Annotated in this window: 60 protein-coding genes (1 of these 60 running past the window's edge); 31 read left to right on the forward strand and 29 right to left on the reverse strand. The window is 72.6% G+C overall.

Translation table 11 applies throughout. The features are described 5' to 3' along the window. From pstB to SM450_RS14575, 7 genes are all read right to left on the reverse strand, one after another. Positions 1-534, reverse strand: the 5' portion of a protein-coding gene (gene pstB, locus SM450_RS14545) for a phosphate ABC transporter ATP-binding protein PstB (protein ID WP_474620464.1). The gene continues 243 nt to the left of window position 1, outside the view; only the first 534 of its 777 coding nucleotides appear in the window; its start codon is at positions 532-534; its stop codon lies beyond the left edge, outside the window. A gap of 20 nt (positions 535-554) precedes the next feature. Further along, on the reverse strand, positions 555-1,643 hold the full coding sequence (gene pstA, locus SM450_RS14550) for a phosphate ABC transporter permease PstA (protein WP_474620264.1): 1,089 nt from the start codon (positions 1,641-1,643) through the stop codon (positions 555-557). Then, positions 1,640-2,749, reverse strand: a complete 1,110-nt coding sequence (gene pstC / locus SM450_RS14555; RefSeq protein WP_474620265.1) for a phosphate ABC transporter permease subunit PstC — start codon at positions 2,747-2,749, stop codon at positions 1,640-1,642. Before pstC ends, pstA begins: the two co-directional genes overlap by 4 nt. Positions 2,750-2,790: 41 nt before the next feature. Further along, complete coding sequence (gene pstS, locus SM450_RS14560) at positions 2,791-3,882, reverse strand: phosphate ABC transporter substrate-binding protein PstS (RefSeq protein ID WP_474620266.1); 1,092 nt, start codon at positions 3,880-3,882, stop codon at positions 2,791-2,793. A gap of 234 nt (positions 3,883-4,116) precedes the next feature. After that, positions 4,117-5,073, reverse strand: a complete 957-nt coding sequence (gene mshD, locus SM450_RS14565; protein ID WP_474620267.1) for a mycothiol synthase — start codon at positions 5,071-5,073, stop codon at positions 4,117-4,119. Between the two features lie 67 nt (positions 5,074-5,140). Continuing rightward, positions 5,141-5,992 carry a polysaccharide deacetylase family protein gene (locus SM450_RS14570; RefSeq protein ID WP_474620268.1) on the reverse strand — a complete coding sequence of 284 codons (852 nt, stop codon included), beginning with the start codon at positions 5,990-5,992 and terminating at the stop codon, positions 5,141-5,143. A 152-nt stretch (positions 5,993-6,144) separates the two neighbouring features. After that, entirely contained in the window at positions 6,145-6,864 is a 720-nt protein-coding gene (locus SM450_RS14575) for a winged helix-turn-helix transcriptional regulator (RefSeq protein WP_474620269.1), read from the reverse strand. A 245-nt stretch (positions 6,865-7,109) separates the two neighbouring features. Here SM450_RS14575 and SM450_RS14580 point away from each other — a divergent pair, with 245 nt between their 5' ends. The 5 genes from SM450_RS14580 to SM450_RS14600 all read left to right on the forward strand — a co-directional run bounded on the left by SM450_RS14580 (position 7,110) and on the right by SM450_RS14600 (position 10,582). Beyond that, on the forward strand, positions 7,110-8,159 hold the full coding sequence (locus SM450_RS14580) for a hypothetical protein (protein ID WP_474620270.1): 1,050 nt from the start codon (positions 7,110-7,112) through the stop codon (positions 8,157-8,159). 67 nt (positions 8,160-8,226) lie between these two features. After that, positions 8,227-9,024 carry an LmeA family phospholipid-binding protein gene (locus tag SM450_RS14585; RefSeq protein ID WP_474620271.1) on the forward strand — a complete coding sequence of 266 codons (798 nt, stop codon included), beginning with the start codon at positions 8,227-8,229 and terminating at the stop codon, positions 9,022-9,024. Between the two features lie 102 nt (positions 9,025-9,126). Then, the gene (locus SM450_RS14590; RefSeq protein WP_311202345.1) at positions 9,127-9,204 is read left to right on the forward strand and encodes an Ms5788A family Cys-rich leader peptide; all 78 of its coding nucleotides are present in this window, start codon (positions 9,127-9,129) and stop codon (positions 9,202-9,204) included. Between the two features lie 191 nt (positions 9,205-9,395). Further along, positions 9,396-10,244 carry a sulfurtransferase gene (locus SM450_RS14595; protein WP_474620272.1) on the forward strand — a complete coding sequence of 283 codons (849 nt, stop codon included), beginning with the start codon at positions 9,396-9,398 and terminating at the stop codon, positions 10,242-10,244. Between the two features lie 2 nt (positions 10,245-10,246). Continuing rightward, complete coding sequence (locus SM450_RS14600; protein WP_474620273.1) at positions 10,247-10,582, forward strand: DUF1416 domain-containing protein; 336 nt, start codon at positions 10,247-10,249, stop codon at positions 10,580-10,582. Here SM450_RS14600 and SM450_RS14605 read toward each other — a convergent pair. Further along, complete coding sequence (locus SM450_RS14605; RefSeq protein ID WP_474620274.1) at positions 10,572-10,922, reverse strand: hypothetical protein; 351 nt, start codon at positions 10,920-10,922, stop codon at positions 10,572-10,574. The genes SM450_RS14600 and SM450_RS14605 overlap by 11 nt on opposite strands. Positions 10,923-11,108: 186 nt before the next feature. Between SM450_RS14605 and SM450_RS14610 the strand changes: the two genes are divergently transcribed. Next, positions 11,109-11,960, forward strand: a complete 852-nt coding sequence (locus SM450_RS14610; protein ID WP_474620275.1) for a hypothetical protein — start codon at positions 11,109-11,111, stop codon at positions 11,958-11,960. A 108-nt stretch (positions 11,961-12,068) separates the two neighbouring features. Here SM450_RS14610 and SM450_RS14615 read toward each other — a convergent pair whose 3' ends face one another. The 3 genes from SM450_RS14615 to SM450_RS14625 form a co-directional block, all read right to left on the reverse strand. Further along, the gene (locus SM450_RS14615) at positions 12,069-14,123 is read right to left on the reverse strand and encodes an amylo-alpha-1,6-glucosidase (RefSeq protein ID WP_474620276.1); all 2,055 of its coding nucleotides are present in this window, start codon (positions 14,121-14,123) and stop codon (positions 12,069-12,071) included. Next, positions 14,120-14,503, reverse strand: coding sequence for an SCP2 sterol-binding domain-containing protein (locus SM450_RS14620; protein ID WP_474620277.1), 384 nt, complete (start codon positions 14,501-14,503; stop codon positions 14,120-14,122). The genes SM450_RS14615 and SM450_RS14620 overlap by 4 nt, the downstream gene beginning before the upstream one ends. A 76-nt stretch (positions 14,504-14,579) precedes the next feature. Further along, the gene (locus SM450_RS14625) at positions 14,580-14,954 is read right to left on the reverse strand and encodes a DsrE family protein (protein WP_474620278.1); all 375 of its coding nucleotides are present in this window, start codon (positions 14,952-14,954) and stop codon (positions 14,580-14,582) included. 12 nt (positions 14,955-14,966) lie between these two features. Here SM450_RS14625 and mtfM point away from each other — a divergent pair, with 12 nt between their 5' ends. Then, positions 14,967-15,071 (forward strand): small membrane protein MtfM, encoded by a 105-nt coding sequence (gene mtfM / locus SM450_RS14630; RefSeq protein WP_013475110.1) that lies wholly within the window; start codon positions 14,967-14,969, stop codon positions 15,069-15,071. Beyond that, the gene (locus tag SM450_RS14635) at positions 15,065-15,655 is read left to right on the forward strand and encodes a heme-binding beta-barrel domain-containing protein (protein WP_474620279.1); all 591 of its coding nucleotides are present in this window, start codon (positions 15,065-15,067) and stop codon (positions 15,653-15,655) included. Before mtfM ends, SM450_RS14635 begins: the two co-directional genes overlap by 7 nt. Before the next feature lie 67 nt (positions 15,656-15,722). On the opposite strand, the gene SM450_RS14640 is transcribed toward SM450_RS14635, so the two are convergent. Beyond that, positions 15,723-16,580, reverse strand: coding sequence for an aminotransferase class IV (locus SM450_RS14640; protein WP_474620280.1), 858 nt, complete (start codon positions 16,578-16,580; stop codon positions 15,723-15,725). Between the two features lie 68 nt (positions 16,581-16,648). Between SM450_RS14640 and SM450_RS14645 the strand changes: the two genes are divergently transcribed. From SM450_RS14645 to SM450_RS14660, 4 genes are all read left to right on the forward strand, one after another. Further along, positions 16,649-17,080: a Fur family transcriptional regulator gene (locus SM450_RS14645; RefSeq protein ID WP_474620281.1), complete on the forward strand. Its 432-nt coding sequence runs from the start codon at positions 16,649-16,651 to the stop codon at positions 17,078-17,080. Then, complete coding sequence (gene ygfZ, locus SM450_RS14650; protein ID WP_474620282.1) at positions 17,077-18,186, forward strand: CAF17-like 4Fe-4S cluster assembly/insertion protein YgfZ; 1,110 nt, start codon at positions 17,077-17,079, stop codon at positions 18,184-18,186. Before SM450_RS14645 ends, ygfZ begins: the two co-directional genes overlap by 4 nt. A gap of 92 nt (positions 18,187-18,278) precedes the next feature. Then, on the forward strand, positions 18,279-19,106 hold the full coding sequence (locus tag SM450_RS14655) for a beta-keto acid cleavage family enzyme (RefSeq protein WP_474620283.1): 828 nt from the start codon (positions 18,279-18,281) through the stop codon (positions 19,104-19,106). 94 nt (positions 19,107-19,200) lie between these two features. Then, on the forward strand, positions 19,201-20,160 hold the full coding sequence (locus tag SM450_RS14660) for an asparaginase (protein ID WP_474620284.1): 960 nt from the start codon (positions 19,201-19,203) through the stop codon (positions 20,158-20,160). Between the two features lie 7 nt (positions 20,161-20,167). On the opposite strand, the gene SM450_RS14665 is transcribed toward SM450_RS14660, so the two are convergent. Next, positions 20,168-20,965 carry an alpha/beta fold hydrolase gene (locus SM450_RS14665; RefSeq protein ID WP_474620285.1) on the reverse strand — a complete coding sequence of 266 codons (798 nt, stop codon included), beginning with the start codon at positions 20,963-20,965 and terminating at the stop codon, positions 20,168-20,170. Between the two features lie 113 nt (positions 20,966-21,078). On the opposite strand from SM450_RS14665, the gene SM450_RS14670 reads away from it, so the two are divergent. The 6 genes from SM450_RS14670 (at position 21,079) to SM450_RS14695 (ending at position 25,273) form a co-directional block, all read left to right on the forward strand. Then, positions 21,079-21,678, forward strand: coding sequence for a helix-turn-helix domain-containing protein (locus tag SM450_RS14670; protein WP_474620286.1), 600 nt, complete (start codon positions 21,079-21,081; stop codon positions 21,676-21,678). Next, on the forward strand, positions 21,675-22,280 hold the full coding sequence (locus tag SM450_RS14675) for a hypothetical protein (protein WP_474620287.1): 606 nt from the start codon (positions 21,675-21,677) through the stop codon (positions 22,278-22,280). Before SM450_RS14670 ends, SM450_RS14675 begins: the two co-directional genes overlap by 4 nt. Positions 22,281-22,352: 72 nt before the next feature. After that, positions 22,353-22,667, forward strand: coding sequence for a DUF2516 family protein (locus SM450_RS14680; RefSeq protein WP_474620288.1), 315 nt, complete (start codon positions 22,353-22,355; stop codon positions 22,665-22,667). Next, positions 22,664-23,551: an alpha/beta fold hydrolase gene (locus SM450_RS14685; protein ID WP_474620289.1), complete on the forward strand. Its 888-nt coding sequence runs from the start codon at positions 22,664-22,666 to the stop codon at positions 23,549-23,551. The genes SM450_RS14680 and SM450_RS14685 overlap by 4 nt, the downstream gene beginning before the upstream one ends. 11 nt (positions 23,552-23,562) lie before the next feature. Next, entirely contained in the window at positions 23,563-24,300 is a 738-nt protein-coding gene (locus tag SM450_RS14690; protein WP_474620290.1) for an alanyl-tRNA editing protein, read from the forward strand. A 58-nt stretch (positions 24,301-24,358) separates the two neighbouring features. Beyond that, positions 24,359-25,273, forward strand: coding sequence for an SDR family oxidoreductase (locus SM450_RS14695; protein ID WP_474620291.1), 915 nt, complete (start codon positions 24,359-24,361; stop codon positions 25,271-25,273). Here the strand turns inward: SM450_RS14695 and SM450_RS14700 are convergent. After that, entirely contained in the window at positions 25,264-26,259 is a 996-nt protein-coding gene (locus tag SM450_RS14700) for a helix-turn-helix transcriptional regulator (RefSeq protein ID WP_474620292.1), read from the reverse strand. The genes SM450_RS14695 and SM450_RS14700 overlap by 10 nt on opposite strands. 108 nt (positions 26,260-26,367) lie before the next feature. Between SM450_RS14700 and SM450_RS14705 the strand changes: the two genes are divergently transcribed. Both SM450_RS14705 and SM450_RS14710 read left to right on the forward strand, forming a co-directional pair. Further along, positions 26,368-27,159: an EI24 domain-containing protein gene (locus SM450_RS14705; protein ID WP_474620293.1), complete on the forward strand. Its 792-nt coding sequence runs from the start codon at positions 26,368-26,370 to the stop codon at positions 27,157-27,159. A 1-nt stretch (position 27,160) separates the two neighbouring features. Continuing rightward, positions 27,161-27,682, forward strand: coding sequence for an O-acetyl-ADP-ribose deacetylase (locus SM450_RS14710; RefSeq protein ID WP_474620294.1), 522 nt, complete (start codon positions 27,161-27,163; stop codon positions 27,680-27,682). Here SM450_RS14710 and SM450_RS14715 read toward each other — a convergent pair. The 7 genes from SM450_RS14715 to SM450_RS14745 form a co-directional block, all read right to left on the reverse strand. Continuing rightward, positions 27,675-28,580 carry a GNAT family N-acetyltransferase gene (locus SM450_RS14715; protein WP_474620295.1) on the reverse strand — a complete coding sequence of 302 codons (906 nt, stop codon included), beginning with the start codon at positions 28,578-28,580 and terminating at the stop codon, positions 27,675-27,677. The genes SM450_RS14710 and SM450_RS14715 overlap by 8 nt on opposite strands. A gap of 93 nt (positions 28,581-28,673) precedes the next feature. After that, the gene (locus SM450_RS14720) at positions 28,674-29,681 is read right to left on the reverse strand and encodes a LacI family DNA-binding transcriptional regulator (RefSeq protein ID WP_474620296.1); all 1,008 of its coding nucleotides are present in this window, start codon (positions 29,679-29,681) and stop codon (positions 28,674-28,676) included. Between the two features lie 19 nt (positions 29,682-29,700). After that, positions 29,701-31,068, reverse strand: coding sequence for a GH1 family beta-glucosidase (locus SM450_RS14725; RefSeq protein WP_474620297.1), 1,368 nt, complete (start codon positions 31,066-31,068; stop codon positions 29,701-29,703). Then, positions 31,065-31,898, reverse strand: a complete 834-nt coding sequence (locus tag SM450_RS14730; RefSeq protein ID WP_474620298.1) for a carbohydrate ABC transporter permease — start codon at positions 31,896-31,898, stop codon at positions 31,065-31,067. The genes SM450_RS14725 and SM450_RS14730 overlap by 4 nt, the downstream gene beginning before the upstream one ends. Continuing rightward, the gene (locus tag SM450_RS14735) at positions 31,895-32,884 is read right to left on the reverse strand and encodes a carbohydrate ABC transporter permease (protein ID WP_474620299.1); all 990 of its coding nucleotides are present in this window, start codon (positions 32,882-32,884) and stop codon (positions 31,895-31,897) included. Before SM450_RS14735 ends, SM450_RS14730 begins: the two co-directional genes overlap by 4 nt. A 69-nt stretch (positions 32,885-32,953) precedes the next feature. Then, positions 32,954-34,258, reverse strand: a complete 1,305-nt coding sequence (locus SM450_RS14740; protein WP_474620300.1) for an ABC transporter substrate-binding protein — start codon at positions 34,256-34,258, stop codon at positions 32,954-32,956. 177 nt (positions 34,259-34,435) lie between these two features. Next, entirely contained in the window at positions 34,436-35,191 is a 756-nt protein-coding gene (locus SM450_RS14745; RefSeq protein WP_474620301.1) for a maleylpyruvate isomerase family mycothiol-dependent enzyme, read from the reverse strand. A gap of 70 nt (positions 35,192-35,261) precedes the next feature. On the opposite strand from SM450_RS14745, the gene SM450_RS14750 reads away from it, so the two are divergent. Next, positions 35,262-36,353 (forward strand): UDP-N-acetylmuramate dehydrogenase, encoded by a 1,092-nt coding sequence (locus SM450_RS14750; protein WP_474620302.1) that lies wholly within the window; start codon positions 35,262-35,264, stop codon positions 36,351-36,353. Between the two features lie 365 nt (positions 36,354-36,718). Here the strand turns inward: SM450_RS14750 and SM450_RS14755 are convergent, their stop codons facing one another. Beyond that, positions 36,719-37,504 (reverse strand): class I SAM-dependent methyltransferase, encoded by a 786-nt coding sequence (locus SM450_RS14755; RefSeq protein ID WP_474620303.1) that lies wholly within the window; start codon positions 37,502-37,504, stop codon positions 36,719-36,721. A 61-nt stretch (positions 37,505-37,565) separates the two neighbouring features. After that, positions 37,566-38,327 (reverse strand): SDR family NAD(P)-dependent oxidoreductase, encoded by a 762-nt coding sequence (locus SM450_RS14760; protein WP_474620304.1) that lies wholly within the window; start codon positions 38,325-38,327, stop codon positions 37,566-37,568. 171 nt (positions 38,328-38,498) lie between these two features. Here SM450_RS14760 and mshA point away from each other — a divergent pair, with 171 nt between their 5' ends. The 3 genes from mshA (at position 38,499) to SM450_RS14775 (ending at position 41,522) form a co-directional block, all read left to right on the forward strand. Further along, positions 38,499-39,860 (forward strand): D-inositol-3-phosphate glycosyltransferase, encoded by a 1,362-nt coding sequence (mshA, locus tag SM450_RS14765; RefSeq protein ID WP_474620305.1) that lies wholly within the window; start codon positions 38,499-38,501, stop codon positions 39,858-39,860. Positions 39,861-39,909: 49 nt separating this feature from the next. Continuing rightward, positions 39,910-40,443 carry a type III secretion system chaperone family protein gene (locus SM450_RS14770; RefSeq protein ID WP_474620306.1) on the forward strand — a complete coding sequence of 178 codons (534 nt, stop codon included), beginning with the start codon at positions 39,910-39,912 and terminating at the stop codon, positions 40,441-40,443. A gap of 77 nt (positions 40,444-40,520) precedes the next feature. Further along, positions 40,521-41,522, forward strand: a complete 1,002-nt coding sequence (locus tag SM450_RS14775) for a hypothetical protein (RefSeq protein WP_474620307.1) — start codon at positions 40,521-40,523, stop codon at positions 41,520-41,522. A 370-nt stretch (positions 41,523-41,892) separates the two neighbouring features. Here the strand turns inward: SM450_RS14775 and SM450_RS14780 are convergent, their stop codons facing one another. Both SM450_RS14780 and SM450_RS14785 read right to left on the reverse strand, forming a co-directional pair. Continuing rightward, entirely contained in the window at positions 41,893-43,140 is a 1,248-nt protein-coding gene (locus SM450_RS14780; RefSeq protein WP_474620308.1) for an MDR family MFS transporter, read from the reverse strand. Between the two features lie 55 nt (positions 43,141-43,195). Next, positions 43,196-44,521 (reverse strand): MDR family MFS transporter, encoded by a 1,326-nt coding sequence (locus tag SM450_RS14785; protein WP_474620309.1) that lies wholly within the window; start codon positions 44,519-44,521, stop codon positions 43,196-43,198. A 150-nt stretch (positions 44,522-44,671) separates the two neighbouring features. Here SM450_RS14785 and SM450_RS14790 point away from each other — a divergent pair, with 150 nt between their 5' ends. Then, the gene (locus SM450_RS14790; RefSeq protein WP_474620310.1) at positions 44,672-45,439 is read left to right on the forward strand and encodes a phosphoglyceromutase; all 768 of its coding nucleotides are present in this window, start codon (positions 44,672-44,674) and stop codon (positions 45,437-45,439) included. A 104-nt stretch (positions 45,440-45,543) separates the two neighbouring features. On the opposite strand, the gene phoU is transcribed toward SM450_RS14790, so the two are convergent. Next, complete coding sequence (gene phoU, locus SM450_RS14795; RefSeq protein ID WP_474620311.1) at positions 45,544-46,188, reverse strand: phosphate signaling complex protein PhoU; 645 nt, start codon at positions 46,186-46,188, stop codon at positions 45,544-45,546. Between the two features lie 201 nt (positions 46,189-46,389). Here phoU and SM450_RS14800 point away from each other — a divergent pair, with 201 nt between their 5' ends. From SM450_RS14800 to SM450_RS14810, 3 genes are all read left to right on the forward strand, one after another. Then, positions 46,390-47,682 (forward strand): sensor histidine kinase, encoded by a 1,293-nt coding sequence (locus tag SM450_RS14800; RefSeq protein ID WP_474620312.1) that lies wholly within the window; start codon positions 46,390-46,392, stop codon positions 47,680-47,682. A 20-nt stretch (positions 47,683-47,702) separates the two neighbouring features. Next, positions 47,703-48,386: a response regulator gene (locus tag SM450_RS14805; RefSeq protein WP_474620313.1), complete on the forward strand. Its 684-nt coding sequence runs from the start codon at positions 47,703-47,705 to the stop codon at positions 48,384-48,386. A gap of 932 nt (positions 48,387-49,318) precedes the next feature. Beyond that, positions 49,319-49,867: a hypothetical protein gene (locus SM450_RS14810; RefSeq protein ID WP_474620314.1), complete on the forward strand. Its 549-nt coding sequence runs from the start codon at positions 49,319-49,321 to the stop codon at positions 49,865-49,867. Positions 49,868-49,912: 45 nt separating this feature from the next. On the opposite strand, the gene SM450_RS14815 is transcribed toward SM450_RS14810, so the two are convergent. Further along, positions 49,913-50,566: an NADPH-dependent F420 reductase gene (locus SM450_RS14815; protein WP_474620315.1), complete on the reverse strand. Its 654-nt coding sequence runs from the start codon at positions 50,564-50,566 to the stop codon at positions 49,913-49,915. Between the two features lie 126 nt (positions 50,567-50,692). On the opposite strand from SM450_RS14815, the gene SM450_RS14820 reads away from it, so the two are divergent. Beyond that, entirely contained in the window at positions 50,693-51,271 is a 579-nt protein-coding gene (locus SM450_RS14820) for a TetR/AcrR family transcriptional regulator (protein WP_474620316.1), read from the forward strand. A gap of 45 nt (positions 51,272-51,316) precedes the next feature. Here the strand turns inward: SM450_RS14820 and SM450_RS14825 are convergent, their stop codons facing one another. Then, the gene (locus SM450_RS14825; protein ID WP_474620317.1) at positions 51,317-52,123 is read right to left on the reverse strand and encodes a DUF3109 family protein; all 807 of its coding nucleotides are present in this window, start codon (positions 52,121-52,123) and stop codon (positions 51,317-51,319) included. Between the two features lie 73 nt (positions 52,124-52,196). Between SM450_RS14825 and SM450_RS14830 the strand changes: the two genes are divergently transcribed. Then, positions 52,197-53,141: a Ppx/GppA phosphatase family protein gene (locus tag SM450_RS14830; protein ID WP_474620318.1), complete on the forward strand. Its 945-nt coding sequence runs from the start codon at positions 52,197-52,199 to the stop codon at positions 53,139-53,141. Positions 53,142-53,216: 75 nt separating this feature from the next. Continuing rightward, on the forward strand, positions 53,217-54,023 hold the full coding sequence (locus SM450_RS14835; protein WP_474620319.1) for a sugar phosphate isomerase/epimerase family protein: 807 nt from the start codon (positions 53,217-53,219) through the stop codon (positions 54,021-54,023). A gap of 34 nt (positions 54,024-54,057) precedes the next feature. On the opposite strand, the gene SM450_RS14840 is transcribed toward SM450_RS14835, so the two are convergent. Next, a complete protein-coding gene (locus SM450_RS14840; RefSeq protein WP_474620320.1) occupies positions 54,058-54,624 on the reverse strand; it encodes a CGNR zinc finger domain-containing protein in 567 nt (188 codons plus the stop codon). Between the last annotated feature and the right edge of the window lie 106 nt (positions 54,625-54,730).

A 54,730-nucleotide genomic window follows, 5' to 3' on the forward strand; every position in this document is an offset into this window, starting at 1 on the left:
CGCCGAGCACGGCTCGTCCATCAGCACCACCTGCGGCTCGACCGCGATGGTGCGGGCGATGCAGAGCCGCTGCTGCTGACCGCCGGAGAGCCCGGCGCCGGGCTTGGCGAGCCGGTCCTTCACCTCGTCCCAGAGGTTCGCCGAGCGCAGCGCCCTCTCGGCCGCCTCCTCCAGGATCGACTTGCGCCGGACGCCGTTGAGCCGCAGCCCGGCCACCACGTTGTCGAAGATGCTCATGGTGGGGAACGGGTTCGGCCGCTGGAAGACCATGCCGATCATCCGGCGGACCGCGGTGACGTCCACGTCCCGGTCGTAGATGTCCTGCCCGTCGATGGTGAGGTTGCCCTCGACCCGGGCGCCGGGCAGCACCTCGTGCATCCGGTTGATCGACCGCAGGAAGGTCGACTTGCCGCAGCCGGACGGGCCGATCAGGGCGGTCACGGTCTTCGGCTCGACGGTCAGGTTGATGTTCTCAATCGCCTTGAAACCGCCGTAGTAGGCGGTGACGTTGGCGGCTTCGACGCGCTTGGCCATGGTGGCGGTACCTCCGGTGTTCATCGGCCGAGCTGGTTCCGACGGGCCAGCAACTTCGCCGCGACGGTCAGGATGAGGACGAGGGCGACGAGGGTCAGCGCCGCGGTCCACGCCCGTGCCGGCGAGTACTTCGACGCCTCGCCGGCCTGCTGGTAGACGAAGAGGGCAAGCGACGACTGGTTGTTCTCGAACGGGTTGAAGTTGATCGCCGCGCCGCCGCCGGCGACGAGCAGCACCGGCGCGGTCTCGCCGGCGGCCCGCGCGACGGCGAGCATGATGCCGGTGACGATGCCGGGAAGCGCGGTCGGCAGCACGACCCGCAGGATGGTCTTCCACTTCGGTACGCCGAGCGCGTACGCGCCCTCGCGCAGCGGCGCCGGCACGAGCCGGAGCATCTCCTCGGTGGAGCGGACCACGGTGGGCAGCATGAGCACGCTCAACGCCAGCGCGGCGGCGAAGCCGGAGAAACCGGGCCGGCCGTCGTTGAACACCGGCGAGACGATCAGGACCCAGAAGGCGAGCACGAACAGGCCGGTGACGATCGACGGGATGCCCGTCATCACGTCCACGAAGAAGCGGACGGTGAACGCGAACCGGCCCCGGCCGTACTCGACGATGTAGATCGCGCAGAGCACGCCGAGCGGGACGGTGATCAGGGTGGCGATGCCGACCTGCTCCAACGTGCCGATGATCGCGTGGTAGGCGCCGCCGTTGGCGTCCCGCGCCCCGATGTTGTTCATCGAGGTGCCGAAGAAGTCGCCGTCCAGCCGCTCGGAGCCCTTGCTGACGAGCGTCCAGACCACCGAGGCCAGCGGCAGCACGGCCAGCACGAAGGCGGAGTGGATCAGCGCGCTCCAGATCCGGTTGCGGGCCGAGCGGCGGCCCTCCACCGCGTGTGCCGCGGCGAAGAGACCGGCCAGGTAGAGGAGCACGCCGAGCACCACGACCAGGACCGGGCCGCCGATGTCCGCGCCGTACACGAGGCCCGCGGCGAGCAGCAGCGCCGCGACGGCGATGGCTGGCGCGGCGTACGCCGGGAGTCGCCGGGCCCGCAGCGTGGCCGGCTGGGCCGGGGGGCGGGGACGGTGGGAGGTGAGAGTGGAGGTCATGCCGCGGACTCCGTGAACTCGCGCCGCCGGTAGATGATCGCCCGCGCGGTGATGTTGACGATCAGGGTGATCGCGAAGAGCACAAGGCCGGAGGCGATGAGCGCGCCGCGGCCGGTGTCGTTCGCCTCGGCGAACCGGTTGGCGATGTTGGCGGCGATCGAGTTGCCGCCGGCTTCGAGGATGTTGAACGAGATGGCGTACGTCGAACCGAGCGTCAGCGCGAGCGCGATGGTCTCGCCGAGCGCCCGGCCGAGGCCGAGCATGACCGCGGCGATGACGCCCGGCCGTCCGTAGGGCAGGACCGCGGTGCGGATCATCTCCCAGCGGGTGGCGCCGAGCGCGAGCGCGGCCTCTTCGTTTGCGGTCGGGGTCTGCCGGAACACCTCGCGGGAGAGGGAGGTGACGATCGGCAGCACCATGATCGCCAACACCACCGAGCCCAGGAGGATCGAGCTGCCGTACGGCCCCTCGCCGAAGATCGGGATCCAGCCGAAGTAGGTGTTGAGCCAGGCGGAGAGGTCGGCGACCGGTCCGGCGAAGTAGTCGCGGCCCCAGAGGCCGAAGACCACACTGGGTACGGCGGCCAGCAGGTCGATCAGGAAGCCCAGGCTGTTGCCGAGCCGGCGCGGGGCGTAGTGCGACAGGTAGAGGGCGATGCCCAACGCGACGGGCACTGCCATGAGCAGCGCCAGCAGTGAGCTGAGGACGGTGCCGAAGGCGAGCGCGCCGATGCCGAACTTCGGCGGGTTCTCGTTCGGGAACCAGCCCTCGAAGGTCCAGAACGATTCGGTGTTGGCCCGCAGCGCCGGCACGGCCTTGGCGATCAGGAAGATCGCGATGGCCGCGATGATGACGAGCACGGTGGTGCCGGCGGCCAGGGTCAGGGCACGGAACGCGCGTTCCGCGCCGAACGCGCGGGCCCGGGGCAGGCCGCCGCCTCCGCCGAGGCCGTCGTCTCCGCCTCCGCCGAGGTCGCCGCCGGAGCGGCCAGGGTTACCGGTGGGCTCGGCCACACGCGCCGAGGCACCGGCGGGTCGCTCGTGGCTCATGGCCACGGGGGTCCCGCCGGTGCCGGCGTGCGCCGAGCGGTGAGGGGTGTCACCCATCTGCTCGCTCGCTTTGCGTTGAGAAGGTGTCGTTCAGGGCGTCAGGAGAGGCTCTTGACCGCGGCCTCGACCTTGGTGCGAACCTCGTCGGGGAGCGGGGCGTAGCCCAGTTCGACCAGCTCCTGCTGGCCCTCGGCGCTGGCGGCGTGGCCGAGCAGGCCCTTGACCAGCGGCAGCTTGTCGGCCGCGAGGCCCTTGCTGCAGACGATCTCGTAGGTAGCCAGGACGATCGGGTACGCCCCGGCTTCCTTGGTGTTGTAGTCGATCGACATCTTGAGGTCGTTGCCCTGGCCCTCGAACGTGGCCCCGGCGATGGTCTTGCCGGCCGACTCGGCGGTCAGCTCGGTGAACTCACCGTTGCCGTTCTTGACCTTGGCCATCTTCAGGCCGGAGTTCTCGGCGTACGACCACTCGACGTAGCTGATGGTGCCGTCGGTGCTCTTGACCTTGCTGGCCACGCCGTCGGACTTGGCCGCGCCGACGCCGCCCGGGGCCTTCCACACCTTCGAGTTGCTCAGGGTCCAGTCCGCCTCGGCGGTCTTGGAGAGGTATTTGGTGAAGTTGTCGGTGGTGCCCGACTCGTCGGAGCGGTGCACCGCCTGGATCGCGGCCGACGGCAGCGTGGCGTCCGGGTTGTCGGCCTTGATCGCCGCGTCGTCCCACTTGGTCACCGTGCCGGCGAAGATCTTCGCCAGCGTGGCCGGGCTGAACTGGAGGTTGTCCGCGCCGCTGACGTTGTAGACGACCGCGACCGGGCCGATCACCATCGGCAGGTTGAGGGCCTGGCCACCGGAGCACTTGGCGTCGGCCTTCGGCTGCTCCTCCTCCTTGAGGGCGGAGTCGGAACCGGCGAAGTCGGCGGTGCCGGCGATGAACGCCTGGATGCCGGCGCCGGAGCCGCTCGGCTCGTAGTTGACCGTGGTGCCCGAGCACTTCTGCTGGTACGCCTTGATCCACTCGGCCATGGCGTTCTTCTGCGCGGAGGAGCCCTGGGCGTTCAGCGTGCCGGTGGCGCAGTCCGCCGCGGCGGTGGCGCCGGCGGCCGGCTCGTTGTTGTCCGAGCCGCAGGCGCTGAGACCGAGAACAGCGGTAAGAGCGAGACAGGCGATGGCGCCGTGCCGCTGGAGCTTCACTGGAGGGGTTTCCCTTCACGTCTTTGGTCAGGTCGCCCGGGGTGCCGGGGGCCGGCACTGACCGGCTGACGTGAAAGCTAGAAGTGCCAGATGGACGGTTCGCCGGTCGGAAGTGAACGCGGGATGAACACGTCCGGCCGGTGAGATGGCCGTACGCTGAGGCGGTTCTGTCCATTTCGTGAACTCGCCACCGGGCATCGCTTTTAGGGCGATTTTCCCGGCGACGGCGGGCGCTCAGCCGAGCTGGTAGTTGACGTGCGCGGACCACCTGGCGAAGCCGAGCTTCTCGTAGAGGGCGACCGCCCGGGTGTTGCTCTCATCGACGTAGAGCATCACCCGGTCCAGCCCGCGCCGGTCGCGCAGGTGAGCCAGGCCGGCGGCGGTCAGCGCCCGGCCGAGCCCGCCGCGGTGCGCGGACGGGTCGACGCCGAGCACGTAGACCTCGCCGATCCGGGCCGACCCGGGCCGCTCGTGCACCTTGGTCCAGTGGAAGCCGAGCAGCCGGCCGGTGGCCGAGTCCACCGCGAGCAGGAAGCCGGCCGGGTCGAACCACGGCTCGGCCATCCGGACGCGCAGGTCCTCGACGGTCCACCGGCCCTGCTCGGGGTGCTCGGCGAACGCGGCGTTGTTGACCGCCAGCCAGGACTCGTCGTCGTCGCCGGGTCGGAACGCCCGCAGCTCGACGCCCTCGGGCAGGCCCGGCTCGGGCAGCGCGGCGGTCAGCGGCCGGCGTAGCTGCCAGAGCACCCGCGCCCGGGCGAAGCCCAGGTCGACGGCGAGCGCGGCGGCCGACGGGTGGTCGCCGTGCGCCCAGGCGCGCAGCGGGCCGGAGGCGGCGGCAAGCACGCCCCGGGCCAGCGCCCGGCCGGTGCCCCGCCGCCGGTAGGCCGGGTGCACCACCAGCTCCACGCCGACGCCCTCGGCGGGTGCGGTGGTGTCGAGGTGCGCGTACCCGGTCAGGGTGCCGTCGGCGGCCCGGGCGGTGAGGTGCACCGCCGGCGCCGCGGGGTCGCGCAGCCGCAGCAGCATGTGTTCGTCGAGCGGATCGGCGCCGTCGGCGTCGCCGGCCGCGCGCGCCAGCGCCAGCACGTCGGTGACCTCGGCCGGCGTCAACCGCTCGGTGGGTGCGACCCGGTCGCCCTGGACCGCCGCGTCTTCTCCGGGACCACTCGTCGGCTCGGTGCTGTTCATCCGAGTCACGGTAGCGGCCGGCGGGCCGCCCTTCCCGCCGGAGCGGGACGGCGGGCGGTGGCACCCGTCACTGGATGCCCGTGGGCAGCGGCTCCAGCACGAAGCGGCCGAGCAGCTCGGGCAGCAGCTTCTGCAACGCGGCGACCGTGCCGGAGCGGTCCCCGCCCGCGTCGTGCATGAGCACGATCGCGCCCGGCCCGGTCTGGGTGCGGACCGCCGTCTCGATGGCGGTCGCGCCCGGCGCCTTCCAGTCGGACGGGTCGACGCTCCAGTGCAGCGGCGTGAGGCCCAGGTCCGTGCAGGCCGACACCACCGGGGCGGTCCAGGCGCCGCCGGGCTGGCGGTAGTACGCGATCCGGGCGTTCGGCGCGGCGGCCAGGATCGCGTCGTTCGTGCGTTGCAGGTCGGCCCGGATCGCTGCCCCGGTGCGCTTGCCGAGGTTGACGTCGTGCTTCCAGGAGTGGTTGCACAGGGTGTGCCCCTCGGCCTCGATCGACCGGACCAGGTCCGGGTAGTTCTCGGCGTTCTCGCCGACGACGCAGAACGTGGCCTTCACGCCGTACTGGGCGAGCAGGGCGAGCACCTGTGGCGTCCACCGGGGGTCGGGGCCGTCGTCGAAGGTCAGGGCGACCCGGGACGAGCCGGTGGTGACGTGGGCGCCGAACGGGCCGTCACCGGCGTCGGCGGGCATGGTGGGCGCGGCGTCCGGCACCGCGTCCGGGCTCGGCCGGGCGGTGTTCGGCGCGTCGGTGTCCGGCGGCTGGTCGGCGTAGCGCGTGGTGTCGCCGAAGGCGGTCGCGCCGGCGGTCGTCGGGTGTGGCTCGGGCACCAGGCTGCGGCCCAGCGCGTACGCCGAGGCCAGCAGCCCGATGAGCACCGCGGTCACGACCGCGAGCACCCGGGGCGTCGAGCCGGTCATCAGTGGTACCGGCCGTTCGCCGTTCCCCGGGTCGTCGCGCGCACCATCATCCCCCTCGATCCTGACAAATTAGGCAGTCAGGATAAGGCGGATTTATGTGGCAAATAGGGCGTATATGGAAAAGTGCCCCCGGTCGGGTGGGGTAGGGCCGGTCAGACCGGCAGCGGGGCGGGCTCCGACTCCGGCAGCGAACGCGACGACGGCACGACGAACTTGTAGCCGACCTGACGGACCGTGCCGATCATCGACTCGTATTCCGAGCCGAGCTTGGCGCGCAGCCGCCGGACGTGCACGTCGACCGTGCGGGTGCCACCGAAGTAGTCGTAGCCCCAGACCTCACGCAGCAACTGGTCCCGGGTGAACACCCGCCCCGGGTGCTGGGCGAGGAACTTCAACAGCTCGAACTCCTTGTAGGTGAGGTCGAGCGGCCGGCCCTTCAGCTTGGCGGCGTAGGTGTCCGGGTCGATGTTCAGCTCGCCGGCCCGGATCGAGCCGCCGGCGCCGGACACCGCGTTGCTCAACCGGCCGACGGCGAGCCGCAGCCGGGCCTCCACCTCGGCCGGGCCGGCCCCGGCGAGGATCACGTCGTCCACACCCCAGTCGGCGTTCAGCGCGATCAGGCCGGCCTCGGTCACCACCGCGACAAGCGGCACGCCGATCCCGGTGGCGTGCAGCATCCGGCAGGTGGCACGCGCCTCGCTCAACTCGGAACGGGCGTCCACCAGGACGGCGTCCGGCGTTGGACCGGAGACCAGCGTACGAACGTCGCGGGGTGCGGTGCGCACCGAGTGCGGCAGCAGGTCGAGCGCTGGCAGCACTGCCGACGGCTCACCCGCTCGTGCGGTCACGAGCAGCAGGAGCTCCACGATCACCTCCGTCCCGGCGGCCCTTCGGCCGCGCGCGACCAGCGGCACGCCCGGGTGGGGCGGCGCTGTGAACTTGCGTGGGTCCCGGCGTCGCTGACGGGCGGGGTAACGGGTTGAGCGTAACCGATGGTCCGGCCGTCACCTTCGCGGCTTTTCCTGTTTGCCCTTTCTGCCCCCGATCGCGGCCCAGGTTTTAACGTTGCCGAAACCGTCACCTCCGCCGGACCGCCCGGATCTGGCACGATCGGAGCGTGTTTCCCTCCACCTCACGCGACGCCGCTCGCGAACCGTGGGCCGACGACCCGCCCGCCGGGCCGTCCGGCCCCGACCGTGGCTACCCGCCCGCCCCGCGCACCGGTCCCGCCGAGGCGGAGGGGGAGCGGCCCGAGCGGAAGGGCCCACGCCGGCTCCGCAAGGGCGGCCAGGGCCGGCGTACCGACCCCGAACTGGAGGACACGCCCGAGGAGGAGATCCCGCCCGTTCCCTTCCGGCGCCCGCTGGCACTGACCGTGGCCGGCTTCGCCGCGCTGCTCGGCGTGGGCCTGGTGCTCGGGGCGCAGACCGCCGGCCCCGGGCACCGGTTGCCCTTCGCGGCCATCGTCTTCGGCGTCCAGCTCCTCTACGTGCTCGCCTGGACCATGGCCATGCGACCGCCCGCGCTGCTCGTCGTCGCGCTCGTCAGCGCCGGCACCGCGGCGATCGCCGACGTCGCCGCCGTGCAGTCCGACATCGCCGGCCTGGCCCCCCTCGGGTACGCCGCGGTGGCCGGGTTCGTGCTCGGCCTGCTCGGCCAGCTCGTCCGCCGGGTGGACCGGGTCCGGGTGACCGACTCGCTCGGCGGCACCCTGCTCATCGTGATCGGGGTGGTCGCCTTCGCCTCGCTTATCGTGCTCAGCCGGATCCCCAAGGGCACCCAGGCGATCACGGTCTGCCTCACCGCCGCCGGGGTGGCCCTGCTTGTGGCGCGGCTGACCGACGTGATCGCGCCGTGGCCGCGACTCGCCCCACAGGTGCCCCGCGGCGCCGCCGGCGTGGTGGCCGGCGCCATGCTCGGCACGCTCACCAGCGCCGTGCTCGGCAGCTACCTGGTCGGCTTCACCCCGACCAGCGCCGCGCTGGTCGGCGTGGTCACCGCGGCCACCGCCGTGCTCGCCGACCTGGCCGTGGGATACGCCGAGGCGGGCCGGCTGATGGCCGGTGAGCTGCCCACCATGTGGGTGGCCCGGCACATGCAGGGGCCGCTCGGTGGCTTCGCGCTCGCCGCGCCGGCCGCGTACGCCATGTGCGTGCTCTTCCTCTGAGCGCCCGATTGGAGAAGTCCCGCCCCGGGTAAGTACGGTTGCGCCGCGAGACGCGGTGACGGCGGCGATGACTGGAGGCGGCGTGGCAGAGGCGTACCCGGCAGAGGACCGGCCCCGTCGCCGGGGCCGGAAGGTGCTGATCGGTTTCGTCGTCCTGCTGCTGGTGCTGGCCGGGCTGCTTGTCGTGGCCGACCGGGTGGCCGCCGGGGTGGCCGAGCGGGCGATCGCCGACCAGGTGCGGCAGGAACTCGCCAAGCAGGACGCGCAGTCCGCCGCGCCCAAGGTCGAGGTGGGCGGCTTCCCGTTCCTCAACCAGGTGCTGGCCGGGAAGTACGAGCGCATCTCGATCCAGTTGACCGACGTGAAGGGCAACGTGCAGGGCGGCGCGGTCGACGTGCCGAGGCTGGACGTGGACGCCCGCGACGTGACCGCGTCGCTCGACACCATCCGGTCCGGCCGGGGCGACGTGGTGGCCGAGAGCGTCAACGGGCGGGGCACCGTCACCTACGACAGCCTGGCGAAGCTGCTGAACCGGCCCGGCCTGAAGCTGGCCGAGCGGGACGGCAGACTGGCCGTCACCGCCCCGGTGGACATCCTCGGCATCAAGCTGACCGTCAACGGCACCGCCGACCTGACCGTGGCCGACGGCAAGGTGGCCCTGCGCTTCAACGACCTCACCGCCGAAGGGCTGCCGAACGCGGCGCTGGCGCGGACGCTGCTTGCCAACTACGCCAAGAGCATCTCGATCGACGTGCCGCTGCCGGAGCTGCCGTTCCAGCTCAACCTGCGCAAGGTGGAGCCGACGCCGGAGGGCCTGGTGATCGACGCGGACGCCGCGAACGTGCCGATCAACTCGGCCGGCTGAGAACCGGCCGGTCCGACCAGGCCCGCGGCTGACTGTTCCGCACGTCTCGCATGCTGGTCGGGCCGGTGGCATATGCCGGCCCGGCTGGTAGTGTCGCTGCCCATGGGGACCCTCCTCACCAAACGGCGCGCGGTCGACCTGTGCCGCGTGGCCACCTGCCTGTGTCGCCCCGTCATCTGACGGCGGGGCTGTCTCCGGCCGCCTAGCGGCCATCGGCACCAAGGGTCCCAACCCCCCGAACGCCCGGCAGCGGCGCCGTCGCACGTACCCGTGATCCGTTCCTAGCTCTGGGTCCCGCGCGTGGTGCGACAACCACCGACTTCGATCTCCGCGCGCAGGCTCACCACCCATCCTCACCAGGGAGTGATCTGATGAGTCGCGACACCGCACTCGTCTCGGCCGAGTGGGCCGAGAAGAACCTCGACGCCCCGGGCGTCGTCTTCGTCGAGGTCGACGAGGACACCTCGGCCTACGACACCGGCCACATCGCCGGCGCGATCAAGCTCGACTGGAAGACCGACCTCCAGGACCAGGTCCGCCGCGACTTCGTCAACCAGGAGCAGTTCGCGGCGCTGCTCTCCGAGCGGGGCATCGGCAACGACGACACAGTCATCCTCTACGGCGGCAACAACAACTGGTTCGCCGCGTACGCGTACTGGTACTTCAAGCTCTACGGCCACCGTGACGTCAAGCTGCTCGACGGCGGTCGCAAGAAGTGGGAGCTGGACGCCCGTCCGCTCGTCACCGACGCGGTCCAGCGGCCGGCGACGCAGTACGTCGCGCAGGCGCCGGACACCTCGATCCGGGCGTTCCGCGACGAGGTGGTCGACGCCATCGGTGCCAAGAACCTGGTCGACGTGCGCAGCCCCGACGAGTACGCCGGCCGGCTGCTCGCCCCGGCCCACCTCCCGCAGGAGCAGGCGCAGCGGGCCGGCCACGTGCCGACCGCGATCAGCGTGCCGTGGTCCAAGGCGGCGAACGAGGACGGCACGTTCAAGTCCGACGACGAGCTGCGCAAGATCTACGCCGACGCCGGGCTGGACGACGGCCGGGAGACCATCGCCTACTGCCGGATCGGCGAGCGTTCCTCGCACACCTGGTTCGTGCTCCAGGAGCTGCTCGGGCACCAGAACGTGAAGAACTACGACGGGTCGTGGACCGAGTACGGCTCGCTCGTCGGCGTGCCGGTGGCGCTCGGCGACGAGCCCGGGGAGGCGTGACCATGGCGACCGCTCCCATCGCTCCGACCGCTGCCGGCTGCGCCGCGCCGGACCAGGCCGCGCCGCTCCCGGCCAGCCTCGACCTGGAGAAGGAAACCGTCATCACCGGCCAGGTGCTGGCCGAGTCCGGCGAGGTCGTGCCGGGGGCGTACGTCCGGCTGCTCGACTCGACGGGCGAGTTCACCGCCGAGGTGGTGACGTCCGGGGCCGGCCAGTTCCGGTTCTTCGCCGCGCCGGGCTCGTGGACGCTGCGGGCGCTCTCCCGGCACGGCAACGGCGACACCCCGGTGGCCGCCACGCGTGGCATCAACGAGGTCACCATCACCGTCAAGGCGTAAGGCGGGGCCCCCGCTTAACGCCTGCGGTATAGGCGGGGCCCCCTCTTAACACCTCCGCACCGCGCGCATCGGCTCGGGCCGGCCGCCCCGTCCAGGGGTGGCCGGCCCGAGCCGTCGTGGGCCGCCGGCTCAGGACGTGCAGCCGCCCGGATGGTCCACCCGCCGTACGCAGCGGGTCGGACGTGCCCTCCTCGGACACCGTCGTCTCACCGAGCACCAACTCCGGCAGGAACGCCAGCGAGCGGCCGATCGTGCGGGCCAACCGCCGCGCGCCAGGCAGGTCGTCGGCGGCGACGGTCAGGTGTACGACGTACCGCTCGCGGTCGGTCGCGGCGCTCACCAGTGCACCATTCGAGAACCGCGCCGGGACTGCCGGTCGGGCACACGGAACAACCTCGGCACCGATCTTCCGGATTTCGGGATGCGAGTGAATCTTGGTAGCAAAGTGCCCCTATGGGGGCCGTTTCGTACCAAGATCTAAGAGCCGGAGCGAGGCGGGTCGCGGAGGGGTGACACGATGGATCGCGTGACCGGTGCCGTCCACCCTGGGTACGCCCCGCCGACCCGTCCCGAGCAGCCCGGATCCGGCCGGCGCCGACAGCGCTGGCTGGTGGTTGCCACAGTCGTGTGGGCCGTGCTGCTCGCCGGGCTGACCTGGTGGTCGGTGCATACCGATCCGCCCACCGTGAAGGAGCAGCGCTCGCTGAGCCAGGCCGGTCCGGTGGTGGACCGGGCGATAGGTGAGCTGAGCGCCGCGATCGGGACGGCCGGCGTGCCGGCGCTCCTGCCGGACCGGCTGGACCGGGGTTGCCGGGTGACCCCGCTGGACGCCGGTGTGAGCCTGGAACGCGGCATCGAGGTGGCTACCGCCGACGCGGACACCCGCGACGTGCTGCGCCAGGTGGCCGACCGGCTGCCGTCGCGGTGGCGGGCCGGTGTCTCGACGTTCGACGGCGAGCCGCTGCTGCGCGCCGACGCCGGCGACTTCGTCGTGGTCGAGGGCCGGTCCGACCGGCCCGGTCGGGTGCTGCTCACCGCCGCCACCGGATGTCGTCCGGTCGGCGACGGTTACCGGGCCCCGGCCTTGGACGCCGCCGGTGAGTCCGCCGCGCTGAGAAGCGCGCTGGGTCGCTGGGGCGGTGCGACAGGCGCGGTCCAGGTGCTCGGCGCGCCCTGCCCGGGCGGCGGGACCGCCCGGACCGCCCGGGGCGAGGCTGCCGTGGCGCCGGACCAGCCGCTGGCCGCCGCGTTCGGCGCCGGCGCCGCGCCGGTGGTGGATTCCGCCGACCGGTACGCCCGCCCGGGCGACCCGGCGGTGCTCGCCGAGCGGGTCGACGAGCGGGTACGGGTGGCGGTCACCAGCCCGTGCCCGGCCTGACCCGGGCCGGGCCGAGCCGGGCCGGGCCGGGCCGAGCCGGGCCGAGCCGGGCCGAGCCGGGCCGAGCCGGGCCGAGCCGGGCCGGGCCGGGCCGGGCCGAGCCCCGGGTCAGTGCCCCCGGCTCGGGTCGTGCGGGGTGCGGCTGCGGCCCAGGGCGTCCACCCGCCCCCACCGGCCCGGGATGTCGAGTAGCTCCACCCGGCCCATTCCCGATGGCACGGACGGGTCGATGATCAGATGCTCGCCCTGCGGCTCCAGCCCCAGCATCACCCGGATCAGCAGCAGCGGCGTGCCGGCGGACCATGCCTGCGGGCTGCCCGCGGTCGGATACTTCACCGGAAATTCGGTGCGGCTGCGGTCGTAGCCCGCGAACGCCTCGGGCAGCCGCCCGTTGAAGTAGCGGGACGCGCTCAGCATCGCCTCGCAGATCTGGCCGGCCTCGTCGCGGAAGCCGTACTTCCACAGGCCCCAGGCGATGATCGAGTTGTCGAACGGCCACACCGTGCCGACGTGGTAGCCGATCGGGTTGTAGCGGCCCTGCCCGTCGGCGAGCGTGCGTACCCCCCAGCCGGAGAAGAGGCGCGGCCCGAGCAGGTGGGCGGCGACCGCCGGGGCCCTGGCCTCGTCGACGATGCCGCTCCACAGCAGGTGGCCGATGTTCGAGGTGAGCGCGTCCACGTGCCGCCCCCGTGGGTCCAGGGCCAGCGCGTAGTACTCGCGCTCCGGGATCCAGAAGTCGCGGTTGAACCGTTCCTTGAGCGCCGCGGCCTCGCGTTCCAGCCGTTCCGCGTACGCCGGATCGTGCCAGTGGGTGCGGGCCATCCGGGCGCCGCGCAGCTTGGCGTCGTAGGCGTACCCCTGTAGTTCGCAGGTGGCCCGGGGGAACGGTGGCAGCCGGCCGTCGGCGTAGGAGATGGCGTCCGGGGAGTCCTTCCAGCACTGGTTCGACAGCCCGGTCTCCGGGTTGCGCGTCATGTACCAGACGTAGCCCGTGCCGAGCAGGTCCCCGTACGTGTCGAGCCAGGCCAGCGCCGCCCGGGCCTCCTGCTCCAGTTGGCGCACAAGCGCCCCGTCCCCGGTCCACCGCTCGTACTCGTCGAGCAGGATGACGAAGAGCGCGGTGGTGTCGGCGGCGCCGTAGTAGGGCGAGTGCGGCTGCTCCTCGAAGCCGGCGGTCTCGCCGTAGCGCAACTCGTGCAGGATCTTGCCGGGCTCCTCGTCCCGGAAGTCGTCGACCCGGGTGCCCTGGAGTCCGGCCAGCATGAGGATGGTCGGCCGGATCAGTTCGGGGAGGAACGGCAGTATCTGGAGCGAGGTGAACATGCTGTCCCGGCCGAACAGGGTCATGAACCAGGGCAGGCCGGCGGCGATCAGCCGCACGCCCAGGGTGATCGACTCGTATCGGAGGGCGGCCAGGTCGGTGAGGCTGCGCCGGTACGCCCCGGCCAGCGGCTCGCAGTCGCAGCCGAGCGTCGGCGCGCGTTCGATGAGCGCGTTCTGCTCGGCTTCGATGGCCGCCACCGTGCGCTGCCCGCCGAGCGGCAGGGTGGCGCGCACGTCCTCGCCGCGGGCTCCGTAGATCATGGTGGCGACGTGCAGCCGGGTGGTCCATTCGCCGTGCGCCGCGACGCGGATCCGGAACGTCATGCCGCGCCGGTCGACCTCGACCGGCGCGGTGCTGCTGATCTTCGTCTCCCGGTGGAACCCCTGCCGGCGGTAGGTGAGCCGCAGTCCGTCCTCCTCCACCGTGGGGGTGGTGCTGCCCTTCTTCTGCCGCTTGTGCTTGACCTCGAAAAGGTCGGCGAAGTCGGAGTCGATGTCGAGCCGGAGGCGGAACTCCTGGTCCTGCCCGGAGTGGTTGAGCAGGGTCAGCTCCTCGTCGAAGCTGTTGCCGATCGAGTGGCTGCGGATCACCGAGACGTCCGCGTCCAGGTCGTGCGTCGGCTCGCCGGGGACCATGAAGAACCGGGTCTTGTACGACAGTGAGTCGTCGATCGAGAGCGCGTGCAGTTGTTGGCCGTCGAGGGAGAGGATCCAGGTCGAGATGAACCGGGTGTCGAAGGAGAACAACCCGGTGGGGAAGTCGTACGACGGCTCGATGTTGCCGCGTCGGTCGCTGACCAGGAACGTGTTGCCGTCGAGGATGCTCACCTGTTGCTTCACGTCGACCGCCGCACGTGTTCGCGGGCGGCGTCCCTCGGGTCCCGCACGTCGGGCGGGTCGGGCAGGAAGCGGCGGAGTGCCAGGAACAGCACGACCTGCCCGCTGAACGTGGCCTCGTTGCGCAGCACCGCCGCCATTCCGGCCTCCCGGCCGGTGACAAGTCCCTCGAAGAGTTGGGTGCCGACGGTCAGGACGGCGTCCGGCGGTCGCTCGTCCTGCCGGCTGACCCGCGCCGAGCCGGGGGCCAGCGTCACGTACCAGTGCTCGGTGCGGTTGCCGTCGGTCAGGTCGATCTGGAGGGTGCCGCCGATCGGGCTGCGCAACACGTCGGGGGCGCGCGCCGGCAGCGACGCGAAGAACCGTTCGATCGCCTCACTCACATCCGAATGGTAGGCGCATACCCGACATATCGGGTCAGGATCGACGGACCGGTCAGAATGGACAACCGGCGGAGGGTCAGTAGACCAGGGCCTGGGCGCCCTCGGCCACGGCCTCCTCGACGAAGACCGCCGCCCCGGCGATCCGGATGCCCGGCAGCACGTCGTCCGGGCCGATGTCCCGCCGGGCCGCGCACTGCGTGCAGGCGGTCACCCGGCCGGTGGTCAGGATCACGTGCAGCAGCTCGCCGAGCGGCGCCGAGTGCGGCAGCTCGAACGACTCCGCCCGCCCGGGCAGCGCGAACCAGGTCGACTCGCCGGTCAGCCAGAGCGACACGTCCACCCCGGCGGCGGCGGCGGTGGCGGCGACGGTGAACGCCTGGGCGCAACGCTCCGGGGCGTCCGCTCCGGCGGTGGCCTTGACGACGAGAGTGCGCGTCATGCGGCCCAGCATAGGATGACCCGGATGGTTACCGAGATCGGGTTCGTCAGCCTGCTGGTCGCCGGCCTGGGCGCGCTCGCCGGTGGCCTGGTCTATGTCGCTGTACGAATCGCAAGAGGTAGATGGTGAGTGAGAATCCGCTTCAGCCGCCGTGGCTGAACGCGCCGCCGGTCGACCCGTACCCGTACGAGGAGAGCCACGACCTGCGCGTCGGCCCGAAGCTGCACCCGAGCCTGGACGGTCTGCTGCCGTACATCGGGGTGTGGCGCGGTCGGGGTCGCGGCGGGTTCCCGACGATCGAGGACTTCGACTTCGGCCAGGAGATCCGGATCAGCCACGACGGCCGCCCGTTCCTGCTCTACGAGTCCCGGGCGTGGATCCTGGACGAGCAGAGCCGCCCGGTCCGCCCGGCCGGTCGCGAGGTGGGCTGGTGGCGTCCGGTGCTCGACGGCGACCGGGTCACCGACGAGATCGAGGCGCTGATGAGCGTGCCGACCGGCGTGATGGAGCTGCACATCGGCAAGCGCAAGGGCACCCAGATCGAGTTCTCCACCGACGCGGTCGTCCGCACCGCGACGGCGAAGGAGGTCACGGCCGGCGCCCGGCTGTTCGGCATCGTCGAGGGCGCCCTGCTCTACGCCCAGGAGATGGCCGCCATGGGCCACCCCCTCAGCCCGCACCTGTCCGCCCGCCTGACCCGGGTGGCCGGCTGACGCCTTGTCTCGGCGATCATGAAGTTGGCGGCGACAATTCGGACGCCCGACGGCGTCAACTTCATGATCAACGGGGTGAGGGCCGGGGGAATTCCAGGAGGGTCTGTAGGCGGGGGGTCAGGGGGGAACGCGGGCGGGGCGTTCCGTTCAAGGTGGTGACCTCTGCCGGGCCGCGTAGCGAGCTGGTCAGCCAGATGGCGTCCGCCCCGTGCAGGTCGGGGACCGTGGGCAGGCGTTCCTCCGCTCGGAGGCCCAGCTCGGCGGCGCGGCTCAGCAGATGGTCTGCGGTCACGCCGGGCAGGATTCCGGTCTGGGCCGCCGGAACCGTCGAGAGCACGCCGTCGCTCAGCCACACCACGTTCGCGGTGGGCGCCTCCAGCACGTACCCGTCGGTGGAAAGCCAGATCACCTCATCCACGCCGGCGTCCGCCGCCCAACGGCGGGCGGCGGTGCTCAGCGCGTACGAGGTGGACTTCACACCGGTGGGCAGCCAGCCCAGTTCCGGGCGGGACCGGGCGGCCACCCCGAGCGGCAACGTGGCCACCGTCACCCCGTCGTGCCGGGCCCGCCGGACGGCCGCCGGGACCTCGCCGAGCGTGGCGTACACCGTGGGCGGCCCACCGCCCTCCGGCCCGCGCGTGCAGACCAGCCGCAGCGCGCCCTCGATCCCGGCCGGCCAGCCGGCGCTCACCGCGTCGAGCAGCTCGACAAGCGCCTCCGCCGGCGGCAGTGGCAGGCCGATCGCCGCCGCGCCGGCCCGCAGCCGGGCCAGGTGGGCGTCGCGCAGCCAGGGGCGGCCGGCCCGCAGGTGCAGGGTCTCGAAGAGGCCGTCGCCGTGCAGCACGCCCCGGTCGTCGCCGCGCACCACCGGCTCGCCGGCCGGGACCAGGCCCCGGCCGAGCACCGCCACCCGCGTCGCCGCCACGGGCGCAGCGTAGCGGCGTACCCCGGCGGCGACCGGAACCGGCGCGGCGGCCGAACTATGATCGGAGGGTGTCCGACTCCTCCCTCGCGGAACTGCTCCGCTCGCGCGGGCTGCGGCTGACGGCGCAGCGGCAGCTCGTCCTCCAGGCTGTCCTGGATCTCGGGCACGCCACCCCGGAGCAGGTGCACACGGCGGTCCGTGAGGTGGCGGCCGGGGTGAACATCACCACCATCTACCGCACGCTGGAGCTGCTGGAACGGCTCGGCCTGGTGACACACACCCACCTGTCGCACGGCTCGCCGACCTACCACGCGGCCGGCGAGCACCAACACGTGCACCTGGTGTGCCGGGAGTGCGGGGCGATCGACGAGATCTCCCCGGAGATGCTCCGGCCGCTCGCCGACCAACTGGCCGGACAGCGCGGATTCCAGGTCGACATCGGGCACGTCGCGCTCTTCGGGGTCTGCGGTCGGTGCGTACAGGACGGGGAACAAAGATGATCGACATCGCGGGCGCGGTCGCCGCCGACGCCATCGACGAGCAGACCCGGGACCAGCCCGAGCCGGCCCACCGGGCGGCCGGGGTCGCCCCGGTGGCCGCGCACTACGGCGACCCGATGCGCGAACAGCGGGTGCTGGCCACCGGCGTGGGCCTTGTCGACCGGTCGCACCGGGGCGTGATCGCGGTGCCGGGCGAGGAACGGATCGCCTGGCTGCACACGCTCACCAGCCAACACCTGGCCGCGCTGGCCCCGGGGCAGGGCACCGAGCTGCTGGTGCTCTCCCCGCACGGGCACGTCGAGCAGCACGCGCTCGTCACCGAGGACGGCGAGATTACCTGGCTGGACACCGAGCCGGGGATGACCGGCGGGCTGCTGTCGTACCTGGAGAAGATGCGCTTCTTCAGCAAGGTCGACCCGCGCGACGCCACCGCCGAGCACGCGCTGCTCTCGCTTGTCGGGCCGGAGGCCGCGGGCGCGCTCGACACCCTGGGCGTCACCGGGCTGGCCGCGCCCGACCTGGTCCGGGTGCCGGGTCCGAAGTTCCGCTCCGGCGAGGTGCCCGCACGGCCCTCCGTGCGGTACGACGTCAAGCCGCTGCCGGCCGGCGGCTGGGTCCGGCGGGTGACGCTCGGCGTCGACCTGCTGGTGCCGCGCCCGGCCATGGCGCGGGTGGTGGCCGAGCTGCGGGACGCCGGCGTGCCGGTGGCCGGGCTGTGGGCGTACGAGGCGGTCCGGGTGGCCGCCCGACGGGCCCGGGCCGGGGTGGACACCGACCACCGCACCATCCCCGCCGAGGTGGACCTGATCGCCCCGGCCGTCCATCTGGACAAGGGTTGCTATCGGGGGCAGGAGACGGTGGCCCGGGTGCACAACCTGGGCAAGCCCCCGCGCCGGCTCGCGTTGCTGCACCTGGACGGCGTGACGAGTGACCAGCCGCCGGCCGCCGGCACGCCGGTGACGCTCGACGGTCGTACCGTCGGCTTCGTGGGCACCGCGGTGCACCACTACGAGCTGGGCCAGATCGCGCTCGCCGTGCTCAAGCGCAACACCCCCGACGACGCCCGCCTGATGGTGGGCGACTCCGCCGCCGCCATCGATGTGTAAGGAGGGGCCCCCGCTTAACGCCTCCGGTATAGGAGGGGGCCCCGCTTAACACCTGCGGATCGTCGCAGCGGCGGCCGTCTAGGATCCGGGGCATGACGACAGGGACGTTGATCACGGTTGCCCCCACCGGCGCGGAGTCGGCCAAGGCGGAGGTGCCGGCGCTGCCGGTGACGCTCGACGAGCTGTTGCTGACCGCCAAGGAGTGCGAGGCGCTCGGCGCGGCCGTGATCCACGTCCACATCCGCGACGACGAGGCGCGGCCGACGCTCGACCAGGGGCGGCTGCGGGAGACCGTCTCGGCGCTGCGGGAGAGCACCGACCTGATCGTGCAGCTCTCCTCCGGCGGCGCGGTGACCGACCCGGAGGCGCACCGGCTCGCCGTGCTCGACGCCGCGCCGGACATGGCGTCCTGCACCATGGGCACGGTCAACTTCGGGGACGACGTGTTCCTCAACCGGTGGGAGTTCATCGTCGACCTGCACACCCGGATGCAGGAGCGTGGCGTCGTCCCCGAGTACGAGATCTTCGAGCTGGGCCACCTCACCGCGTTGCAGCGGCTGCTCGGCAAGTACGGCCTGCCGCACGGCGGGCACGTCCACGTCGACTTCGTGATGGGCGTGCCGGGCGGTATGCCGGGCACCACCGCCACCCTGGTCGCCGCCGAGCAGATGCTCCGCGACCTGCCCGCGGGCACCACGTTCTCGGCCACCGGCATCGGGCGCAGCACCATCCCGGTGATGCTCGCCTCGCTCTCGACCGGCGGTCACCTGCGGGTCGGCATGGAGGACACGGTCACCTACGCGAAGGGCCGCCCGGTGGAGTCCAACATGCAGCTCGTCGCCCGGGCGGTCGGCTTCGCGCAGCTCGCCCAGCGCCCGCCGCTCACCACCGCCGAGGCCCGCACGCTGCTCGGCGTGTAAGTGGCACACGAGCCCACACCCCTTTACGGCCAGGGTCGACGTCGCAGGTCACCCGGCTGCGGACCCGCCGCGCCCCGTCGGTACCGTCCATCTTGTGGGAAAGACGTACGAGGGCGGCGTGCCGCTCGCCGAGGTGGTCCGGTCCGGGTTCGTGGAGGGCGTCCACCGGGGTTCCGTGGTGGTGCTCGACGCCGCCGGCTCGCCGGTCGCCGGAGCGGGTGACGTCACCGCACCGATCTTCCCCCGCTCGTCGAACAAGCCGATGCAGGCGATCGGCATGCTCCGGGCCGGGCTGCGGCTCACCGACCCGGCCGACGTGGCGCTCGTCGCGGCGAGCCACGCGGGCGAGGAGTTCCACGTCGAGCGGGTCGTCGCGTTGCTCCGGGGCGCCGGGCTGGGCGAGGACGCGCTGCGCTGCCCGGCGGACCTGCCGTTTGGCGAGGCCGCCCGGGAGGCGGTGCTGCGGGCCGGCGGCGGTCCGTCCCGGGTGCGGATGAACTGCTCCGGCAAGCACGCCGGCATGCTGCTCACCTGCCTGGCCGCCGGTTGGCCGCTCGACGGCTACTGGCGGCCGGAGCATCCGCTCCAGCAGCGGGTGACCGCGACCGTCGAGGAGCTCACCGGCGAGCCGGTGGCCGCGGTCGGGGTGGACGGTTGCGGCGCGCCTGTGCACGCGGTGTCGCTGACCGGGCTGGCGCGTGCCTTCCGGCGGCTTGTCGACGCCGAGCCGGGCACTGTCGAGCGGACCGTGGCGGACGCGATGCGGACGTACCCGGAGATGGTCGGCGGCACCCAGGCCGACGACACCCGGCTGATGCGCGGCGTACCCGGGTTGCTGGCCAAGATCGGCGCGGAGGGTGTGATGGCGGCGGCGGTCCCGGGGGTCGGCGCGGTCGCCCTGAAGATCGACGACGGGGCGGCCCGCCCCCGGATGCCGGTGCTGACCTCGGCCCTGACCCGGCTCGGGCTGAGCGCGCCCATCCTCACCGAGTACGCCGAGTTCCCACTGCTGGGCGGCGGCCTCCCGGTCGGCGCGGTCCGCCCGGTCTGGTAGCCGGCGGTCAGGGCAGGAAGTCCAGCAGGGCGGCGTTCACCGGCTCGGGGCGCTCCAGGGGGAGCAGGTGGGCCGCGTCGGGGACGTCCGGCAGGCGGGTGCCGTGCGGGGCCTCGGCGGCGATCCGGTCGGCCAGCCGGCGGACGTCGGCGAGGTCGTCGGCGCCGGCGGCGGCAAGCACCGGCATCCGCAGCTCGCCCAGCCGGTCGACGGCCGGCGGGTCCAGCTCGCCCACCTCGATCGCGCTGAGCGCCTGTTCGGCGGCGAGGGCCCGGCGGTCCATCTCCTCGGCGAACCGGATCAGCCCGGGGTCGACATCCGCCGGCCGGCGGGCCGGGCCGACCACCCAGAACCGCACCTCGCCGGCGGCGGTGGCGGTGAAGTCCTCCGGGTCCACGTCACCGACCAGCTCGTCCCAGAGCTGTTCGGTCTCCTCGGACCACTCGTAGCCGGAGACCGGGGCGCCGAACAGCGCGAGCGCCGAGATCCGCTCCGGGTGGGCCAGCGCGGTGTCCACCGCGACCCGGCCGCCGAACGAGCAGCCGACGAGCGCGGCCCGCTCGACGCCGAGCGCGTCGAGCAGCCCGATCACGTCGTCGTGGTGGGCGAACGGGGCGGGCGGCAGCTCGGACTCGCCGTAGCCGCGCAGGTCGGGGACGATCACCAGGTGCCGGGCGGCAAGCACCGGCACCTGCTCGCGCCACATCCGCCGGTCCGTGATGCCGGCGTGCAACAGCACCACGACGCTGCCGCTGCCGGCCTCGTCGTACGCGAGCTGGGCGCCGTTGATCTCGATCTTGGTCACAAGGGGAAACGGTACGGACCGCCCACCGGGCCCGCAACCGACTTCGAGTGACCTCGCTAACTGTGGCTAGCACTTTGCTTGCAGCAGCTAGCAGCCCGCGTTACGGTGGAGTCATGGCCACCAGCAAGGACCTTCCCGATGTCGGCGGGTTCATTCGCGACCTGCGGCGCAACGCGAAGATCTCGCTGCGTCAGCTCGCCGAGCAGGCGGGCGTCAGCAATCCCTACCTGAGCCAGATCGAGCGCGGGCTGCGCAAGCCGAGCGCCGAGGTGCTCCAGCAGCTCGCCAGCGCGCTGCGCGTCTCCACCCCGGTGATGTACCTGCGGGCCGGGCTGCTCGACGAAAAGGAGGGTCAGGGCGTGCTCGCGGCCATCGCGGTCGATCCCGAGCTGACCATGGCCCAGAAGCAGTCGCTCACCCAGATCTACGAGACGTTCCGCCGCGAGAACGCGCGCCTGGCCGAGGCGACCGGCACGCCCGGCCCGACCGAGGCCGCCGAGCCGGCCAACGCGCCGGAGGCCCCGGCCACCGTCGCGCCGGCCGCGACCGGCCCCGTGACGCCCGACGGCACCCCGACCGAGGCGGTCCTCGAATCGGTAGCCGTCACCGAGGCGGGCACCGCGCCCGCGCCGACCACCGCCGCCCGCGAACGCACGACCGCCCGCCGGGCGGCCCGGAAGGCCGCCGGAGCGGCCGAAGAGGAGCAGTCATGACCCAGCCCAGGACCAACCGCATCCCCGCCCCCCTCTACGCCGCCGCCGGCGCCGGTGAGCTGGCCCTGGAGCAGCTCCGCAAGCTGCCCACCGTGGTCAGCGGTCTCGGCACCCGGGTCGTCACCGACCTCGGCGGCAAGGCCGTCGGCACCGGCTACGAGCTGCGCCAGAAGGCCGACCTCGACCAGCTCCGCGAGGCCGCCAACCTGGACAAGCTCCGCGAGGCGGCCAACCTGGACAAGCTCCGCGAGGCCGCCACCCGCAACGCCGCCGCCGTGGTGTCCGGCGCGTACGTCGCGCAGCAGCGCGCCCTGGCCGCGTACGCCGAGCTTGTCGCCCGCGGTGAGCGGGTCGTCGGCGCCGGCGTGCTGGAGGCCGCCGACACGGTAAACGCCGACATCGAGGCGACCGAGGAGACCACCCCGGCGCCGGCCGCCCCGAAGGTCGAGGCGCCCAGCCCGGCCGAGGTCGCCGAGGCGGTGGCCGCCAAGCCGGCCGCCGCGAAGCGCACCCGGGCCACCAAGGCGACCACCACCAGGGCCGCCGCCGCCAAGCCGGTCACCCCGAAGGCCACGAAGCGGACCCGCCCGGCCGCCGAGTGACCCCACCGTCCATCGAGACCCCGGACAGCGTCCTGTCGGACGTTTCCGGGGTCTCGGCCTAAGCTTGCCGACATGGTCTACGCCGCGCCGATCTTCGCGTTCGAAGTCCGCTCCGTGATCGAGCTGATCCTGCTCGTCTTCGCGCTTGTCATCCAGGGCGTGGCTCTCGTGCACGCACTCACCCAGCGCGGCGACGGCTTCGCCGCCATCGGCACCCTGCCCAAGGGCGGCTGGATCGCCATCCTGGCCGTCTGCCTGCTGCTGACCCTGCTGGGCTTCGGCCCGATCAGCCTCTTCGGACTGGTGGGCATCGCGGCCGGTCTGATCTACATGCTCGACGTGCGACCCGGCCTGCGGGACCTGCACGACGGCCGAGGGTCCTGGTGAGAAGTTTCCGCTGGCCCCCGCCCCCGGACGGCGGCCCCCGCACCTGGGGTCCCGGCCCCGGTGGGCCACGCACCGGCCGGCCGGCGCTGCCCGAGCCGGAGACGGAACTGGTCGCCACCCCACACGGGGTGCGCCTGGAACGCCTGGTCACCGGCGTCGGTGACCCGGTCACCGTGTTCGCGCACGGGCTGGGCAACGGCATCGCCACCACCCGGCCCTTCGGCAGCGGCGTCACCGGGCGGCGGATCTTCTTCCAGTTCCGCGGGCACGGCCGGTCCGACTCCCCGCCCGGGCCGTGGACCTACCTCGACCTCGCCCGTGACCTGCGGTCCGTCGCCGATCTGGGCGGCGCCACCCGCGCGTTCGGCGCCAGCCTCGGCGCGGGCGCGCTGTGCCGGGTGCTCGCCGAGAGCCCGGAACGCTTCGAGAAGCTCGTCTTCTTCCTCCCCGCCGTGCTTGACACGCCGCGCGGCGAGGCGGCCCGCACCCGCCTCACCGGCCTGCTCGACGCGGTGGCCGACGGCGACGCGCACGCGCTCGCCGAGGTGGTGTCGCTGGAGCTGCCGCCGTCGGTCCGCAACACCCCGGCCGGCTGGTCCTACCTGCGGCAACGGCTCGACCAACTGCTGCGCGACGGGCTCGCGCCCGGCCTGGCCGGCCTGCCCGAGCAGGCCGCGCTCGACGACGCCGGCGCGCTCGCGGCGGTCACCGCGCCGGCCCTGGTGATCGCGTGCGCGGACGACGACCTGCACCCGGTGCCCGTCGCCGAGCGGCTGGCCGCCGCGCTGCCGGCAGCCACCCTGCACGTGTACGACCGGCCCGGCGTGCTCTGGACCGAACGCGCCGACCTGCGCGGGCGCATCTCGTCGTTCCTCAACGGGTAACGTTCGCCGCTATGGGCGTCACACACCACGGCCGTACGCATCGACTCGATCTCGCCGACCCCACGCTGCGCGAGTGGACGTGCCGGGTCCTCGCGGCCGATCCCGAGCAGGGCATCGTGCTGGACCGGTCCGCGTTCTACCCGGGCGGCGGCGGCCAGCCGCCGGATCACGGGGTGCTGCTCTGGCAGGGCGTGCAGACCCGGATCGTCGGCACCCGCAAGGGCGACGACCTCTGGCTCATCCCGGCCGAGGGTGACCCGGTGCCGCCGGTCGGCGCCGACGTCACAGGCGCGGTGGAGGACGGCCGGCGGACCATGCTGATGCGCACCCACTCCGGGCTGCACGTGCTGTGCGGCGTGGTGTTCCGCGACTTCGGCGCGCTCGTCACAGGCGGCAACATGGAACCCGGCGAGGCCCGGATGGACTTCAACCTTCCCGAGGTGCCGCCGGACTTCAAGGCCCGCATCGAGGAGTTGGTAAACGCCGAGGTGGCCGCCGACCGGTCGGTCGCCGTCCGGGTGTTGCCGCGCGACGACGCGCTCGCCCTGCCGGACATCATCCGCACCCAGTCCAACCTGATCCCGCCGACCGAGCAGGAGGTGCGGATCGTCGACATCGTCGGGCTGGACGTGCAGGCCGACGGCGGCACCCACGTCGCCTCCACCGCGCAGATCGGCAGGGTCCAGGTGGTCAAGGTGGAGAGCAAGGGCCGGGCCAACCGCCGGGTACGCGTGCGCCTGGCGGACTGACCCGGGCCGTCCGGAAAACCGGACGTCGGGTGTCAGGTATCGGTGGCACGGTGAACCCATGAACTCACCACTCACCGGGAGGGTCGCGCTCGTGGCGGGCGCGACCCGGGGCGCCGGCCGGCAGATCGCCGTCCAGCTCGGCGCCGCCGGAGCCACCGTCTACGCCACCGGCCGCACCACCCGGGACCGCCGCTCCGAGATGGGCCGGCCGGAGACCATCGAGGAGACCGCCGATCTGGTCACCGCCGCCGGGGGCACAGGCATCGCCGTCGCGGTCGACCACCTCGACCCCGAGCAGGTACGCGGCCTGGTCGAACGGATCGACGCCGAGCAGGGCCGCCTCGACGTGCTTGTCAACGACATCTGGGGCGCCGACCCGCTGATCACCTGGGAGAAGCCGGTCTGGGAGCAGCCGCTCGACGCCGGCTTCCACACGCTCCGGCTGGCCGTCGACACCCACATCATCACCAGCCACTTCGCGCTGCCGTTGCTGATCCGCAACCCGGGCGGGCTGGTCGTCGAGATCGGCGACGGCACGAAGGCGTACAACGACACCGCCTACCGCGTGTCGGTCTTCTACGACCTGGCGAAGGTGTCGGTGAACCGGCTCGGCTTCACCCAGGCGCACGAGCTGGCCCCGCACGGCTGCACCGCGGTCGCGCTCACCCCGGGCTGGCTGCGCTCGGAGGCGATGCTTGAGCACTTCGGCGTGACCGAGGCGAACTGGCGCGACGGCGCGAGGACCGATCCGCACTTCGTCATGTCCGAGACGCCGGCGTTCGTCGGGCGGGCGGTGGCCGCGCTGGCCGCCGACCCGGACCGGGCCCGCTGGAACGGCCAGTCGCTCGACAGCGGCGGCCTGGCCCAGGTGTACGGCTTCACCGACCTGGACGGCACCCGCCCGCACTGGGCCCGCTACCACGACGAGGTGGTCGCGCCGGGAAAGGCGGCCGACGACACCGGCTACCGCTGACAGGTGTCCTCCGGCGGCCCGGCGTAGAGCGCCGCCGCGCGACGGGCCGCCTCGGCGAACCGGTCCCGCAGCTCCGGCGGCGCCAGCACCTCCACCTCGGGGCCGAGCGCCAGCAGTTGACCGTACGCGACGTCGACCGACTCGACGGGCAGCCGGAGCACCAGCCGGCCCTGCCCGTCGGGCCGGCCGGCCGCGGCGACCGCCTCCTCGTAGACGAACGGCGCGTCCACCAGGTGCCGTAGCAGCCGCAGGCCGGCCGGTCCGAGCCGGACCGTCACCCGCTCCCGGAGCAGGTCGCGCAGGAACGCGCCGGCCTGCTCCCGCCAGTACGCCCCGAGGTCGAAGCGCTCGTCCCGGTCGAACCCGGCCGGGTCGACCTCGACGTCGACCACCCGGTCCACCCGGTAGGTCCGCCACGCCTCACCGACGCGGCCGACCAGATACCAGACCCCGTTCTTCAGCACCAGCCCGTACGGCGCGAGCGCGCGGGTCACCTCCCGGTCGCCGCGCCGGTAGCGCAGCTCGACCATCCGGTCCCCCCAGACCGCCCCGGCCAGCTCGGCCAGCCGGGGCGGCGGCGAGGACTCCCGGAACCAGCCCGGAACGTCCAGGTGGAACCGCTGCCCGGTGCGCGCCGGCGCGTCCCGCAGGCTCGGTGGCAGCGCGGCCAGCACCTTCAGCTCGGCGGCGGCCACCGCGTCGGCCAGCCCCATGTCGCCGGCCGGCCCCGGCAGCCCGGCCAGGAACAGCGCCTCCGCCTCGTCCCGGCTCAACCCGGTCAGCCGGGTCCGGTAGCCGCCCAGCAGCCGGTAACCGCCGACCCGCCCCCGGTCGGCGTAGACCGGCACCCCGGCGGCGGAGAGCGCCAGCACGTCCCGGTAGACGGTGCGTTCGGAGACTTCCAGCTCGCGCGCCAGATCGGCCGCTGTCATCGTCTCCCGGGACTGGAGCAGCAGCACCAACGAGATCAGTCGCGAGGCACGCACCCACCCATTGTGTAAGGAAGGTGCCCCGCTTAACGCATTCGGTATAGGCGGGGGCCCCGCCTAACACCTCCGGCGGCGGCGTGCGCGAGCCCACTAGGCTGTGCCGTCGTGAACGCCTCCCGTACCGTCGCGCCCGTCACCGGCGCGGTCACCCGCTTCCTCGGCGGCGCCGGCCTGCTGCTGCGCGGGCTCGGCATGTACGTCCGCAGCCCGAAGCTGATGCTGCTCGGGATCGTGCCGGCGCTGATCTCCGGCGTGCTCTACCTGGCTCTCTTCGCCACCCTGCTGTACTTCGTGGACGACCTGGCCGCCTGGCTCACCCCGTTCGCCGACGACTGGTCGTCGGCCGCGCGTGGGCTGCTGCGGGTCGCCGCCGGGCTGGCCGTCGTCGGGGTGGCCGCGCTCGTCGGGGTGCTCACGTTCACCGCGGTCACGCTTGCCGTCGGCGACCCGTTCTACGAGGCCATCTCCGAGCGGGTCGAGGACCGCCTCGGCGGCACCCCGGGCAAGGTGGACGTGCCGTTCTGGGCCTCGCTGCGGCGCAGCGTCGCCGACTCGTTGCGGCTGGTGGCCATCTCCGCGCTGATCGGCGTACCCCTCTTCGCGGCCGGTTTCATCCCGGTGGTGGGTCAGACGGTGGTGCCTGTGGTCGGCGCCCTGGTGGGTGGCTGGTTCCTGGCCCTGGAGCTGGTCGGCGCGCCGTTCTACCGGCGCGGCATGCGGCTGCCGGACCGCCGGTCGAGGCTGCGGGCCGACCGGCCGACCGCGCTCGGCTTCGGGGTGGCGGTCTTCCTTTGTTTCCTGATCCCGCTCGGCGCGGTGCTGGTCATGCCGGCCGCCGTCGCCGGGGCCGCCCTGCTGGCCCGCCGGTCGCTCGGCCAGCACGTCGAGGAGCGTTGAGATGGACACAGTGCTGATCGAGGGCGACCTCACCGCCCAGCGGGTCGACGCGATCGTCAACGCGGCGAACTCGTCGCTGCTCGGCGGCGGGGGAGTGGACGGCGCGATCCACCGGCGCGGCGGCCCGGCGATCCTGGCGGAGTGCCGGGCGCTGCGCGCCGCCCGCTACGGGCGGGGGCTGCCGACCGGGCAGGCGGTCGCCACCACCGCCGGCGACCTGCCGGCGCGCTGGGTGGTGCACACGGTCGGGCCGGTGTACGCGCCGCGCGAGGACCGGTCGGCGCTGCTGCGCGACTGCTACGCCAACAGCCTGCGCGTCGCCGACGAGCTGGGCGCGCTGACCGTTGCCTTTCCGCTGATCTCCGCCGGGATCTACGGCTGGCCGGTCGAGGACGCGGTCACGCAGGCGCTGACCGTGCTGCACGTGGCCACCCCGGCGCATCTGGTCGAAGCCCGGCTGGTGCTGTTCGGTGCCGACACGTACGCGACGGCGGTGCGGGTGGCCGCCGGGCGGCTCAGCTGAGCGTGCGCCGGCACGACCACTGGCTGTCGACCGGCCGGTAGCCGAGGGCCGCGTTGATCGCCAGCATCGGCGCGTTCGCCTCGTCGTTCGAGGTGTACGCGGTCCGTACCCCGCGCGCCGCGGCGGCGTGCAGCGCGGCCTGTTTGGTCAGCCGGGCCAACCCCCGGCCCCGGTACGCGGGCAGCGTGCCGGTGAAGTCCGACCACATCCGGTCGCCGTCGCGCTTCACCAGGCTCAACGCGACCAGTTCGCCGTCCACCTCGGCGACCGTGCTGGCCTCCCGGTCCAGCCCGAGGTTCTCCCAGCACTCGTGGTGCCACAGGTCGTAGTCGAGCGCGTCCGTCGGCACGTCACCCGGCTCGTCCCGGGCCGACTCGGAGTCCACCCGGTGGACCCGGCGCGGGTCGAGCCCGGCGGTCGGCAGCAGCCGTACGCCCGGCGGCGGCGTCGGCATCGGCGGGGCGGTGCGTAGGTCGAGCGCGGAGTAGCGCAGCTCCCGGCTGGGCGTGAAGCCGTGCCGCTGCGCGAACGGCAGCGACTCGGTGCGGGCGTGGGCGAGCACCCGCGTCGACCCGAGCGCCCGTACGTGGTCGAGCGCGACGTCGAGCAGCGCGGTGCCGGCGCCCCGGCGGCGGTGGTCCGGGTGGACGTGCAGCATGGCGATCTCACCCACGCCGGGCGTCGAGGTCTGCGTGTTGCGGTACGCGGACACCCAGCCGACGACCTGCCCGTCCGCCTCGGCGACCCAGGCCGCCCAGTCCTCGCCGGGCGGCGGCTGACCGATCATCCGGCGGGTCGACTCGACGCCCCGCACCAGGTAGGGGAAGACCACCGCGCGCAGCGCCACCACGGCGGGCGCGTCGTCTACACGGGCGGGACGGATCAGGGCGTCACTCATCCGCGCGACCCTAGCCACCCCGCGCCCGCGCCGCGATCGGTTTGTTAAGCGGGGCCCCCGCCTATGCAGAAAGCGTTAAGCGGGGCCCCCGCCTTACGCGGAATCGCGGAGGATGAGCTCGGTGGGGAGCAGGAGGGCCTGCTCCACCTGCTCGCCGGCGGCGATGCGCAGGAGCTGGCGGGTCATCGCCCGGCCCAGCTCCACTATCGGCTGCCGGACGGTGGTCAGCGGCGGCTCTGTGTACGCGGCGGTCTCGATGTCGTCGAACCCGATCACCGCGACGTCGTCGGGCACCCGCCGGCCGGCCTCGCGCAGCGCGCGCAGGGCCGCGTGCGCCATCAGGTCGGAGGCGGCGAACACGGCGTCCAGCCCGGGGTCGGCGGCGAGCAGCTCACGCATCGCGGCGGTGCCGGACTCCCGGGTGAAGTCGCCGTACGCGACCAGTTCCGGCAGCCCGGCGGCGGTGACCGCGGCCCGGTAGCCGATCAGCCGTTCGATGCCGGCGACCATGTCCTGGGGCCCGGCGATGGTGGTGATGCGTCGCCGTCCGGCGGCGATGAGGTGCTCCACCGCCGTGGTCACGCCGCCGGTGTGGTCCACGTCGACGTAGGGCACGTCGGCGCCGTCGAGCGGCCGGCCGCTGCACACCACCGGGATGCCGAGCCGGGCCAGCCGGCCGGGCAGCGGGTCCTCCCCGTGCAGCGAGGCGAAGAGCACGCCGTCGACGTGCCGCCCGGTGGTGTACCGCTCGACCCGTTCGTGCCCGGCCGGCGAGCCGGCGAGCATCAGCACGAGCTGTTTGTCCGCGGCCTCCAGCTCCTGCGCCGCGCCCCGGATGATGCCGGGGAAGACCTGGTCGTCGGAGAAGACCCGGGTGGCCGCCTCGGGCAGCACAAGCGCGACCGAGTCGGTGCGCTGGGTGACCAGGCTGCGGGCGGCGAGGTTCGGGACGTACCCGAGTTCCTCGACCGCCCGCCGGACCGCCTGCTGGATCGGCTCGGCGACGGTGGTCGAGCCGTTCACCACCCGGGAGACCGTGGCTCGGGACACGCCGGCCCGTCGGGCCACCGCCTCCAGGGTCGGCCGTTGTGCAGTCGTCATCCCCGTAACCACCACCTCGTCACAGCCCGTTCCGGGCGATCACCTCCTGGTACCAGCGGGCGCTCTGCTTGGGCGTGCGCCGCTGGGTCAGGTAGTCGACGTGGACGATCCCGAACCGCTTCCGGTATCCCTCGGCCCATTCGAAGTTGTCCAGCAACGACCATACGAGATAGCCGCGCAGGTCGACCCCGCGGGCGATGGCCTCGTGTGCGGCGCGCAGGTGCCCGTCGAGGTAGGCGGTCCGGTCGGCGTCGGCCACCCGGCCCTCCTCGTCGCGGGTGGCGTCCGGGAACGCGCCGCCGTTCTCGGTGATCAGCAGCGGTAGCCCGGGGTGGTCGGCGGCCACCCGTTCCAGCAGCCGGGTCAGCCCGGCCGGCTCGATCGACCAGCCCATGTCGGTGACCGGACCGGTCGCCGGCAGGAACTCGACCGCGCCTGCGGTCCCCGGGTACGCGTCGCTGCCCCCGCCGTCCGGCCGCCCGGCGACGTAGGTGGGCGAGTAGTAGTTCAGGCCGAGCACGTCCAGCGGCGCGGCGATGATCTTCTCGTCCCCGTCGCGGATGAAGTCCGGCGCGACGATCCGGCTCACGTGCGCAAGCATGTCGACCGGGTAGCCGGCGCCGGTGAGCGGGTCCAGGAAGATCCGGTTGTGCAGGCCGTCGACGAGCCGCGCCGCCTCGGCGTCCGCCGCGCTGCCGGCGTCCGCCGGCTGCACGTCGGCCGGGTTGAGCGTGATCCCGATCGTCTCCGCGCCGGCCGCGCGCAACGCCCGCGCGGCCAGGCCGTGGCCGAGCAGCAGATGGTGTACGGCCCGGAAGGCGTCCCCCGGGTCGCGTCGGCCCGGCGCGTGCACCCCGGCGGCGTACCCGAGGTACGCCGAGCACCACGGCTCGTTCAGCGTGGTCCAGATGCGGACCCGGTCGCCGAGGCGGCGGTGTACGGCGACCGCGTACTCGGCGAAGTGCTCGGCGGTCTCCCGGACGGTCCAGCCGCCCCGGTCCTCGAGCGCCTGCGGCAGGTCCCAGTGGTAGAGCGTGACGATCGGGTCGATGCCCCGGGCCAGCAGCGCGTCGGTCAGCCGGTCGTAGAAGTCCAGCCCGCGCGGCTCGACCGGGCCGGCGCCGTCCGGCCGGACGCGGGGCCAGGACACCGAGAACCGGTACGTCCGGAGCCCCAGCTCGGCCATCAGCGCCACGTCCTCGGCGTACCTGTGGTAGTGGTCGCAGGCCACGTCGCCGGTGTGCCCCTGGGACACCGCGCCCGGCGTACGGCTGAAGGTGTCCCAGATCGACGGGCCGCGACCGTCCTCGCGGGCGGCGCCCTCGATCTGGTACGCGGCGGTGGCCGCCCCCCAGACGAAGCCCTCGGGGAATCGGAGATCCGTCATGCCTTCACCGCACCTTCCATGATCCCGCCGATGATCTGGCGGCCGAAGAGGACGAACACCAGCAGCAGGGGCAGCGTAGCGATGGCCGTGCCGGTGAACACCTGCGACATGTCCTGGTAGTACCCGTCGGAGAGGGCCCGCAGCGACAACTGGACGGTCGGGTTCTCCGGGTCGTTGAGCACCGCGTACGGCCAGAGGAAGTCGTTCCAGGTGGTCATGAACGTGAGCAGGCCGAGCACGGCGGCGGCCGGGCGCAGCGCGGGCAGCACCACGTTCCAGTAGATCCGGACGGTGTTGCACCCGTCCATCCGGGCCGCCTCGATCAGCTCGGTGCTGACCGCCTGGCCGGCGTACTGGCGCATCATGAACACGCCGAAGCCGGTGACGAGCGCCGGCACGATGACGGCGGGCAGCCTGTCGTTCCAGTTCAGTTTCGTCATCAGCAGGTAGAGCGGGATCACGCCGAGCTGGGTGGGGACCATCATGGTGGCGACGATGGTCAGCAGCAGCGCGTTGCGCCCGCGGAAGCGCAGCTTGGCGAACGCGAACCCGGCGAGGGTGGAGAAGAAGACCACGGAGAGCGTCACCGTGCCGGCCACGATGGCCGAGTTGATCAGGCCGGTGAGGAAGTAGGCGTCGGTGTTGTCGAACAGCCGGGCGATGTTGGCGCCGAGGTTGCCGCCGGGGGTGAGCGGGGGCGGGACCTGGCCCATCGCGTCGCTGGTGCGGCTGGCCACCACGAACATCCAGTAGATCGGGAAGACCGACAGCGCGGCCGAGAGCGCCAATGCCAGGTAGGTGAGCCGGCTGGCCGACCAGAGGCGGGTCATCGGGAGACCTCCTTGCGGGAACCGCCGCCGAGCCGGCGCAGGAGCAGGACGTTTATCGCCGCGACCACCGCGATGAGCGCGAAGAGCAGCCAGGCGACGGCCGAGCCGTAGCCGAAGTTGTAGTGCGGCGCGAACGCGTTCTCGAACATGTACATGGTCACCGTCTGCGACTCGCGCAGCGGCCCGCCGCGGATCGCGTTGGTGCCGGAGTTGAACATCCGCGGCTCGGTGAAGAGTTGGAGGCCGCCGATGGTGGAGATGATGACCGCGAAGATGATTGTCGGCTTGAGCAGCGGCACGGTGATGGCCCAGAACTGCCGGGCCCGGCCGGCGCCGTCGATCGCCGCCGACTCGTACAGGTCGCGGGGGATGGCCTGCATGGCGGCCAGGAAGATCAGCGCGTTGTAGCCGGTCCACCGCCAGTCGACCATGGTGGAGATGGCGACCCAGGCGGCGAACCTGTTGGCCTTCCAGTCGATCGCGCTCACCCCGACGTGGTCGAGCACCCAGTTGATCATCCCGAAGTCGCGGCCGAACAGCACCGCGAACACGATCGCCACCGCCGCGGTCGAGGTGACGTTCGGGACCAGCACCGCCATCCGCCAGGTGGTGCGGGCGCGGAGCTGGCGGTTGAGCAGGTTGGCCAGCCAGAGCGCGGCCAGAAGCTGCGGGACGGTGGAGATGACGAAGATGCCGAGCGTGTTGACCACGGAGTGCCAGAAGTCCGGGTCGGCAAGCAGTTGGCTGTAGTTGTCGAACCCGATGAACGGGTGCTCGGCGCCGAGCAGGTCCCAGTCGTGCAGCGAGACCCAGAACGTGTACGCCAGCGGGTAGGCCCCGAAGACGCCGAAGAGCAGGAAGAACGGGGCGACGAAGAGGTATGGCGAGTATCTGGTGTCGAGCCGGCTGAGCCGGAGGGCCCGGTCGGCGCGGGTGGCGCGGGGGGCCGGTGCGACAGGCGGGCGGGCGTCGAGCTGGACGGCCATGACCGGAGAACTCCTATCCGCCGTGCGGGCGGCACCCGTCGCCGGGCCCGCCCGCACGCGCTGCTCGGGTTACTTGGCGGCGGCCTTCTCGGCGTTCGAGACGGCGTCGGTCCAGCCCTGCTCCGGGGAGCGCTTGCCCAGTTCCACGGTGCGTACGGCGTTCTCCACCTCGGTGCGGACGGCCTGGTTCTTCGGGCCCATGTAGACCGGCTTCAGGTTCTTGGCGCCCTCGGCGAAGATCTTGCCGACCGGGGCCTCGGAGAAGTACGCGTTCTTGGACTCGAGGATCGCCGGATCATCGAGCGCCTGCGGCGACGACGGCAGCGGGCCCTTCGCCTTGAACGCGCCGATCTGACCCTTGGCGCTGGTCAGGAACTTGGCCAGCTCGATCGCCTCGGCCTGGTGCTTGCTCTGCTTGGGCACGGCGAGGAAGGAGCCACCCCAGTTGCCGCCGTCACCGGGGATCTGGGCGATGTCCCACTTGCCCTTGGCGCCGGGGCCGGCGTTGCCCTCGATCACGCCTGTCATCCAGGCCGGGCAGGCGATGGTGGCGAACTTCGACTGCTTGAACGCGGAGACCCACTCCTCGGACCAGGAGCCGTACTTACCGGAGAGGCCGGAGTCGATGATGTCCATCGTGGTGTCGTACGCCTGCCGTACCGCCGGGTTGCTGCCCACGACCAGGTTGTTGTCGTTGTCGTAGTAGCTGTAGCCGGTGGTGTTGCCGGCGGTCTGGAGCAGGATGGTGTTGAACGTGTTCGTCGCGGCGTCCAGGAACGCGACGCCGGTCTTCTTCGCGGTGAACTGCTCGCCGACCTTGACGTAGTCCTGCCAGGTGGGCCAGAGCTTCGACACGGCCTCCCGGTCGGTGGGCAGGCCGGCCTTGGCGAACAGGTCCGTGCGGTAGCACATGGCCATGCCGCCGACGTCGGTGCCGAGGCCGATGAGCTGCTTGCCGTCGGCGGTGAGCCCCTGGTTCCACTTCCAGTCGAGGAAGTTGCCCTTCAGGTCGGCCGCGCCGTGGTCGAGCAGGTTGACGAAGTTCTGCGGGTTGGCCTTGTACTCGACGAGCAGCCCCTCCTCGATGGCGACGATGTCGCCGGCGCCCTTGCCGGCGGCGAGCCACTGGGTGAGCTTCGGCGAGTATTCGTCGAGGTTGCTGCCGGTGCCGCGCTCGACGATCTTCACGTTGGGGTGGCTGGCCATGTACTCCTGGTAGAGATCCGCGTAGCCGAGCTGGCCGAAGGTGTCGACGGTGAGCGTGACCTGCCCGTCGGCGTCGGCCTCGTCGCCGCCGCAGCCGGTGGTGCCGAGCAGGGCGGTGGCGGCGACCAGGGCCACCGCCGCCAGTCGACGGCGCGTGAAGGTGAGCATGCTGTCCTGACCTCTCGGGGTCGTAACGGGTGGTGGAAGGTGGTTCCGGAACTAAGAGAGCGCTCTCTCGACAGCCTGGTGGGTGGCCCGGGACCGTGTCAAGAGAGCGCTCTCAGAGCGTCCGAAAAAAGCGGAGAGGGGCGGTGATCGCCCCTCTCCGCCCGGTTCTCCGCGCTGTCAGCCCACCCGCAGGCCGTCCAACAGGCCCCGCTCGCCGGCCACGCCGAGCGTGTCGAAGCTGACCCGGCCCATCAACGCCAGCAGCAGGTCGCTCGCCGTGCCGGTCACCTGCGCCCGGGCCCGGTGGTCGTCGTGGTCCAGGATCGTCGCGGTGTCAAGCAACGCGACCCCCTCGCCGCGCAGGCGCAGATACCACTCCTGGGCGGCGTCCGTCGCGGTCAACTGGACCACGCCGTGCCACGGACCCGACCCGAGCCGCCGACCCGCCGGCAGCCAGGTGTCAAGCACCTCGCTCACCCCGTCGGCCGCGAGCTTGGACTCGATCGGGTCACCCGCGCCGATGGCGAGCTGGGCGTCCCAGCGGTGCACCGCGGTCTCGTGCGCCACCCGGCGCGGCCAGAAACCCGCCCGCTTCGGCTGCGGCGCGAAGTTCCAGGCCGGCGCCTCCGGGTCCAACCCGTCGAAGATCCCGCACAGGCGCTCGTATTCCTGGGCGAACCACTGGGCCGGGGCGAGACCGGCCGGCGGCTCCGGGTCGTGCCGCTCCGGCCGGCTCGTCGAACCGGCCGTCAGCACGGTGCCCACCCACACGTAGGTCCGGGTCAGGTGATGGGCGAGATCGGTGACCGTCCAGCCGGGACAGGACAGCACAGGTGTCTCGGGAGGCGCCTCCGCCACCGCCGCGGCGAACGCGGGGCCCTCCGTCCGCAACGCGCCGATCCAGAAGTCCTTCGTGTGGTGCAGTCTGCTCATCGCCATCCTCCCGGGGGTGACCGGGCCACCAGTGGGTGCCGCGGCTGCCCCTCAGCCTAGGGTGAAAGGCGTGTCAGACGTCTACGCCGAACCGACGACCGCCACCGGACCGACAGATCCGGGCACCCTGGCGCGCTACACCACCCTACGCCTCGGCGGCCCGGCCGGCCGGCTGGAGATCGCCGCCGACGCCACCGAGATCGTCCGCACGGTGCGCGAGGCGGAGACCCGCGACGAGGAAGTGCTGGTCCTGGCCGGCGGCAGCAACGTGGTGATCGGCGACCAGGGCTTCCCCGGCACCGTCGTGCTCGTCCGCTCCCGGGGGTTCCAGGTCGTCGCCGCGGACGACGACACCGTCACCGTACGGGTGGCGGCCGGCGAGCCGTGGGACGACCTGGTCGCCGCCACCGTCGAGCACGGCTGGGCGGGACTGGAATGCCTCTCCGGCATCCCCGGTTCGGCCGGCGCGACCCCGATCCAGAACGTCGGCGCGTATGGCCAGGAGGTGGCCGAGACGATCGTCGCCGTCGAGGCGTACGACCGCCCGCGCCGCGAGGTGGTCCGGATCGCGGCGGCGGACTGCGGATTCGCCTACCGGGGCAGCGTCTTCAAGTACAGCGACCGCTGGGTGGTGCTCTCGGTCGACTTCCGGCTCACCCCCTCGCCGCTCTCCGCCCCCGTCCGCTACGCCGAACTGGCCCGCGCGCTCGGTGTCGAGGTGGGCGACCGGGTGCCGCTTGCCGACGCCCGGTCCACGGTGCGCCGGCTGCGCGCCGGCAAGGGCATGGTGCTCGACGCCGCCGACCCGGACACCCGGTCGGTGGGTTCGTTCTTCACCAACCCGGTGCTGGACCGCGAGGCGTACGAGCTGCTCCGGGAGCGCGCGGCCGACCTGGGCGAGCCGCCGCACTGGCCGGGCGCCGGTGACGTGGTGAAGGTCAGCGCGGCCTGGCTGATCGACAAGGCCGGTTTCGGCAAGGGCTACGCCGGCCCGGAGGGCGTCGCCATCTCGACCAAGCACACGCTCGCGCTCACCAACCGGTCCGGCACGGCAAGCACCGCCGCCCTGGTGACCCTGGCCCGGGAGATCCGCGACGGGGTGCACGCCCGCTTCGGCGTCCCCCTCCACCCCGAACCCGTCCTGGTCAACTGCACCATCTAACCCGCCCCGCCCCTGCTCCCCGCCCCGGGTCGTCGCCAGCCCTCGAATGGTCGGCTCCTATGTTTTCGTCGATCTTGGACTTGTGGCACCTCCGATATCGACCTAAAGCCGACATTTCCTGGCACCACAAGTCCAAGATCGACGAAACCGCCGGCTCATCCCGTCCGCGCGCGCGGTTGGTCGGGTGACCAAGGAGTTCGCGTCGCCGCAGGGGTGAAATCACTCCTTCCTCACGTGCGGCACGGCGCCGCTGCGAGCGTCCCCGGAGGCCGGCACCTGGGCGATCATGAAGTTGGCGGCGTTCGTTGTCCGGTTTGTCGCCGTCAACTTCATGATCAACCAGTTGAGGGCGGGGTGGGGTGGGGTCAGGTGGTGGGGGTTACGGCGGGCCAGGGGAGGGTCAGGTAGCCGTGGCGCCAGGCTCTCGGGCCGTTCTGGACGGGCCAACCTGACTCTTTCACCGTCGCCACCGTTCGCAGCCAGCGCTGGCGCGGGCCGAACGGGGCGTAGCCGGCGGCGGAGCGCCAGGCGTGCTCCAGCGCGTCGACCAGGTCGTGCACGCGCTCGCCGGGCACGTTGCGGTGGATCAGCGCCTTCGGTAGCCGCTCGGCAAACGACGCCGGGCTCGCCAGCGTGGTCAGTTTCGCGGCAAGCGTGAGCGTGCGCGGACCGGCCGCGTCGAGCAGCACCCAGGCGCCGAGTCGCCCCAACTCGTCGCAGGTGCCCTCGACCAGCAGCCCGCCGGGCGCCAGCCGGCCGGTGATCGTGCGCCAGGCGTCGGTCACCTCGCCCTCGTCGTACTGGCGCAGCACGTTGAACGCCCGCACGAGGGCGGGACGCAGCCCGGCCAGCTCGAAGCCGCCCAGGGCGAAGGTGAGGCCGGGCGGGTCGGCGGCCGGCCGGGCGGCGGCCACGCGTACCGGATCGATCTCCAGCCCGACCACCCGGACGTCGGCGCGGACCCCGGCGGCGAGCCGGGCCCGCAGCTCGACCGCGGTGACCGGGGTGGCGCCGTACCCCAGGTCCACCACGAGCGGGTCGGCGGCGGCCCGGAGCCCGTCGCCGCAGGCTTCGACGATCCAGTTGTCCACCCGGCGGAGCCGGTTGGGGTTCGTCGTGCCCCGGGTGACCACCCCGAGCGGTCGTTCCATCAGAACCTCCCGGTTCGCGACTGCGGGGCTCGCAAGACCGGCTCACTCCTCGCGCTTCACGCTAGTTCCGGTGGACCTTGTGCTGGGCGGCCTGGGCCAGCGGGCGGACCACGAGCTGGTCGACGTTGACGTGGTGCGGGCGGGTGGCGCACCAGGCGACGCAGTCGGCCACGTCGTCGGCGACAAGCGGCTCGGCCACCCCGGCGTAGACCGCTTCGGCGCGGTCGGCGTCACCACCGAACCGGACCAGCCCGAACTCCTCGGTCCGCACCATGCCCGGGTCGATCTCGATCACCCGGACCGGCCGGCCGGACAGCTCCAGCCGGAGCGTGCCGGCGATCGCGGTCTGCGCGTGCTTGGCCGCCGTGTAGCCGCCGCCGCCCTCGTAGACGACGTGCCCGGCGGTCGAGCCGACGATCACCACGGTGCCCGCGCCGGAACGCTCCAGCGCCGGGAGCAGCGCCTTGGTGACCCGCAGCGTGCCGAGCACGTTGACGTCGTACATCCACTGCCAGTCGCCCACGTCGGCGGTCTCGACCGGGTCCAGGCCGCGGGCCCCGCCGGCGTTGTTCACAAGCAGGGTGACCGGCCCGGGCGCCGCGTCCGCCGCGGAGGCCAGGTCGGCGACGGACCCGTCGGAGGTCACGTCGCAGGCCACCGCGGTCGCCGCGCCGCCGGCCGCCTCGATCGCCGCGACAAGCGCGGCCAACCGGTCGGTACGCCGCGCGGCGGCGAGCACGTGGAAACCCTCGGCGGCCAGCCGGCGGGCGGTGGCCGCGCCGATCCCGCTCGATGCTCCGGTGACGATGGCGACTGAGGTCATCCGGACATTCTCTCCCGCCGCCCGGCCCCGCGCGGTGATGAGGTCCGTCACGCCCGGGAGCCCGCGTCAGGTATTTCCGAACCCCGATGGGGAAGATGACACCCGGCGTACGGGTTGACCGAGAAGCGCCGGTCGTGCGGGGCGGCAGCAACCGTGACAGAGGGAGCGGACGTGGCGGAGTTGCACACCGGTGTCGGTCGTCAGCGTGGTGCCCTGCCGTGGCCCCGGCCCCGCCGCATCGCCACACTCTCGGTGCACACCTCGCCGCTACACCAACCCGGCACGGGTGACGCGGGCGGCATGAACGTCTACATCCTGGAGGTCGCCCGCCGGTTGGCCGCGGCCGACGTCGAGGTGGAGATCTTCACCCGGGCCACCTCCGGCGACCTGCCCCCGGTGGTGGAGATGGCGCCCGGGGTGACCGTCCGGCACGTCACCGCCGGGCCGCTGGAGGGGCTGACCAAGGAGGAGCTGCCAGGTCAGCTCTGCGCCTTCACCGCCGGTGTGCTGCGCGCCGAGGCGGCCCGCCCGCCGGGCCACTACGACCTGATCCACTCGCACTACTGGCTCTCCGGCCAGGTCGGTTGGCTGGCCAAGGAGCGCTGGGGCGTGCCGCTCGCGCACACCGCGCACACCCTCGCCAAGGTCAAGAACGCCCGGCTCGCCGCCGGGGACCGGCCCGAGCCGAAGGCCCGGGTGATCGGCGAGGAGCAGGTGGTCGCCGAGGCGGACCGCCTGATCGCCAACACCCGGGTGGAGGCCCGCGACCTGCTCGACCGGTACGCGGCAGACCCCGGTCGGGTGGCCGTGGTGGAGCCGGGCGTGGACCTGGACCGGTTCCGCCCCGCCCCGGGTGACCGGGAGGCCGTGGCCCGTGCCGCCCGCCGTCGTCTCGGCCTGCCTGTCGACGGGTACGTGGTCGCGTTCGTCGGCCGGATCCAGCCGCTCAAGGCGCCGGACGTGCTGATCCGCGCCGTCGCCGCGCTGCGGGAGCGGGATCCCGCGCTCGCCCGTGAGCTGACCGTGGTGATCTGTGGCGGCCCGAGTGGCAGCGGGCTGGACCGGCCCACCGCGCTGATCGAGCTGTCCCAGTTGCTCGGCGTGGCCGACCGGGTGCGTTTCCTGCCGCCGCGGACCGGCGACGACCTGCCCGCCCTCTACCGCGCCGCCGACCTGGTCGCCGTGCCGTCGCACAACGAGTCGTTCGGGCTTGTCGCGCTGGAGGCCCAGGCCTGCGGCACGCCGGTGCTTGCCGCCGCCGTGGGCGGGCTGGTCACCGCCGTACGCGACGGTGTCAGCGGGATGCTCATCGACGGGCACGATCCGGTCGATTGGGCGCGGGCCCTGGCCCGCCTGCTGCCCGAGCGGAGACGTCGGGCGGCGCTGGCCCGCGGGGCAGAGCGGCACGCCCGCGACTTCTCCTGGAACCGCACGGTCTCCGGACTGCTCGCGGTCTACGGGGAGGCGATCACCGAGCACCGCGCCCGGCTGGCCGGTCGGCTCGGCGATCCCGCGCTCGCCTGCTCCTGGTGACCGCGCCGCCGCCCGGCGACCGCCGTCCGGCGACCGTAGAGTGGGTGCGATGAGCCGCACGAGTGAGGTCGCCGCGCTGATCGAGAGCGTGTGCGCGGAGCGCGAGCTGGAGTGGGAGTCCACCGGCGAGTCGTCGTACGCGGTGACCCTGCCGGGCACGCACAAGCTCAAGACGATCTGCAACCTGATCGTCGGCGAGCACGCGTTGCGGATCGAGGCGTTCGTGATGCGCCAGCCCGACGAGCGCCGCGAGGAGCTGTGGGCCTGGCTGTTGCAGCGCAACGCGCGGATGTACGGCGTCTCGTTCTCCATCGACGCGGTCGGCGACGTCTACCTGACCGGCCGGGTCAACCTGGCCGGGCTCGACGCGGACGAGATGGACCGCCTGTTCGGCTCCGTGCTGACCTACGCCGACGAGTCGTTCGACAGCATGCTGGAGATCGGGTTCGGCACCGCCATCCGCCGGGAGTGGGAGTGGCGGGTGAAGCGGGGCGAGTCGACCGCCAACCTGGCCGCGTTCGCCCACCTCTTCGAGCCCTCGGCCCCGGCCGGCTCGGCCGCCGGAGGTTCGGAGCCCTCCTGACGGGTATGCCGCACCGCGCGGTGCGGAGCACTGGGACCCACCGCGGGCCGAGGACGGACTGTCGAGGAGCGTGTCCCATGGCTCAGCGCAACAGCTCAGGTCGCGGCACGACCGCGACCCGCACCAAGCGGCAAACCGGTAACCAGGCCCCGAACACCCCGATGGTGTCGGAGTCCGAGATCTCCCGGATGAAGGTCGACGACATCCGGGGCCAGCTCCGCCGTCGTGGGGTCTCCGGGATTTCCACGCTGCGCAAGCCGGAGCTGGTGAAGACGCTCGCGCGGACCATGCGCGCGGAGGGGCGCGGCGGCGCGGCCCGGCGGAGCACCGGCCCGGCCGGCCGGCCGGCGGGCACCCGCCGGGCCGCCGCCGCGAAGAAGACCACCGCGGCGAGGAAGAGCACCACGGCCTCGCGCCGCGCCGCGACGTCGCCGGCCAAGTCCGCCCCGGCCACCCGGGCGACCGGGGCCAGGGCCAAGGCGACGGGTACGCGCAAGGCGGCGCCCGCTCGGGCCAAGGCGACGTCGTCGCGCGCCAAGGCGACCGCGTCGCGGACGAAGGCCACTCCGTCGCGGGCGAAGGCTGGCCCGTCTCGGGCCAAGGCTGCCCCTTCGCGGGCGAAGGCGGCTCCGTCCCGGGCCAAGGTCACTCCGTCGCGGGCCAAGGCGGCACCGGCGCGGAGGGCGGCGTCGGCTCGCGCGCAGGCCGCGCCGACGCGCGGGCCCGCGTCCAGTCGGTCGATCGGGTCCTCGCAGCTCATCGCGTCGCTCGCCGACCGTCCCGAGCGTCCCGGTCGCAGCCTGGTGACCCGTAACCACGAGGTGATCCAGCGCTGGGCCCGGGCCCGGGGCGCCAAGCCGGCCACCATCGCCGGCACCGAGCGGGGCGACCGGCCCGGGGTGCTGACCTTCAACCTTCCGGGCTACCGGGAGAGCAGCCGGATCCGGGAGATCACGTGGGACGACTGGTTCCGGACATTCGACTCGCGGCGGCTGAACCTGATCTATCAGGAGCAGATGCGGGACGGCCGGCAGAGCAACTTCTTCCGGACGGAGAACCCGAATCGCGAGGACGGCTGAGGGTTTACGGGAATGGTCGCCGGGAACCCCGTGTTGGCGATGGTCGGAGGCCGGAGCAGGGACGGGCCGATTTCCGACATCGGTGCTGTGACGGGTAAGACAGCGATGCGGGTTGAATCCGGAATCTGCGCGAACTAGCTTTATTGCACCGCGTAGCGCTTGTTTTCGTTCGGGGGAGCGGCGGATCGATCAGATCCGCGCAAGCGAGACGCGATGATCGGGTGGAGCACGCCGTTGGGGGACGGTGCCGCCCGTGGAACCGGCGGCGCGAGCGGGCGACGCTTACGGGGGTGAGTGTCGCCCGCCGCCGCCGGGCGTACGGTCAGAGCGCCCATCTCGACGGGGGTCGGGGTGGGCGCTCTGCCGTTGTTCAGCGGTGGACCTTCTCCGGCTCCCGGGCGGCGGCCCGTAACGCGGCGACCCGGCGTTCCCGGGGGCCACCGGCGAGCAGGTGACCGGCCGCGGCGCACAGTCCCAGCCCGCCCACCACCAGCCAGTGCCGCTCGCCGAGACGCTCCAGGCTGAGCCCGCCGAGCGCGGGCGCCACGAAGGACGCCGCCGGGAACGTCAGGTAGAAGACCGACTGGTAGCGGGCCCGTAGCCGGGGCGGGGCCAGGTCGGCGTTGATCTGGGCGTTCGGCGGGGCGGCGAGCATCTGCCCGACCGTCCAGACCACCGCCGCGCCGAGATACAGCGACAACCCGTCGGCGACCGTCAACGCGCCGAACCCGAGCGCCATCAGCCCGGTGGAGACGGCCAGCACGGTCGAGGAGCGGTGCGCCGCGATCAGCCGGGGCACGAACAACTGCCCCACCACGATCAGCGCCCCGCCGAGCGCCACCACAAGCCCGTACGCGCTCGGGCCCAGTCCGTCCGCGCGCATCGCCAGCGGCATGATCGTCGACGTCTGCATGGTCAGCACGGCCAGCAGGAAGGTCAGCCCGACGAACGCGAGGAAGGTGCGGTCGGTGAGCGCGGTGTGCAGCCCGGGCCGCCTCCCCTCCACGGCCCGTGGGGTCACCACCTGGCGGGTCAACGTCTCGGGCACCGTGAGCGCGATGACCACAGCCGCGGCAAGCGTGGCTCCGGCGTCGACCAGGAACAGCGCCACGAAGCTCGCCTCGGCGAGCACGCCGGCCAGCAGCGACGCCACCGCCATGCCCAGGTTGAACGCCCAGAACTGGAGGTTGAACGCCCGCGACCGGGCGGCCTGCGGCACCACGTCCACGATGGCCGCCACGAACGCCGGGCCCGGCATCGAGTGCGCCACCCCGACGAGCGTGGCCAGCACGGCGATCATCGCCAGGTGCCGGCTGAACGCCAGCGCCGCCATCAACCCGGCCGCGGTCAGGTGGGCGGCGAGCAGCGTGGCCCGCCGGCCCCACCGGTCCGCCAGGACGCCGCCGACCAGCGTGCCGGCCGCGCCGCCGATGCCGTACGCGCCGACGACGAGCCCGGCCAGGGACGGCGAGGCGTCCCGCGCGGAGGTGAGGTAGAGCGACAGGAACAGCAGCGCGAACGCGCCGGCCCGGTTGATCAGCAGCCCGGTCCAGAGATACCAGAAGGTGGCGGGCAGTCCACCGGCCGTGTCGTCCCACAAGCGCCGCAGGCCGTGCACCCGTCCTCCAGGAAGGTTTCCTTACCGATACGCCGCGGTACCGTACCCGGCGTACTCAGGAACCGACCTGGACCGGCGCGGCGGGTGACGTGGCCGCGGCCTCGGCCGCCTCCGGCGCCGGGGTGCGGGCCATGGTGACAGGCGTGACGGCCGTCCCGGCGGCGCGGAGCTGGGTGGCGCGACGCTCCCGGGCCGGGCCGGAGACCAGGTGCGCGACCGCCGCCACGGCGCCGACCCCGGCGCAGGCCAGCCAGAGCGCGGTGTTGCCGGCCTGCTCCCGGAGCAGGCCGCCGAGGATCGGCGCGCTCGCGCCGGCGAGCTGCCAGGAGAGCGAGAAGGCGCCCTGGTAGCGACCGCGCAGTGCGGCCGGCGACAACTCCGCGATCAGGGTGGCGTTGGAGGGCGCGTTGAGCATCTCGCCGAGCGTCCAGATCAGCACCGTGAGCCCGTAGAGCCAGACCGTGTCGGCGAACGCGGTGAGCCCGAACCCGACCCCCATGATGAGAGCGGCGAGCGCCAGCACGTGCGACCGGCTCCGGCCGGCGATGAGCCGGGGCACGAAGAGCTGCCCGATCACGATGAGGACCCCGTTGAGCGCGATCACCGAGCCGTAGGTGGCGGGGCTGAGCCCGGAGTCGGCCATGGCGATCGGCAGCATCGAGACGTACTGGAGGAAGACAAGCGCGCCGAACAGGTTGAGCGCCACGAAGCCGAGGAAGACCCGGTCGCGCAGGATGGTGCGCAGCGCGCCCGCCGGGGCCGGCGCGCTCGTGCCGACCGGACCGGGCGACGCGGTCCGGGTCTCGCCCACCCGGGTGAAGATGATCAGCCCGGTGACAAGCGTGGTGGTCGCGTCCACCAGGAAGAGCAGCAGGTAACCGGCCTCGGTGGCGAGCCCGGCCAGGACTGCGGCGCAGGCGAAGCCGAGGTTGAGCGCCCAGTAGTTGAGCGAGTACGCGCGGAGCCGGTTATTCTCCGGCACCACGTCGATGATCATCGCGGCGAAGGCCGGGCGGGCCGCCTCGGCGAACATGCCGAGCAGCAGCGCGCCGACCGCCACCGCCCAGAGCGGCCGGGCCAGGCCGAGCGCGACCATCATGGTGGCGGCGCCGAGGTGCGCGGTGAGCAGCGTGGGTCGCCGGCCCCAGCGGTCGGTCAGGGTGCCGCCGACGGTGGTGCCGACCGCGCCGCCGGCGCCCCAGAGCCCGATCACCAGACCGGCCTGCGCGGCCGAGAAGCCCCGCTGCTGGGTCAGGTAGATGGCGAGGAAGATCAGGACGAACGAGCCGAGCCGGTTGATGAGGGTGCCGGTCCAGAGGTACCAGAAGGAACGCGGTAACCCGCCCGCCGTGTCCTGGAACCAACCCCGCACCGTCCGCATCCCAACGCCCCCGTGTGGTAATGACCGATCAATCTCAGATGCCTTACAACCTAGTCCCGGGTCGGAACGCCGGTCATCCGCATTTCCACGTGGTGGTCGTCACCACAGGTCCCCGCGTGTCCGCCCGGCCGGTACGGCAGGATGATCCGCATGACTGCGAGCGAAGGACCCACCGTCGGGACGCTGGTCCTGCTGCGGCACGGCGAGAGCGACTGGAACGCCAAGAACCTCTTCACCGGGTGGGTCGACGTCGACCTGACCGCCAAGGGTGAGACCGAGGCGCGGCGTGGCGGCGAGCTGCTCCGCGAGCACGACCTGCTGCCGGACGTGGTGCACACGAGCGTGATGCGCCGGGCGATCCGCACCGCCGAGCTGGCGCTGAACGCCGCCGACAGGCACTGGATCGCGGTGCGCCGGTCGTGGCGGCTCAACGAGCGCCACTACGGCGCCCTTCAGGGCAAGAACAAGAAGCAGACCCTCGAAGAGTACGGCGAGGAACAGTTCATGCTCTGGCGCCGGTCGTACGACACGCCCCCGCCGCCGATCGACGACAATGACGAGTGGTCGCAGGTCGGCGACCCGCGGTACGCGCTGCTGCCGACCGAGCTGATGCCACGCACCGAGTGCCTGAAGGACGTCGTCGAGCGGATGCTGCCCTACTGGTACGACTCGATCGTGCCGGACATCCTGGCCGGCCGGACGGTGCTGGTGGCGGCGCACGGCAACTCGCTGCGCGCGTTGGTCAAGCACCTCGACCAGATCTCCGACGAGGCGATCGCCAAGCTGAACATCCCCACCGGCATCCCGCTGCGCTACGACCTGGACGCCGACCTGCGTCCGCAGGTCCTGGGAGGCACCTACCTCGACCCCGAGGCCGCCAAGGCGGCTGCCGCCGCGGTAGCCAACCAGGGCCGCTGATGTAAGGCGGGGCCCCCTTTTAACGCCTCCGGTAGAGGAGGGGCCCCTTCTTAACACTCCCCTGTTAAGAAGGGGCCCCTCCTTGCCTGGGGCCCGCCGGTGGGTCAGGCGGAGGGAGAACCGGTGATCAGATAGACCACGTGCTCACCGGCGTTCACCGCGTGGTCGGCGAAGCGCTCGTAGAAGCGGCCCAGCAGGGTCGCGTCGATCGCGGTCTCCACCCCGTACGGCCAGTCGTCGCCGAGCAGCACGCCGAAGAGACTCTTGTGCAGGTCGTCCATGGCGTCGTCGTCCCGGTCCAGCTCGGCGGCGACGTCGGCGTCGGGCTTGGCAAGCACCGCGCCGATCTTCTCCGCCATCCGGTCGGCGATGCCGGCCATGTCGGTGAAGACCGGCCGCAGCTCGGCCGGCACCGCCGGCGACGGGTGCCGGCGCAGCGCCGTCTTGGCCACGTGGTCGGCCAGGTCGCCCATCCGCTCCAGGTCGGCGGCGACGTGCAGGGCGGTGATCATGGCCCGCAGGTCGGAGGCGACCGGGGCCTGTCGGGCCAGCAGGTCGCAGACCCGCTCCTCCACGTGCCGGTAGAGGTCGTCGATCTCGGCGTCCCGCGCGATCACCGTCTCGGCCGCGCCGCGGTCGGCGGTGAGGAGCGCCTTGGTGGCCTGCCGCATGGCCGCGCGTACCGCCTCGGCCATGTCCACCAGCAGTTGGCTGACAATCTGCAGGTCGGCCCGGAACTCGTCGCGCATCGTCACTTCCTGGGGTCGGTGGCCGCGGCCCGAGGCGGGTACGGCGTGAGCAGGTGCGCGCCCCACGGTAGGCCGGATGGCCGGCACCAGGGTGAACGCGGGTGAACGACGCGGGACCCATGGGTGAACATTCTCGGAAGCGAGAGTGATTCGTCCCCTTGTGCCCGTTCCTTGGGTTAACAATGACCCTACGATCGCCGGGTGGAATGGGCAGTGGCCATCGCGGTGGCCGTGGCGTTGGTGGCCGGACTGGTCGCCGGATCGACGCTGTCCGGTTCCGTGGCGGAATGGCGGCGCCGGTGGGCGTCGCGGGGCGGCGGGACCTCCCGTCGTGACGCAGGGAGGCCGACGATTCCGGACGAAGCGCAGGGGGGCCTATCCGGGCTCGGCCGCAAGACGATCGACTCGCTCCGGGCCGGCGTGGTGGTGCTCGACGCGGACGACACGCCGGTGCTGGTGAACCCGGCCGCCCGCGCGATGGGCCTGCTCCGGGCCGGGGCGACACCGGGGTCGATCGCCGCGCACCCGTTGATCCGTACCCTCGCCGGGCAGGTCCGCCGCACGGGCGTGCGTCGCGAGATCGAGCTCGACCTGCCGCGGGGCCGCGACAGCGCCGGCGACAACCCGCTCGGTGTGCACCTGCGAGCCATGGGACTGGGCGCCGGCTACGTCTCGATCGAGGCCGTCGACGTCACTGAGTCGCACCGCCTGGCCCGGGTACGCCGGGACTTCGTGGCAAACGTGAGCCACGAGCTGAAGACCCCGATCGGAGCACTCCAACTGCTCGCCGAGGCGCTCGTCGACGCCACCGAGCCGGCCGGTGACGGCGCGCCCGACCTGTCCGAGGACCTGGTCGCCGCGCGGCGGTTCGCCGAACGGATCCAGCACGAGTCGACCCGGCTCGGCCGGTTGGTGCAGGAGTTGCTGGAGCTCACCCGGCTCCAGGGCGCCGAGCCGCAGCCGGCCCCCGAACCGGTCTCCGTGGACTGGGTGCTCGCCGAGGTGATCGACCGGACCCGCACCCCGGCCACCGCCCGCCGGGTGGAGATCGTCGTGGGTGGGCAGCGGGGCCTGACCGTGTACGGGAGTGACAGCCAACTCGCCACCGCGGTGGCGAACCTGGTGGAGAACGCGGTCACCTACTCGGCCGAGGACACCACGGTCCGGGTGACCGTGCGGGGCACCGACGAGCACGTCGAGATCGCGGTCGCCGACCAGGGCATCGGCATCGCCCCGAGCGAGGTCGACCGGATCTTCGAGCGCTTCTACCGCGCCGACCAGGCCCGCTCGCGCTCGACCGGCGGCACCGGCCTGGGACTGGCCATCGTCAAACACATCGCCAGCAACCATGGCGGCCGGGTGGATGTGTCGAGCACTCTTGGTGGGGGTTCGACGTTCACCCTCCGGCTGCCTGCCCGCCCCCCGGACGACCTGGAGGCGACACTCGCCTCGGCTGGGATCGAGGCCGGCCCGGCCGAGCTCCGGCAGGTCTGACCACAGGAAAGGAACACCCGTTGAGCCGCGTACTGGTGGTCGAGGACGAGGAGTCGTTCTCCGACGCCCTGTCCTACATGCTCCGCAAGGAGGGGTTCGAGGTTTCCGTCGCCGCGACGGGCACCTCCGCCCTCACCGAGTTCGACCGGACCGGCGCCGACATCGTGCTGCTCGACCTGATGCTGCCGGAGATGTCGGGCACCGAGGTCTGCCGCCAGCTCCGCCAGCGGTCGCACGTCCCGATCATCATGGTCACCGCCCGGGACAGCGAGATCGACAAGGTGGTCGGCCTGGAGATCGGCGCCGACGACTACGTGACCAAGCCGTACTCGCCGCGTGAGCTGGTCGCCCGGATCCGGGCGGTGCTGCGCAGGCAGACCGCCGAGGCGAACGAGACGGGCGCCCCGACGCTCGCCGCCGGCCCGGTGCGGATGGACATCGAGCGGCACGTGGTGACCGTGGACGGGACCGGCGTGCAACTGCCGCTCAAGGAGTTCGAGCTGTTGGAGTTGCTGCTGCGCAACGCCGGCCGGGTGCTCACCCGGGGGCAGCTCATCGACCGGGTCTGGGGTGCCGACTACGTGGGCGACACCAAGACGCTCGACGTGCACGTGAAGCGGTTGCGGTCGAAGATCGAGCCGGAGCCGTCCACGCCGCGCTACATCGTCACGGTGCGAGGTCTGGGCTACAAGTTCGAGCCGTGACCGCCCGGCTGGCGTGGGTCTGCCGCTCCCGTGCACCCGGCGCGTGCCCGGTTCGCCGCTCTGACGCGCCGGAGTCTGTCCCTGTTCGCCGGTCCGGGATCGACTCGTAATGCGAGACGGAAGGCGGCTTGATCTCGCGGCAGCGCTCGCGTACGTGCGTGCTCGGGTCAGGCACCTGCGTCCGCGCCTTTGTAGTTGAGGGCAGAGACGACTCAGACCTCTTCCCCGCACGGTAGCCACCCTGCCGTTTCGGATGTGCCGGATGTCCGGGTCCGGCGGTGGGGGTGTTCACGACGCGCTGATGCACCCATGGTGCTCCACTCACGGCTCGGCGGAGCACGGGTGGAACGCCATGGGTGCCTCCGGCGCGGTGGTGCACCCACACCGTTCCAGTCGTGGCCCGGGCGGAGTGCGGGTGGAACGTCATGGGTGTCTGCGGCGCGGTGGTGCACCCACACCGTTCCAGTCGTGGCCCGGGCGGAGTGCGGGTGGAACGTCATGGGTGTCTGCGGCGCGGTGGTGCACCCATAGCGTTGCAGTGGTGGGCTTGGGGGAGCGCGGGTGGAATGTACGGGTGTGTGACGGGCGTGTGGAATGCCGGTCGTGGTGTGCCGCCCGGGTGTTCCGGGTGGGTGGGGTGTCCGGTTCGGGGGTGGTGGGTGGCACTCTGACGGTGGAATCGGCCCGGGGGTGCGGGCGTTGTAACCCGGTGAACGACCGAAGAAGGCCAGCGCACCGGTTCGCCGCGCTGCCGACCCGCCCCCGGGAATGGCGGTGGGTAGCCGGTCGTTACACAGTCTCCCGGCCCCGTGGTGTGGCCCTGCCCCGCGGAGCAGCCGGTCCCCCCGCAAAACCTGAGTGCCTGACGGTGCTTGCCCGCGTGCCAACCCCCCTCTCGGTGCGCGTCGTCGACCCCCGAATGGAGCCCTCTGATGAACACGATCCTGCGTAAGAGCATTCTCGGTGTTGCTGGTCTCGCGTTCACCGGTGGTGTGTTCGCCGGTCCGATCGCCGCCCACGCCGACACCCCCACCCACACCACCAAGCCGGTCGCGGCCGTGCAGGCCGAGGGCAAGCAGTCGACCATCACCCTCAACGACGAGCAGACCGCCAACGTCAAGGCGATCATCGCGGCGACGAAGAAGGCCGGCCTGCCCGAGCGGGCCGCGGTCATCTCCATCGCCACCAGCCTCCAGGAGTCGAAACTGGAGAACCTGGGCCACCTCGGCGACACCAACGACCACGACTCGCTGGGCCTGTTCCAGCAGCGCCCCTCCTCCGGCTGGGGCAGCCCGGAACAGATCACCGACCCCGAGTATTCGACCCTGGCGTTCCTGAAGGGTCTGAAGCAGGTCGACGGCTGGCAGGACATGCCGCTGACCGAGGCCGCCCAGACCGTCCAGGTGTCGGCCTACCCGGACGCCTACGCCCAGTGGGAGAACCAGGCCACCGACCTCGTCACCACGCACTGGACCAAGTAAGCGGCACCGCGAAGGCCGGCACCCCGAACCACGGGGTGCCGGCCTTCAGCGCATCACCTTGACGTTGAACAGTGCCGTGCCCAGCCGGCCGTAGAGGCGCAGCCAGATCGGCATCAGCATCTCGGTGCCCCGTGCCGTGGTGATGTCGCCCAGGTCGATCACGTCGGTGTGGCCGAAGCTCGTGAGCAGGTCGGCGACCGCCTTCTTGGCCTCGGCGTCGTCGCCGGACATGAAGACGCTGTGGTCCCCGCCGCCGAGTTGCCGAGGGTGCGTCATCAGGTCGGCGGTGAGCGTGTTGAGCGCCTTCACCACCCGGGTACGGGGAAACGTCCGCTGGATCAGTTCGCCGAGCGAGTCGTCGTTGAGCACCGACAGGGTGGGCGGAAAGCCCTGGCTGAAGTCGAGCGGATTGGCGACGTCGAGCAGGATTTTGCCGGCCAGGTTCTCCGCGCCCGCCGCGTGGAGCGTGGGGAGGGAGCCGTCGCCGCTTGTCGCGTTCACCACCAGGTCGGCTCCGGCGGTGGCGTCGGCGTGGACGGCGAGGGTGATGCCGGGGTGGCCGGCGGCCCAGTCGCCCCAGTCCCCGTCCCGGGTGGCGGCGACGTCACGGGTGCCGACGACGACCTCGTGGCCCAGTTCGGCCGCGCGGGCGGCGATCGCCCGCCCGACCATGCCGGTGCCCAGCACTGCGATACGCATGTGGATTCCGTCCTCCGGTAGTGCGCGACGCCGATGCGTGCGCTCCGTACGACCGAGACTAACAGACAGGTCTGTATACCTGAAGGGCGTGAACGGATAGGCTGCGACGGACACCGAGGAGGACCCATGGCCCGCACTCCCGCCGGCGCCGCCCGGGAGCGCATCCTGGCAACCGCGTTCCGGCTGTTCTACGCGTACGGGCCGCGTGGCGTCGGGGTGGACACGGTGATCGCCGAGTCGGGCGTCGCGAAGGCCACCCTCTACAAGCACTTCCCGAGCAAGGACGACCTCGTCCTGGCGTACCTGGAAAAGGTCGACCGGGCCTGGTCCGGCGCGCTGCGGGACGCGGCCCGGGCGGCCGGCGACAACCCCCGGGCCCAGCTCGTCGGGATGTTCGACGCGCTCACCGGGGCCTGCCGTCGGGAGGGCTACCACGGCTGCGCGTTCATCAACACCGCGGCCGAGTCGCCCGCCGGCGGCCCGGTGCACGCCCGTACGGTCGAGCACAAGAATGCGGTGCGGGCCTGGGTGACCGACCTGGCCCGGCAGGCCGGGGCGGCCGAGCCGGAGCTGCTGGCCCGGCAGCTCACCCTGTTGCTCGACGGCGGTCTTGCCGGCGGTGTGCTCGACGCCGACCCGGCGGTCGCCGAGGCTGCCCGGCGCAGTGCCCAGGCACTCGTCGACGCGGCGCTCCCGAAGCGTTAAGCGGGGGCCCTTCCTCTACCGGAGGCGTTAAGCGGGGGCCCTTCCTTACTCGCTGGCGGGGTGGGGGGCGATCTGGCCCTTACGGTGGCGGGCGGCGCAGAGTTCGGCCAGCTTCGCGTACGCGGGCGCGCCGATCAGCGCGGTCAGCTCCGGGCCGTAGGAGACGTACATCGGCTCGGTGCCGACGTGCGCGTCGGTGGAGGAGGTGCACCACCAGTCCAGGTCGTGGCCGCCGGCGCCCCAACCGCGCCTGTCGAACTCGGCCAGCGTGGAGATCAGCACCTTGGTGTTGTCCGGCCGCGTGTGCCATTCCTGGTCGCGGCGGACCGGCAGTTGCCAGCAGACGTCGGGCTTGTATTCCAGCGGGTGCACGCCGTCGCGCAGCGCCTGGGCGTGCAGGGCGCAGCCGCCCCCGGCGGGGAAGTCGGCGTCGTTGAGGAACACGCACGGCGCGTCCACGCCCTGGGTGGCGGTGCGCCGGGCCGGTGTCTTGCCGTCGACCGTGTCGTTCTCGGTCCAGTTCTTGAAGCCGCGGCGGAAGTGCTGCCAGGTCTCCGGCGTGAGCCGCTTGACCGCCGCCCGGACCCGCTTCTCGTCGTCGGAGTCGGTGAAGAACGCGCCGTGCGAGCAGCACCCGTCGGCGGCCCGACCGGCGACGATGCCGTGGCAGCCCCGGCCGAAGACGCACGTCCAGCGGGACAGCAGCCAGGTCAGGTCGGCCCGGACGACGTGCTTCGGGTCGGCAGGGTCGACGAACTCGATCCACTCCCGCGGAAAGTCCAGCCCGACCTCGCGGCTACGCGGGTCGTCCGGGTCGTCCACCAGCACGTGAAGCTCGATCTGCCCTGTCACCCGACCAGCGTACGCGCGGTCACCCCGGCCGGCCGGCGAGCCGACGAAACGTGTTGGCCCTAGGGTGCTTCCCATGCGACTGGGTGTCCTCGACGTCGGTTCCAACACCGTGCACCTGCTGGTGGTCGACGCCCACCACGGCGCGCACCCCTGGCCGGCCCACTCGGAGAAGGTGGTGCTGCGGCTGGCCGAGCAGATCGGCCCGGACGGCGCGTTGACCGACGCCGGCGCGGACGGGCTGGTCGAGGCCGTCGGCATGGCGCGGGCGGCAGCCGACGGGCTGGGCGCCGAGGACCTGTTGGCGTTCGCCACGAGCGCGGTCCGCGACGCCACGAACGCCGTCGAGGTGCTGGCCCGGGTGCGCGACGAGACAGGCGTACGCCTGGGGGTGCTCTCCGGCGCGGACGAGGCGCGGATGACGTTCCTCGCGGTGCGGCGGTGGTTCGGCTGGTCCGCCGGCCGGCTGCTGGCGCTCGACATCGGCGGCGGCTCGCTGGAGCTGGCCGCCGGCATCGACGAGCATCCGGATGTCGCGGTCTCGTTGCCGCTCGGCGCGGGCCGGCTCAGCCGGGAGCGGCTGGCGATCGACCCGGCCGGGTTGATGCCGCCGCCCGCCCAGGCCGTGGAGGACCTCCGGGAGTACGTGGACGCGCAGCTCGACCCCGTGGTGAAGCAACTGACCGAGGTGGGCTGGGAGCGTCCGGTGGCCACCTCCAAGACGTTCCGCTCGCTTGCCCGGTTGGCCGGCGCCGCGCCGTCCGGCGCCGGTCTCTGGGCGCGGCGCAGCCTGACCCGCACCGGGCTGCGGCAGGTGCTCGGGTTCGTCCGGCACATCCCGCCGGCTCACCTGCCCGAGCTGGAGGGCGTCAGCGCGCAACGGGCGCACCAGCTCCTGGCCGGCGCGGTGGTGGCCGAGGCGGTGATGCGCCGGCTCGACGTCGACAGTTTGGACATCTGCCCCTGGGCGTTGCGCGAGGGGGTCATCCTGCGTCGGCTGGATCAGCTCGCACCGATGTGATCCGAGCGGTCGCTCTGGGTGCTTTGCGGCTGCTCGTCCCGATGCCTCCTGGCGGGTGCGGCTACCCTGAGGGGCGTGACTTCCCGCGTCCCGGTGCTCCTGTCCACGTCCTCGGTCTTTCCGGAACGGACCGCGGCGGCGTTCCAGCTCGCCTCCGCGCTCGGGTACGACGGCGTCGAGGTGATGGTCTGGACCGATCCGGTGAGCCAGGACGCGGGCGCGCTGCGCGGACTGTCGGAGCACTACGGCATTCCGGTGCTGTCGGTGCACGCGCCCTGCCTGCTTGTCACCCAGCGGGTGTGGAGCCCCGACCCGTGGGAGCGGCTGCGCCGGGCCGCCGAGCTGGCCGAGACGCTGGAGTCGCCGACCGTGGTGGTGCATCCCCCGTTCACCTGGCAGCGTGACTACGCGCGCACGTTCGCCGACGGCCTCGACGCCGTCGCCGGGCAGTTCGGTGGCCTCCGCTTCGCGGTGGAGAACATGTTCCCGGTGCGGATGGCCGGTCGGCAGTTCGTGCCGTACGTGCCGGGCTGGGACCCGACCGACGCCGGTTACGCCTCCTACACGTTGGACCTGTCGCACTGCGCGGCCTCGCACACCGACGCGCTGGCGATGGCGGACCGGATGGGTGGCGCGCTGGCGCACGTGCACCTGGGCGACGGCACCGGCGAGGGGCGGGACGAGCACCTGGTGCCGGGCCGGGGCGGTCAGCCCTGCGCGGAGCTGCTCCGATCGCTGGCCGGGCGCGGCTTCACCGGCTCGGTGGCGGTGGAGGTGACCACCCGGGGCGCGAAGAGCCGCGCGGTGCGGGAGGCGGACCTGCGCGAGTCGCTCGCGTTCGCCCGGGCCAACCTGACCGCGCCCTCACCTGTCGACGCCTGACCGCGGGCCAGCGGACCTGGTGACCGGCGGCGGTCTAGCTGACCGGGGCGAGTGGCTGGGCCGGCACCGCCTGCTCGCCGACCGCGGCGCGCTTGCGGGCGCGGTGCGCCGCCACGTGTGACCGGGTGGCGCAGCGCTCCGAGCAGAACCGCCGGCAGCAGTTGGACGAGGTGTCCAGGTAGACGTTGCCGCAGCGCTCGTCCGCGCAGACGCCGAACCGGGCGCTGCCGTACTCGCAGAGCCAAACCGACAGCCCCCAGACCGCGCCGGCCAGGTATTCCGAGGAGACCGAGGCGCCCCGGCTGGTCACGTGCATGTGCCAGTCCGAGGAGTCGTGGCCGGAGATGCGGGGCTGCACCGGGAACGCCTCCAGCAGCGCGTTCAGCTCCGTCACGGCGTCGGCGTCACGGCCCGAGGTGCCGTACTCGAAGACGTCCCGCAGGCGTTTCTGTGCCCGCCGGAAGATGGTGAGGTCCCGCTCCGCGACCTCGTCGCGCATCCAGGCGTTCTCATCCGGGAAGAGGGCCCGCAGGCCGTCGAGGTCGTCCAGTCGGGCGTTGACGAGCTCGACCCCGGTCCGGGCGTACGCGTCGAAGTTCACGACACCAACGGTAGACGACTCGGAGCGGACGTGCCGCGATGCGTTTGGCGGGGGCCCTTCTTATAGCCTGGGCGATAAGAAGGGCCCCCGCCTCACACGTGCCCGG

The sequence above is a fragment of the Micromonospora marincola genome (assembly GCF_056150385.1).

Excerpts from the sequence above, each read along its gene's own strand:
- SM450_RS14690 (WP_474620290.1), top strand. The coding sequence starts at position 23,563 with ATGGGCGTCACACACCACGGCCGTACGCATCGACTCGATCTCGCCGAC.
- SM450_RS14725 (WP_474620297.1), bottom strand. The coding sequence starts at position 31,068 with ATGACGGATCTCCGATTCCCCGAGGGCTTCGTCTGGGGGGCGGCCACC.
- SM450_RS14695 (WP_474620291.1), top strand. The coding sequence starts at position 24,359 with ATGAACTCACCACTCACCGGGAGGGTCGCGCTCGTGGCGGGCGCGACC.
- SM450_RS14715 (WP_474620295.1), bottom strand. The coding sequence starts at position 28,580 with ATGAGTGACGCCCTGATCCGTCCCGCCCGTGTAGACGACGCGCCCGCC.
- SM450_RS14710 (WP_474620294.1), top strand. The coding sequence starts at position 27,161 with ATGGACACAGTGCTGATCGAGGGCGACCTCACCGCCCAGCGGGTCGAC.
- mtfM (WP_013475110.1), top strand. The coding sequence starts at position 14,967 with ATGGTTACCGAGATCGGGTTCGTCAGCCTGCTGGTCGCCGGCCTGGGC.
- SM450_RS14680 (WP_474620288.1), top strand. The coding sequence starts at position 22,353 with ATGGTCTACGCCGCGCCGATCTTCGCGTTCGAAGTCCGCTCCGTGATC.
- SM450_RS14585 (WP_474620271.1), top strand. The coding sequence starts at position 8,227 with ATGACTGGAGGCGGCGTGGCAGAGGCGTACCCGGCAGAGGACCGGCCC.
- SM450_RS14570 (WP_474620268.1), bottom strand. The coding sequence starts at position 5,992 with ATGACCGGCTCGACGCCCCGGGTGCTCGCGGTCGTGACCGCGGTGCTC.
- SM450_RS14755 (WP_474620303.1), bottom strand. The coding sequence starts at position 37,504 with ATGGAACGACCGCTCGGGGTGGTCACCCGGGGCACGACGAACCCCAAC.
- ygfZ (WP_474620282.1), top strand. The coding sequence starts at position 17,077 with ATGATCGACATCGCGGGCGCGGTCGCCGCCGACGCCATCGACGAGCAG.
- SM450_RS14760 (WP_474620304.1), bottom strand. The coding sequence starts at position 38,327 with ATGACCTCAGTCGCCATCGTCACCGGAGCATCGAGCGGGATCGGCGCG.
- SM450_RS14595 (WP_474620272.1), top strand. The coding sequence starts at position 9,396 with ATGAGTCGCGACACCGCACTCGTCTCGGCCGAGTGGGCCGAGAAGAAC.
- SM450_RS14670 (WP_474620286.1), top strand. The coding sequence starts at position 21,079 with ATGGCCACCAGCAAGGACCTTCCCGATGTCGGCGGGTTCATTCGCGAC.
- SM450_RS14775 (WP_474620307.1), top strand. The coding sequence starts at position 40,521 with ATGGCTCAGCGCAACAGCTCAGGTCGCGGCACGACCGCGACCCGCACC.
- phoU (WP_474620311.1), bottom strand. The coding sequence starts at position 46,188 with ATGCGCGACGAGTTCCGGGCCGACCTGCAGATTGTCAGCCAACTGCTG.
- SM450_RS14770 (WP_474620306.1), top strand. The coding sequence starts at position 39,910 with ATGAGCCGCACGAGTGAGGTCGCCGCGCTGATCGAGAGCGTGTGCGCG.
- SM450_RS14735 (WP_474620299.1), bottom strand. The coding sequence starts at position 32,884 with ATGGCCGTCCAGCTCGACGCCCGCCCGCCTGTCGCACCGGCCCCCCGC.
- SM450_RS14830 (WP_474620318.1), top strand. The coding sequence starts at position 52,197 with ATGCGACTGGGTGTCCTCGACGTCGGTTCCAACACCGTGCACCTGCTG.
- SM450_RS14740 (WP_474620300.1), bottom strand. The coding sequence starts at position 34,258 with ATGCTCACCTTCACGCGCCGTCGACTGGCGGCGGTGGCCCTGGTCGCC.
- SM450_RS14785 (WP_474620309.1), bottom strand. The coding sequence starts at position 44,521 with ATGCGGACGGTGCGGGGTTGGTTCCAGGACACGGCGGGCGGGTTACCG.
- SM450_RS14745 (WP_474620301.1), bottom strand. The coding sequence starts at position 35,191 with ATGAGCAGACTGCACCACACGAAGGACTTCTGGATCGGCGCGTTGCGG.
- SM450_RS14810 (WP_474620314.1), top strand. The coding sequence starts at position 49,319 with ATGAACACGATCCTGCGTAAGAGCATTCTCGGTGTTGCTGGTCTCGCG.
- SM450_RS14720 (WP_474620296.1), bottom strand. The coding sequence starts at position 29,681 with ATGACGACTGCACAACGGCCGACCCTGGAGGCGGTGGCCCGACGGGCC.
- SM450_RS14815 (WP_474620315.1), bottom strand. The coding sequence starts at position 50,566 with ATGCGTATCGCAGTGCTGGGCACCGGCATGGTCGGGCGGGCGATCGCC.
- SM450_RS14600 (WP_474620273.1), top strand. The coding sequence starts at position 10,247 with ATGGCGACCGCTCCCATCGCTCCGACCGCTGCCGGCTGCGCCGCGCCG.
- mshD (WP_474620267.1), bottom strand. The coding sequence starts at position 5,073 with ATGAACAGCACCGAGCCGACGAGTGGTCCCGGAGAAGACGCGGCGGTC.
- SM450_RS14820 (WP_474620316.1), top strand. The coding sequence starts at position 50,693 with ATGGCCCGCACTCCCGCCGGCGCCGCCCGGGAGCGCATCCTGGCAACC.
- SM450_RS14675 (WP_474620287.1), top strand. The coding sequence starts at position 21,675 with ATGACCCAGCCCAGGACCAACCGCATCCCCGCCCCCCTCTACGCCGCC.
- pstA (WP_474620264.1), bottom strand. The coding sequence starts at position 1,643 with ATGACCTCCACTCTCACCTCCCACCGTCCCCGCCCCCCGGCCCAGCCG.
- SM450_RS14790 (WP_474620310.1), top strand. The coding sequence starts at position 44,672 with ATGACTGCGAGCGAAGGACCCACCGTCGGGACGCTGGTCCTGCTGCGG.
- SM450_RS14730 (WP_474620298.1), bottom strand. The coding sequence starts at position 31,898 with ATGACCCGCCTCTGGTCGGCCAGCCGGCTCACCTACCTGGCATTGGCG.
- SM450_RS14590 (WP_311202345.1), top strand. The coding sequence starts at position 9,127 with ATGGGGACCCTCCTCACCAAACGGCGCGCGGTCGACCTGTGCCGCGTG.
- SM450_RS14635 (WP_474620279.1), top strand. The coding sequence starts at position 15,065 with ATGGTGAGTGAGAATCCGCTTCAGCCGCCGTGGCTGAACGCGCCGCCG.
- pstC (WP_474620265.1), bottom strand. The coding sequence starts at position 2,749 with ATGGGTGACACCCCTCACCGCTCGGCGCACGCCGGCACCGGCGGGACC.
- SM450_RS14625 (WP_474620278.1), bottom strand. The coding sequence starts at position 14,954 with ATGCTGGGCCGCATGACGCGCACTCTCGTCGTCAAGGCCACCGCCGGA.
- SM450_RS14655 (WP_474620283.1), top strand. The coding sequence starts at position 18,279 with ATGACGACAGGGACGTTGATCACGGTTGCCCCCACCGGCGCGGAGTCG.